This window comes from Actinomadura physcomitrii (assembly GCF_008923205.2).
Lineage (GTDB): Bacteria > Actinomycetota > Actinomycetes > Streptosporangiales > Streptosporangiaceae > Spirillospora > Spirillospora physcomitrii.
Window position 1 is genome coordinate 1 of sequence record NZ_WBMS02000020.1, and the last position, 56770, is coordinate 56770.

General features: G+C 72.8%; 51 protein-coding genes (1 of these 51 cut by a window edge). 21 read left to right on the forward strand and 30 right to left on the reverse strand.

Annotated elements, in window-relative coordinates; all coding sequences use genetic code 11:
- The 4 genes from F8568_RS24515 to F8568_RS24530 form a co-directional block, all read left to right on the forward strand.
- Nucleotides 1-467 (forward strand): ABC transporter ATP-binding protein C-terminal domain-containing protein (locus tag F8568_RS24515; RefSeq protein WP_151596037.1); only part of this gene is annotated, 467 nt, incomplete at its 5' end.
- A 16-nt stretch (nt 468-483) separates the two neighbouring features.
- Nucleotides 484-1371 carry a branched-chain amino acid ABC transporter permease gene (locus tag F8568_RS24520; protein WP_151596038.1) on the forward strand — a complete coding sequence of 296 codons (888 nt, stop codon included), beginning with the start codon at nt 484-486 and terminating at the stop codon, nt 1369-1371.
- A gap of 47 nt (nt 1372-1418) precedes the next feature.
- Entirely contained in the window at nt 1419-2558 is a 1140-nt protein-coding gene (locus F8568_RS24525) for a branched-chain amino acid ABC transporter permease (RefSeq protein ID WP_202125295.1), read from the forward strand.
- Entirely contained in the window at nt 2555-3829 is a 1275-nt protein-coding gene (locus F8568_RS24530; protein ID WP_151596040.1) for an ABC transporter substrate-binding protein, read from the forward strand. The genes F8568_RS24525 and F8568_RS24530 overlap by 4 nt, the downstream gene beginning before the upstream one ends.
- Before the next feature lie 46 nt (nt 3830-3875).
- On the opposite strand, the gene F8568_RS24535 is transcribed toward F8568_RS24530, so the two are convergent.
- Nucleotides 3876-4646 (reverse strand): enoyl-CoA hydratase, encoded by a 771-nt coding sequence (locus F8568_RS24535; protein WP_151596041.1) that lies wholly within the window; start codon nt 4644-4646, stop codon nt 3876-3878.
- 50 nt (nt 4647-4696) lie between these two features.
- On the opposite strand from F8568_RS24535, the gene F8568_RS48525 reads away from it, so the two are divergent.
- Entirely contained in the window at nt 4697-4918 is a 222-nt protein-coding gene (locus F8568_RS48525) for a hypothetical protein (RefSeq protein WP_151596042.1), read from the forward strand.
- Between the two features lie 4 nt (nt 4919-4922).
- The gene (locus tag F8568_RS24545) at nt 4923-6365 is read left to right on the forward strand and encodes an amidase (protein WP_151596043.1); all 1443 of its coding nucleotides are present in this window, start codon (nt 4923-4925) and stop codon (nt 6363-6365) included.
- Here the strand turns inward: F8568_RS24545 and F8568_RS24550 are convergent.
- The 9 genes from F8568_RS24550 to F8568_RS24590 form a co-directional block, all read right to left on the reverse strand.
- Nucleotides 6320-7072, reverse strand: coding sequence for a FadR/GntR family transcriptional regulator (locus F8568_RS24550; protein ID WP_151596044.1), 753 nt, complete (start codon nt 7070-7072; stop codon nt 6320-6322). The two genes, F8568_RS24545 and F8568_RS24550, sit on opposite strands and share 46 nt — an antisense overlap.
- 44 nt (nt 7073-7116) lie before the next feature.
- The gene (locus tag F8568_RS24555; protein WP_151596045.1) at nt 7117-7890 is read right to left on the reverse strand and encodes a FadR/GntR family transcriptional regulator; all 774 of its coding nucleotides are present in this window, start codon (nt 7888-7890) and stop codon (nt 7117-7119) included.
- Between the two features lie 76 nt (nt 7891-7966).
- Nucleotides 7967-9175 (reverse strand): CaiB/BaiF CoA transferase family protein, encoded by a 1209-nt coding sequence (locus F8568_RS24560; RefSeq protein WP_151596046.1) that lies wholly within the window; start codon nt 9173-9175, stop codon nt 7967-7969.
- Between the two features lie 49 nt (nt 9176-9224).
- Nucleotides 9225-10367: an acyl-CoA dehydrogenase family protein gene (locus F8568_RS24565; protein ID WP_151596047.1), complete on the reverse strand. Its 1143-nt coding sequence runs from the start codon at nt 10365-10367 to the stop codon at nt 9225-9227.
- A complete protein-coding gene (locus tag F8568_RS24570) occupies nt 10354-11421 on the reverse strand; it encodes an amidohydrolase family protein (protein ID WP_151596048.1) in 1068 nt (355 codons plus the stop codon). Before F8568_RS24570 ends, F8568_RS24565 begins: the two co-directional genes overlap by 14 nt.
- Nucleotides 11400-12236 carry a VOC family protein gene (locus F8568_RS24575; RefSeq protein WP_151596049.1) on the reverse strand — a complete coding sequence of 279 codons (837 nt, stop codon included), beginning with the start codon at nt 12234-12236 and terminating at the stop codon, nt 11400-11402. Before F8568_RS24575 ends, F8568_RS24570 begins: the two co-directional genes overlap by 22 nt.
- 28 nt (nt 12237-12264) lie before the next feature.
- Nucleotides 12265-13038, reverse strand: a complete 774-nt coding sequence (locus tag F8568_RS24580; RefSeq protein WP_151596050.1) for an SDR family oxidoreductase — start codon at nt 13036-13038, stop codon at nt 12265-12267.
- A gap of 1 nt (nt 13039) precedes the next feature.
- Nucleotides 13040-13903, reverse strand: coding sequence for an alpha/beta fold hydrolase (locus F8568_RS24585; protein ID WP_151596051.1), 864 nt, complete (start codon nt 13901-13903; stop codon nt 13040-13042).
- Nucleotides 13904-13972: 69 nt separating this feature from the next.
- On the reverse strand, nt 13973-15181 hold the full coding sequence (locus tag F8568_RS24590; protein WP_151596052.1) for a CaiB/BaiF CoA transferase family protein: 1209 nt from the start codon (nt 15179-15181) through the stop codon (nt 13973-13975).
- Nucleotides 15182-15274: 93 nt separating this feature from the next.
- Here F8568_RS24590 and F8568_RS24595 point away from each other — a divergent pair, with 93 nt between their 5' ends.
- Complete coding sequence (locus tag F8568_RS24595; protein WP_160573741.1) at nt 15275-16228, forward strand: zinc-binding dehydrogenase; 954 nt, start codon at nt 15275-15277, stop codon at nt 16226-16228.
- Between the two features lie 31 nt (nt 16229-16259).
- On the opposite strand, the gene F8568_RS24600 is transcribed toward F8568_RS24595, so the two are convergent.
- On the reverse strand, nt 16260-17489 hold the full coding sequence (locus F8568_RS24600) for a CaiB/BaiF CoA transferase family protein (RefSeq protein WP_160573742.1): 1230 nt from the start codon (nt 17487-17489) through the stop codon (nt 16260-16262).
- Between the two features lie 150 nt (nt 17490-17639).
- Here F8568_RS24600 and F8568_RS24605 point away from each other — a divergent pair, with 150 nt between their 5' ends.
- The 5 genes from F8568_RS24605 to F8568_RS24625 all read left to right on the forward strand — a co-directional run bounded on the left by F8568_RS24605 (nt 17640) and on the right by F8568_RS24625 (nt 23423).
- Nucleotides 17640-18983 carry an aromatic ring-hydroxylating oxygenase subunit alpha gene (locus tag F8568_RS24605; protein WP_151596055.1) on the forward strand — a complete coding sequence of 448 codons (1344 nt, stop codon included), beginning with the start codon at nt 17640-17642 and terminating at the stop codon, nt 18981-18983.
- 14 nt (nt 18984-18997) lie between these two features.
- The gene (locus tag F8568_RS24610; RefSeq protein WP_202125297.1) at nt 18998-19486 is read left to right on the forward strand and encodes an aromatic-ring-hydroxylating dioxygenase subunit beta; all 489 of its coding nucleotides are present in this window, start codon (nt 18998-19000) and stop codon (nt 19484-19486) included.
- Nucleotides 19487-19508: 22 nt separating this feature from the next.
- Nucleotides 19509-19727 (forward strand): ferredoxin, encoded by a 219-nt coding sequence (locus F8568_RS24615; RefSeq protein ID WP_151596057.1) that lies wholly within the window; start codon nt 19509-19511, stop codon nt 19725-19727.
- Nucleotides 19724-20914, forward strand: a complete 1191-nt coding sequence (locus F8568_RS24620; RefSeq protein ID WP_151596058.1) for an NAD(P)/FAD-dependent oxidoreductase — start codon at nt 19724-19726, stop codon at nt 20912-20914. The genes F8568_RS24615 and F8568_RS24620 overlap by 4 nt, the downstream gene beginning before the upstream one ends.
- A gap of 361 nt (nt 20915-21275) precedes the next feature.
- A complete protein-coding gene (locus tag F8568_RS24625) occupies nt 21276-23423 on the forward strand; it encodes a WD40 repeat domain-containing serine/threonine protein kinase (RefSeq protein WP_151596059.1) in 2148 nt (715 codons plus the stop codon).
- Between the two features lie 33 nt (nt 23424-23456).
- On the opposite strand, the gene F8568_RS24630 is transcribed toward F8568_RS24625, so the two are convergent.
- From F8568_RS24630 to F8568_RS24645, 4 genes are all read right to left on the reverse strand, one after another.
- Nucleotides 23457-24632, reverse strand: a complete 1176-nt coding sequence (locus F8568_RS24630) for an ABC transporter substrate-binding protein (protein WP_151596060.1) — start codon at nt 24630-24632, stop codon at nt 23457-23459.
- A gap of 391 nt (nt 24633-25023) precedes the next feature.
- Nucleotides 25024-25536 (reverse strand): DoxX family protein, encoded by a 513-nt coding sequence (locus tag F8568_RS24635; RefSeq protein WP_151596061.1) that lies wholly within the window; start codon nt 25534-25536, stop codon nt 25024-25026.
- Between the two features lie 189 nt (nt 25537-25725).
- Nucleotides 25726-26460 carry a TetR/AcrR family transcriptional regulator gene (locus F8568_RS24640; protein ID WP_151596062.1) on the reverse strand — a complete coding sequence of 245 codons (735 nt, stop codon included), beginning with the start codon at nt 26458-26460 and terminating at the stop codon, nt 25726-25728.
- Between the two features lie 238 nt (nt 26461-26698).
- Nucleotides 26699-27880: a thiolase family protein gene (locus tag F8568_RS24645; RefSeq protein WP_151596063.1), complete on the reverse strand. Its 1182-nt coding sequence runs from the start codon at nt 27878-27880 to the stop codon at nt 26699-26701.
- Nucleotides 27881-27964: 84 nt separating this feature from the next.
- Here F8568_RS24645 and F8568_RS24650 point away from each other — a divergent pair, with 84 nt between their 5' ends.
- Complete coding sequence (locus F8568_RS24650; RefSeq protein ID WP_151596064.1) at nt 27965-28828, forward strand: alpha/beta fold hydrolase; 864 nt, start codon at nt 27965-27967, stop codon at nt 28826-28828.
- A 53-nt stretch (nt 28829-28881) separates the two neighbouring features.
- On the opposite strand, the gene F8568_RS24655 is transcribed toward F8568_RS24650, so the two are convergent.
- A complete protein-coding gene (locus F8568_RS24655) occupies nt 28882-30588 on the reverse strand; it encodes an N-acyl-D-amino-acid deacylase family protein (protein ID WP_151596065.1) in 1707 nt (568 codons plus the stop codon).
- Nucleotides 30589-30802: 214 nt separating this feature from the next.
- Here F8568_RS24655 and F8568_RS24660 point away from each other — a divergent pair, with 214 nt between their 5' ends.
- Nucleotides 30803-31609: an SDR family NAD(P)-dependent oxidoreductase gene (locus tag F8568_RS24660; RefSeq protein ID WP_202125299.1), complete on the forward strand. Its 807-nt coding sequence runs from the start codon at nt 30803-30805 to the stop codon at nt 31607-31609.
- Between the two features lie 28 nt (nt 31610-31637).
- The gene (locus F8568_RS24665) at nt 31638-31826 is read left to right on the forward strand and encodes a ferredoxin (RefSeq protein WP_151596067.1); all 189 of its coding nucleotides are present in this window, start codon (nt 31638-31640) and stop codon (nt 31824-31826) included.
- A gap of 76 nt (nt 31827-31902) precedes the next feature.
- On the opposite strand, the gene F8568_RS24670 is transcribed toward F8568_RS24665, so the two are convergent.
- The 11 genes from F8568_RS24670 to F8568_RS24720 form a co-directional block, all read right to left on the reverse strand.
- Nucleotides 31903-33111 (reverse strand): amidohydrolase family protein, encoded by a 1209-nt coding sequence (locus F8568_RS24670; protein ID WP_151596068.1) that lies wholly within the window; start codon nt 33109-33111, stop codon nt 31903-31905.
- 105 nt (nt 33112-33216) lie between these two features.
- On the reverse strand, nt 33217-34359 hold the full coding sequence (locus F8568_RS24675) for an acyl-CoA dehydrogenase family protein (RefSeq protein ID WP_151596069.1): 1143 nt from the start codon (nt 34357-34359) through the stop codon (nt 33217-33219).
- Between the two features lie 4 nt (nt 34360-34363).
- Nucleotides 34364-35566 (reverse strand): acyl-CoA dehydrogenase family protein, encoded by a 1203-nt coding sequence (locus tag F8568_RS49775; protein WP_151596070.1) that lies wholly within the window; start codon nt 35564-35566, stop codon nt 34364-34366.
- Nucleotides 35563-36345 (reverse strand): enoyl-CoA hydratase/isomerase family protein, encoded by a 783-nt coding sequence (locus tag F8568_RS24685; protein ID WP_151596071.1) that lies wholly within the window; start codon nt 36343-36345, stop codon nt 35563-35565. The genes F8568_RS49775 and F8568_RS24685 overlap by 4 nt, the downstream gene beginning before the upstream one ends.
- Nucleotides 36342-37295, reverse strand: a complete 954-nt coding sequence (locus F8568_RS50575; RefSeq protein WP_151596072.1) for an acyl-CoA dehydrogenase family protein — start codon at nt 37293-37295, stop codon at nt 36342-36344. Before F8568_RS50575 ends, F8568_RS24685 begins: the two co-directional genes overlap by 4 nt.
- A complete protein-coding gene (locus F8568_RS24695) occupies nt 37292-38440 on the reverse strand; it encodes an acyl-CoA dehydrogenase family protein (RefSeq protein ID WP_151596073.1) in 1149 nt (382 codons plus the stop codon). The genes F8568_RS50575 and F8568_RS24695 overlap by 4 nt, the downstream gene beginning before the upstream one ends.
- A 113-nt stretch (nt 38441-38553) precedes the next feature.
- Nucleotides 38554-39630 (reverse strand): Zn-dependent alcohol dehydrogenase, encoded by a 1077-nt coding sequence (locus F8568_RS24700; RefSeq protein WP_151596074.1) that lies wholly within the window; start codon nt 39628-39630, stop codon nt 38554-38556.
- Between the two features lie 208 nt (nt 39631-39838).
- Nucleotides 39839-41017 carry an amidohydrolase family protein gene (locus tag F8568_RS24705; protein ID WP_151596075.1) on the reverse strand — a complete coding sequence of 393 codons (1179 nt, stop codon included), beginning with the start codon at nt 41015-41017 and terminating at the stop codon, nt 39839-39841.
- Between the two features lie 90 nt (nt 41018-41107).
- Nucleotides 41108-41524 (reverse strand): nuclear transport factor 2 family protein, encoded by a 417-nt coding sequence (locus F8568_RS24710; RefSeq protein WP_151596076.1) that lies wholly within the window; start codon nt 41522-41524, stop codon nt 41108-41110.
- A 78-nt stretch (nt 41525-41602) separates the two neighbouring features.
- Nucleotides 41603-43942, reverse strand: a complete 2340-nt coding sequence (locus F8568_RS24715) for a CoA transferase (RefSeq protein ID WP_151596077.1) — start codon at nt 43940-43942, stop codon at nt 41603-41605.
- Nucleotides 43939-44904, reverse strand: a complete 966-nt coding sequence (locus F8568_RS24720; protein ID WP_151596078.1) for an LLM class flavin-dependent oxidoreductase — start codon at nt 44902-44904, stop codon at nt 43939-43941. Before F8568_RS24720 ends, F8568_RS24715 begins: the two co-directional genes overlap by 4 nt.
- 118 nt (nt 44905-45022) lie before the next feature.
- Here F8568_RS24720 and F8568_RS24725 point away from each other — a divergent pair, with 118 nt between their 5' ends.
- The 5 genes from F8568_RS24725 to F8568_RS24745 all read left to right on the forward strand — a co-directional run bounded on the left by F8568_RS24725 (nt 45023) and on the right by F8568_RS24745 (nt 50092).
- Complete coding sequence (locus F8568_RS24725) at nt 45023-46249, forward strand: CaiB/BaiF CoA transferase family protein (protein WP_151596079.1); 1227 nt, start codon at nt 45023-45025, stop codon at nt 46247-46249.
- Between the two features lie 25 nt (nt 46250-46274).
- On the forward strand, nt 46275-46700 hold the full coding sequence (locus tag F8568_RS24730) for a Zn-ribbon domain-containing OB-fold protein (protein WP_151596080.1): 426 nt from the start codon (nt 46275-46277) through the stop codon (nt 46698-46700).
- Nucleotides 46700-47884, forward strand: a complete 1185-nt coding sequence (locus F8568_RS24735) for a thiolase family protein (RefSeq protein ID WP_151596081.1) — start codon at nt 46700-46702, stop codon at nt 47882-47884. The genes F8568_RS24730 and F8568_RS24735 overlap by 1 nt, the downstream gene beginning before the upstream one ends.
- Before the next feature lie 44 nt (nt 47885-47928).
- Nucleotides 47929-48771 carry an SDR family NAD(P)-dependent oxidoreductase gene (locus tag F8568_RS24740; protein WP_151596082.1) on the forward strand — a complete coding sequence of 281 codons (843 nt, stop codon included), beginning with the start codon at nt 47929-47931 and terminating at the stop codon, nt 48769-48771.
- Nucleotides 48772-48889: 118 nt separating this feature from the next.
- Nucleotides 48890-50092: an amidohydrolase family protein gene (locus F8568_RS24745; protein ID WP_151596083.1), complete on the forward strand. Its 1203-nt coding sequence runs from the start codon at nt 48890-48892 to the stop codon at nt 50090-50092.
- A gap of 83 nt (nt 50093-50175) precedes the next feature.
- On the opposite strand, the gene F8568_RS24750 is transcribed toward F8568_RS24745, so the two are convergent.
- Genes F8568_RS24750 through F8568_RS24760 form a run of 3 tightly spaced genes read right to left on the reverse strand, consistent with a single transcriptional unit; the run spans nt 50176 to nt 55372 of the window.
- Nucleotides 50176-51405 carry a cytochrome P450 gene (locus tag F8568_RS24750; RefSeq protein ID WP_151596084.1) on the reverse strand — a complete coding sequence of 410 codons (1230 nt, stop codon included), beginning with the start codon at nt 51403-51405 and terminating at the stop codon, nt 50176-50178.
- A gap of 9 nt (nt 51406-51414) precedes the next feature.
- On the reverse strand, nt 51415-53709 hold the full coding sequence (locus tag F8568_RS24755) for a CoA transferase (protein WP_151596085.1): 2295 nt from the start codon (nt 53707-53709) through the stop codon (nt 51415-51417).
- A gap of 22 nt (nt 53710-53731) precedes the next feature.
- The gene (locus F8568_RS24760) at nt 53732-55372 is read right to left on the reverse strand and encodes an N-acyl-D-amino-acid deacylase family protein (RefSeq protein WP_151596086.1); all 1641 of its coding nucleotides are present in this window, start codon (nt 55370-55372) and stop codon (nt 53732-53734) included.
- A gap of 161 nt (nt 55373-55533) precedes the next feature.
- On the opposite strand from F8568_RS24760, the gene F8568_RS24765 reads away from it, so the two are divergent.
- Nucleotides 55534-56770 carry the 5' portion of an aldehyde dehydrogenase gene (locus tag F8568_RS24765; protein ID WP_151596087.1) on the forward strand. Its footprint extends 242 nt past the window's final position, so 1237 of the gene's 1479 nt are visible here — the first part of the coding sequence; its start codon is at nt 55534-55536; its stop codon lies beyond the right edge, outside the window.

The window sequence follows — 56770 nt, forward strand, 5'->3', positions numbered from 1 at the left end:
GGGGGGGGCGCCCGGCCCCCCGGGCCGAGGAGCGCGCGGCGCGCGAGCGCTGCGCGGAGATGGCCGAGCTGGTCGGGCTCGGGCCGCTGCTGCACCGGCCGTGCGGGCCGCTGCCGTACGGCACCCGCAAGCGCGTCGAGATCGCGCGTGCGCTCGCGGGCGACGTCCGGCTGCTGCTCCTGGACGAGCCGGTGGCGGGCATGACGGCCGGTGAGATCGACGCCATGGCGGAGCTGATCCGGACCGTGCACGCGTCGCTGGGCCTGACGGTCCTGCTGATCGAGCACGACGTGCGCTTCGTGCTGGGCCTCGCCGACGCGGTCACCGTCCTGGACTTCGGCGAGGTGATCGCGCGGGGCGCCCCGGACGAGATCCGCGCGGATCCCGCGGTCATCGCCGCCTACCTCGGCGAGGACGACCCGTCCGGCGCCGCGGCCCCGAACGTCCCGAGCACCGAGACCGCCTGAGGCGGAAGGGCATCCCATGCATCTTGTGAACCTCCTGGTCGACGGGTTGTCGCTGGGACTCGTCTACGCGCTGATCTCGATCGGCTTCGTCGTCATCTTCCGGGGCACGAAGACCGCGAACTTCGCGCACGGATCGATGCTCGTGCTCGGCACGTTCGTCATCGCGAGCCTGCACTCCAAGCTCGGCTTCGGCGGCGCCGTGGCCGCCGGAATCCTGGTGTCGGCGGTGTTCGGCCTGCTGGTCAACCGGATCACGATGGTGCCGACGCGGGACGCCGGCACCGACGTGCGCGGCATCATCACGATCGGGCTCAACGTGATCCTCACCGCCGAGCTGACCCGCCGGCTCGGCGCCAACATCATGTCGTCCGGCGCCCCGTGGGGAGACGCGACGCTCAGCGCGGGCGGGCTGCGGCTGCCGGTGTCGCGGCTGTGCGCGCTGCTCGTCTCGGTGCTGATCATCGGCGGGTTCATGCTGGTCAACCGCTACACGATGATGGGCCTGTCGGCGCGGGCGACCGCCGAGGACCCGGAGATCGCGAGCATGGTCGGGGCCCGGCTGCGCCGGGTGTCGGACTCGGCGTGGATCCTCGGCGGCGTGTTCGCGGCGGTCGCCGGGCTGTTCCTCACCACCTACCCGAGCGCGGGCCTGGTCGTCGGGACGAGCGAGATCGCGATCCTGGCGTTCCCCGCCGCGGTGATCGGCGGCCTGGACTCGGTCGGCGGCGCCGTGGCGGGCGGCCTGCTCGTCGGGCTGTCGCAGTCCCTGGTGTCGGGGTACCACGACCGGCTCGGCTTTCTCGGGAACGGCTTCGACACCGTGGCGCCCTGGGTCCTGATGGTCGTGATCCTGCTGTGGCGGCCGCACGGGCTGTTCGGCAAACGCCCGCTCTACCGCATATGAGCCCGGACGCCGCTTCCCCCCTGCCCCATCCAACGGAGGAGGACTCCGTGCACACCACCCCGTGGGCCCGGCTCTCCGGTCATCGCGCCACCGGTGCCGCGGCCCTGACCGTCCTGGCCGTCGTCCTGCTCGCCGCGCCGCTCGTCCTCCCGGACTTCTGGCAGCAGCTCATCCTGTTCTCCGGTGCCGCCGCGGTGGGCGCCATCGGGCTGAACCTGCTGGTGGGCGTCAACGGCCAGCTGTCGCTGGCGCACGGCTTCTTCCTGGCCGTCGGCGCCTACGGGTACGCCTACCTCGGGCCCGGCACCGGTGACGCCGGAACGGGCAGCGTCGGGCTGCCGACTCCGGTCGCCGCGCTGCTCGCGGTGGCCGCGGCGGGCGTCGCGGGCCTGCTGTTCAGCCCGGTCGCCGCGCGGGTGCGCGGCATCTACCTGGGCCTGGCGTCGCTGGCGCTGATCATCGTCTGCAAGCAGGTGCTCGCCGGCGCGCGAACGCTCACCGGCGGGGCCTACGGGCGGGACATCCCCGAGTTCGACCTCCTCGGCTTCCACTTCGGCGACCAGAGCCCCTACCTGTACGTCCTGGGCAAGCCGTTCGGCGCGTTCGACCGGCTCTGGTACCTCGTCATGGTCGTCCTGGTGCTGGCGTACGTCTTCATGCGCAACGTGCTGCGCAGCCGGGTGGGCCGCGGGCTGCGGACGATCCGCGACAGCGAGGCGGCGGCCGCCGCGGCGGGCGTCCACGTCCAGCGGTACAAGTCGCTGGCGTTCACCCTGTCCTCGGTCTACGCCGGCATCGCGGGCGTCCTGCTCGGGCTGCTCTTCCAGCACGTCGTGCCCGAGTACTTCAGCCTGACGCTGTCCGTCCAGTACCTCGCGATGATCGTCATCGGCGGGATGGGCTCCGCCCGGGGCGCGGTGGCGGGCGCGTTCGTCGTCACCGGGATCCCGCTGCTGCTCGCCGAGTACTCCGAGCACATCCCGTTCACCTCCACGGCGGGCGACGGCGGGCTCGACACCGGCGTGCTGTCGCAGTTCGTGTTCGGCGCCCTGATCATCGTCATCCTCATCGCCGGGGCGCGCCGCCCCGGCCCGCTCCTGCGTTCGCGCCGCGCGAAGAGCGGCGACCCGGCCGCCTCCGCGGTCCCCACCCCGGCCTCCGGGCCCACCGAAAGGATCCGAGCATGAGACACCTGCGCGCGGGCGGACCGGCGAAAGCCGCCGTCCTGACCGCTCTCGCCGTGGCCGCGGCGGCGGCTTGCAGCACCAGCCCGCCGGGAGGAGACCAGGGCGGGACCGGACCGGGCGTCACCGCGAAGACGATCAAGCTTGGGTATCTGACCGACCTGTCGGGGGCGATCTCCGGCCAGGGCCGGGTCGACCTGGCCGGCAGCCGGATGTACCTGGACCGGCTGAACTCCTCCGGCGGCGTCTGCGGGCGCAAGATCGAGCTGACCGTCGAGGATCACGGCTACGACGTCCAGAAGGCCATCAGCCTGTACCGCAAGACCACCCCGAACGTGCTGGGCTACCTGTCGCTGCTGGGCTCGCCGCAGTTCGAGGCGCTGAAGAGCAAGATCCAGAGCGATCACGCGGTGACGGGTGTGCTGGGCTGGGACTCCAACTCGCTGACCTCGCCCGACGTGCTCGTCTACGGGACGCCCTACGATCTCGAGACGATCAGCGGGATCGGCTACCTGGTGGACCAGAAGATCCTGCGCAAGGGCGACACCCTCGGCCACATCTACTGGCAGGGCAGCTACGGGGAGAACGCGCTGCGCGGAGCGAAATTCGCGGCGTCGAAGTTCGGGCTGAAGCTGGTGCCGGTACAGGTCGACCCGGCGGAGTCGGACCTGACCCGCCAGGTCCGCGGCCTGCAGTCGCAGAAGGTGAAGGCCATCATGCTGAGCACGCTGCCGACGCAGGCGGCCTCGGTGGCCTCGGTGACGTCGTCGAGCGGCTGGCGGGTGCCGATCCTCGGCAACAGCGCGGCCTTCCTGCCCCAGCTGCTGAAGACACCGGCGGCCGATGCCCTGCAGAAGCAGTTCTACCTGGCCAGCTCCCGCCTGCCGTTCGGGGCGGACAACCCGGTCGCCAAGGACATCCAGCAGCAGTTCGACAAGGCCAGGCCGCAGGGGATCAAGTCCGGCGAGGACGGCATCAACGTCGGCTGGGCGGCCGCGCAGGTCTACACCGAGGTCCTCAAGAAGGCGTGCGCGTCGGGCGACCTGACGCGGGCGAACGTGGAGAAGGCGCTGCGGGCCTCCTCGGCGGTCGACACCGGCGGGCTCCTGCCGACCCTCGACTACAGCCAGGTCGGCGCCCCGCCGTCCCGGTCGGTGTACATCTCACGGCCGGACGCGAAGCAGCCCGGCGGGCTGAGGCTGCTCACCAAGGACCTGTACACCGCGAAGGCGGCCGCCGAGTACCGCACGCCCGGCCAGGCCGACGGCGGCTGACCGCGCCCGGCGCCTGTACCCTGGTCCGCCGCGGCGCGGACCGGGGTCAGGCGCCGGTCCAGCGGGGCTTCTCCTTGCGGACGAACGCCTCGGCGCCGGCGCGGAAGTCGGCGCTGCCGTAGACGCGGGCGATGATGTCGGTGCCGTCCGGCACGTTCTGCCGGAGCAGCCTCCGCTGCGTCGTCTTGGCGGCCCACATCGTCAGCGGGGCATGCGAGCGGAGCCCGTCGACGAGCCGGTCCACCTCCGCCTCCAGCTCGCCGTCGCCGGCGAGGCGCTGCACGAACCCGATGGCCTCGGCCTCGCGCCCGGTGAACAGGCGCGCGTTCAACAGCATGTCCGAGCAGCGGCCGGGACCGAAGTGGTGCAGGAGCAGCGTATGCGTGTCAGGCGAGAGGCAGTTGCCGAGCGTGCGGGCGATCGGTGCCCCGAAGCGCGCCGACGGGGTGGCCGCCCGCAGGTCGCAGGCGGCGGCGAGGGCCAGCCCGCCGCCCAGGCAGTAGCCGCGGACGACGGCGAGCGTCGGCACCCGGACGTCCTGCAGCCGGTGCAGGACGCGGGTCACGGCGGCCTCGTAGGCGACGCCGTCGTCCGCGCCGGTGAAGCCGGTGAACCAGGTGATGTCGGTTCCGCTGACGAACGCGTCCGTCCCGGCGCCGCGCAGCACCAGGACGCGGACCGCCTCGTCGCCGTCGGCGCGCTCGCACGCCTCGTGGACGGCCTCGTACATGGCCGGCGTCATCGCGTTGCGGCTGGACGGGCGGTCGAAGGTCAGCGTCAGCACACCGGCTTCCAGCCGGGTCAGCGTGTCGGACATCGGAGCCTCTCTCGCTGGATATCAAAGGATCAACCAATAACAGGAGTATCATGACCGACTCGCACATCGCAGGCGGACGTGCCAGGGCGGCCGCATCCGCCGATGAGGACCTCGCGGCCCTGCTGCGCGCCGCGGGGATCGACCACCCTCCCGGCGATCCGAAGCCGGCGGCCGAGGCGCGCGCCATGTTCCGTCGCTGCGCCGAGCGGCTGGCACGGCTCGATCTCGGCGACACCCCGCCCGCCACGGTCTTCGCCCCCTGGCAGCGGTGACGGGGTGGAGCCGTTCGAGCTGGCATTGGCCGAGGCCGCGGCCTCCATCGCCGCCCGGGAACTGTCACCGGTGGAGCTGCTCGAGTCCGTCCTCGCCCGCGTCGCGGCGGTCGACGGATCAGTCGGCGCCTTCGTCGAGCTGATGGAGGACCGGGCCCGCGCCGCGGCACGGCAGGCGCAGGAGGAGATCGTCCGGGCGGGACCCCGCGGGCCTCTCCACGGCGTTCCGGTCACCCTGAAGGACCTCTACGACATCGCTGGGCTGCGCACGGGCGCCGGATCCCGGGCCCGGGACGGGCATGTCGCCACCGCCGATGCCGCCGTGACCGAGCGGCTCACCCGCGCGGGAGCCGTCCTCTTCGGCAGGGTGCGCACGCACGAGTTCGCGCTCGGCTCGACCACTCCGGGCACCCGCAACCCCTGGACGCTGCGGCATGTTCCGGGCGGCTCCAGCGGCGGTTCCGCCGCGGCCGTCGCGGCCCGCATGGGCCCGGTGAGCATGGGGACCGACACCGGCGGCTCGATCCGCGGACCCGCCGCGCACTGCGGGGTCAGCGGCCTGAAGCCGACCTACGGGCGGGTCTCCACGCGCGGCGTCGTCCCGCTCGCCTGGTCGCAGGACCACGCGGGGCCGATCGCACGGACCGCCGAGGACGTCGCCCTGGTGATGAACGCCGTGGCCGGGCCCGACCCGCACGACCCGGCCTGCGCGGACGCGGCGGCGCCCGACTTCACCGCGCGGCTGCACCGCGGGGCCGCCGGGCTCACGCTGGGCGTACCGTCCGCGTTCTTCTTCGACGACTGCCACCCCGACGTGGAGGCGCGCGTCCGCGAGGCGATCGCGGCGCTGCGGGACGCCGGCGCACGCGTCCGCGAGGTCGTCCCGCCGATGGCCGAGGCCATCTTCGCCGCGCACATGACGATCCTGGCGGCCGAGGCGGCCGCCTTCCACGGAGACCGCCCGCACCGGCCCGGCAGCGGCTACGGCGAGGGCCTGACGGCGACGCTCGCGGCGGCGCGGCTCATCCCGGCCACCGACTACGTCACGGCGCAGCGGCTGCGCACCGAGGTCGTCCGGCGGTGGCGCGGCTTGTTCGGCCAGGTGGACCTCCTGGTCGCGCCGGCGGTGGCCGCACCGGCGGCCCGATACGGGGAGAACACCGTGCGCTTTCCGGACGGCCGCACCGAGCCCGTGCTGACGGCGAACGCCCGGCTGAACTTCCCGGCCGACTTCACCGGGTTCCCTTCGCTGTCGGTCCCGTGCGGGTTCACCCGGGAACGGCTGCCGGTCGGCCTGCAGATCATCGGCCCTCCGTTCAGCGAGCCGGAGGTGCTGCGGCTCGGGCACGCCTACCAGCAGGTCACCGACTGGGCCCGGCGTGCGCCGGACCTCACGGCGGCCTACAACGCGGAGGGGGCCGCGCCCGCCGTCCGCGAGCCGGGGTAGGACCCGCTGAGCCACAGCTTGTGGAGCCGCTTGAGGTAGCGCTCCATCTCCAGGACGGCGCCGTCGGCGTCGCGCTGCCGGAACCTGGCCAGCAGCCTGCGGCGCGACCGCAGCATGAAGTCGCCCTGCGTCGGGCCGACGCTGAGGACGATCTCGCGCATCATCTCCATCAGCGACCGCATCATGATGGCGATCAGCGGGTTCCCGGTGGCGTCGGCGAGCAGGTTGTGGAACTCCAGATGGACGAGCGCCTTGCGCTCCCAGTCCTGCTCGTCGGTGAGCTTGGCCGCCACCTTGACGTTGTCCTCCAGGGCGGCGAGCTGCTCCTCGGTCATCCGCTCGCAGGCGACCCGCACGACGATCGACTCGACCCACAGGCGGGCCTCGGTGGCGTCGGCCAGCGAGAAGTCGGTCAGCGAGAGCGTGTCGGACAGGCTGCGCGCCACCACGGAGAAGTCGGCGCGGGAGATGAAGGCGCCGCCGGTCGCGCCCTTCTTCAGGGTGATGAGCCCGGAGATCTCCAGCATGCGCAGCGCCTCGCGGACGGTGTTGCGGCTCACCGCGAACTGCTCGGCGAGCACCCGCTCGGACGGCAGCCGGTCACCGGGCTTCAGCTCACCGCGCTGCAGCAGGTCGCGGATCTGCGCGATGATCTCGTCGAAGGCGCGGCGCGGCTTGGCCGGCCGGAAGATCGGCTCTGCGGGCACGTCGGTGGCTCCCTCACTGGTGGGCGGGCTCAGCGGCGGGCGGCTCAGTCCGCCGCACCGTCCCGCTCGCCGGACGGCTCCGGCTCGGCCGGCGAGCCGTCGAGCCAGAGCGCGTGCAGGCGGTCGAGGTAGTGCTCGATCTCGGCGGCGGCGCCGTCGGCGTCGCGGGCGGCCAGGTGCTTGAGCAGCCGGCGCCGCGAGCGCAGCGTGAAGTCGTCCTGCCGCGGTCCGACGTTCCGGATGACCTCGCGCAGCACGCCCAGCAGCGAGTCCATGATGATGACGAGGACGGGGTTGCCGGTGGCCCGGGCGAGCAGCCGCTGGAACTCCAGGTTGACCTCGGCCTTGCGCTCCCATTCGCCGGCCTCGACGAGCTTGGCGGCCTCCGCGACGTTGGCCTCCAGCTCCGCCAGGTTCTCGTCGGTGATCGTCTCGCAGGCGGCGACGGCCACCACGGTCGAGATGCGGCGGGTCGCGTCGGTGACGTCGGCGAGCGAGAAGTCGGTGAGCCGCAGCGCGTCGGTGAGGCTGCTGGTCACCACCGAGCTGTCGGCGCGGGAGATGAACGCCCCGCCGGTGGCGCCGCGCTTGAGCAGCACCAGGCCCGAGATCTCCAGCATGCGCAGCGCCTCGCGGACGGTGTTGCGGCTCACCGCGAACTGCTCGGCGAGCACCCGCTCCGACGGCAGCCGGTCACCGGGCTTGAGCTCGCCGTTCTCGATCAGTGCGCGGATCTGGCCGATGATCTCGTCGAAGGCCCGGCGCGGGCGCGCGGGGCGGAACAGCGACGTGGCGGGGGGCGTGTCGCCCTGGGGCATGGTCGGCTCCTGAGGGCCGCCGGCCGGCGGCGCGAGGTTCAATGGTCGTTCCAATGCTACTGCCGGCGCACGGCGCTCAGGAGCCGATCGCGGGTTCCACCGCGGCGCCGTCCGCGACCAGCTCGTCGATCCGGGAGCCGGAGTAGCCGGCGACCCGGGCGAGCAGGTCGCGGGTGTCGGCGCCGAGCCCGGGGACGGCCAGCGGCGGCGTCTTCCGGCCGGATCCGGACGCCGGCCCGGCGGCGCGGAAGGGCGCCGCCGTGACCAGGTACTCCCCCGCCGCGTCGACGGCGGCGCGGAACGTCCCCCGCTCGCGCAGGCCGGGGTCGGCGAGGTTGTCGGCGACGGTCCGGTAGCGGGCGCAGGGCACCCCGGCGGCCGCCATCTCGCGCTCGGCCTCCTCGCAGGTGCGGGACGCCGCCCAGGCGTCGATCACCTCGCTGAGCGGGCCCCAGTTCCGTTCGCGCTCGCCGACCTCGGCGAACCGCGGGTCGGTGAGCAGGTCGGAGCGGCCGATCGCCGCGGCGAACGCCGCGAAGATCTTCTCCGAGATGGGCGCGACGACGACGTGCCCGTCCAGCGTCGCCGACGGCCGGTACAGCGGGCGCGGCGAGACCAGCTCCGGCCACTGCGCCGCCTGGGTCTCGTAGACGAGCAGGGAGAGCATCCCGTCCAGCAGCGGCACGTCGACGTGCGAACCGCGGCCGGTCGTGTCGCGTCCGCGCAGCGCCGCGAGCAGCGCGCCGAAGGCGAGGGCCCCGCCGAGCACGTCCGCGACGAACAGGCCGGTGGTGAGCGGTCCGTCCAGGCCGCGCTGGTGGCTCAGCATCGCGAGGTCGTAGCCGGAGTCCGCGCCGATGATCGGGGCGTACGCCGGCCGTGCGCTGCGCGGCCCGGTCTGGCCGTATCCGGAGATCGAGACGTACACCAGCCGCGGGTTCAGCCGCGCGCACTCCCGGTACCCGAGCCCGAGCCGGTCCATCACGCCCGGGCGCCCGCTCTCCACCAGCGCGTCGGCCCGGGCGACCAGGTCCCGCGCGGCCGCCGCTCCCCCGGCGGTGCGCAGGTCGAGCGCGATGCTGCGCTTGCCGGCGTTGAGGTGGCCGAAGTAGGCGCTGTGCCCGTCCCGCAGCGGTCGGCGGCGGCGGATGTGGTCGCCGCCCGGGGGCTCGATCTTCCACACCTCGGCGCCGCAGTCGGCCAGCAGCCGGGTGCAGTAGGGCCCGGCCATCATGCCGGTGAAGTCGGCGACCTTGAGCCCGGTCAGGCTCTGCTCCGGTGTCATGTGGGCTCCTCCGTGATGTGGCCGTGCCGCCCGCCGCGGGACGGGGGGATCAGCGCAGTACCTCGCGGGCGACGACGTTGCGCTGGATCTCGCTGGTGCCCTCGTAGATGGAGACGAGCCTGGCGTCGCGCACGTAGCGCTCGACGGGGTGGTCCTTCATGTAGCCGTGGCCGCCGAGGACCTGGAGCGCGGTGTTGGTGACCGTGAGCGCCGTCTCGCCCGCGAACAGCTTGGCCATCGAGGACAGCCGGGCGCGGTCGGACGCGGACGCGCCGGTGTCGTAGGCGGTGGCGCAGTCCCACACCAGCGCGCGGGCCGCCTGGATCTGCGTCGCCATCTCGGCGAACTTCCAGCGCATGCCCTGGTAGTCGAGGATGGGCCGGCCCCCTTGCTGGCGCTGCTTGGCGTAGCCGAGGGCGTACTCGTAGGCGGCGCGGGCGCCGCCTACGCCGAGGCCGGCGACGGTCGGGCGGTTCTGGTGCAGCGCCTCCATGGCGGCCCGGAACCCCCGGCCCTCCTCGCCGATCATGTTCTCGGCGGGCACCCGCAGGTCCTCGAGGAGGATCTCGTTGTTGGGGACGCCGTGCTGGCCCATCTTGTCGTTGTGCCGGTCCACGATCCAGCCCGGCGACCCGGTCTCGACGAGGAACGCGCTGATGCCCCGGGAGCGGGGCTCGTCGTTGGTGCGGGCGAACACGACGGCCAGGTCGGCGACGCTGCCCCAGGTGATGAACGACTTGCGGCCGTTGAGCACCCAGGACGAGCCGTCCTTGCGCGCCCTCGTCTGCATCAGCGCGGGATCGGATCCGGCCTCCGGCTCGGTGATGGCGATGCAGGTGAGCTTCGTCCCCTCGGCGAGCTGCGGCAGGATCCGCCGCTTCAGCTCCGCGGTGCCGGAGTCCATCAGGGCGCGCACGACGATGCTGTTCTGCCCGGCGAGCTGCGCGAGCGCCATGGAGCCGGCCGCCGCGACCTCCTCCCGCGCGATGCAGTGCGACAGCAGGTCGGCGCCCGGCCCGCCGTACTCCTCCGGGACGGCCAGCTGGACAAGCCCCATCTCGGCGAAGACCTCGACGAGGTGCTTGGGGAACTCGTCGGTGCGGTCGAGCTCGTCGGCGATCGGCGCGACGTGGTCGGCGGCCATCCGGGCGACGGCGTCGCGGAACGCCTTGTGGTCGTCATCGAGGAACATCGGTCAGTCCTTCTCTCTCCAGGGGCGGTTCGCCGGTCAGGAAGCACCGGGCGTTGCGGGCGAGCGCCGCCGGCCAGCCGGCGTCGTGGCCGGGCAGCGCGCCGTCGCGCACCGCCCGTCCCACGGCCGCGCCGGGCGGGCGCTCGGCGGAGGCGAACGGGTAGTCGGTGCCGAGCACCAGCCGCCCGGGGCCGAAGACGCGGGCGGCCAGGCCGAGCGCGTCCGGGTCGTAGGTGAGGGTGTCGGCCCACATCCGGCCGAGCAGTTCGCGCGGGGACGCCGCGGCCAGGGCGTCCGGGCGGGGAAGCCGCTCCCAGCCCTGCTGCCAGCGCCCCGCGAGCATGGCGGTGCAACCGCCGCCGTGCGCGAGGCAGACGCGCAGCCGCGGATGCCGGACGAGCACTCCGCCGTGCACGAGGGACCCGGCGGCGAGCGTCGTCTCGACGGGCCGCGCCAACCCGAAGGCCAGGCCGTTGTGGGCGGTGCGGTCGGGGGCCAGCGGGCTCGCGGGATGGACGAAGACCGCCGCGCCGAGTTCCTCGGCGGCGGCGAAGAACGGTGCGAGCCGCGGATCGTGCAGCGGTGTCCCCGCCGCGTGCGTGCCGATCTCCACCCCGGCCAGCCCGAGCGGCCCCATGACCCGCCTCAGTTCGGCGACGGCCCGGTCGGTGTCCTGCAGGGCGACCGTCCCCAGCCCGGTGAAGCGGTCCGGGTGGGCCGCGCAGAGGGCCGCGATCGCCTCGTTCTGTTCGCGCGCGAGCCGGTCGGTGACCGCCGGATCCGCCTCGTACAGGAAGGTGAACGGGACGGGCATCAGCACCTGCCCGCCGACGCCCGCCGCGTCCATCTCGGCCAGCCTGGCGCCGGCGTCCCAGCCGGGCGGGGTCAGGGTCCGCACCAGGGCCCCGTCCTGCAGGACGCGGCGCCGGTCCCCGTCCCGCTCGACGACCGGCCACCCGGCGCGCCGGGCGGCCTCCGACGGAGGGCCCGGGACGGCCTCGGGCAGGATGTGGGTGTGGACGTCGAGCATGCTCACCGCTTCGGGGGAAGCCACACGTTGGACGTCCACCGGCCGGCGGTCAGGGCGCGCGGGCGGTAGTCCGGGTCGGTGATGCGGGCGTGGTCGACGCAGCACTCCAGGGTGGTCGGCGCGGGCACCGCCTTGGCGTAGAACCCCATCGAGCCGGACGTGGGGTGCCGCAGCAGGTCCCGGTCCAGCTCCCCGCCGTTCTCCAGCAGGGACGCGCGGGCCCGCATCAGGTCGTCCAGGTCCGGCATCAGGAAGCAGACGTGGTCCAGGTGCGGTTCGCCGCGGCCGCCGCCGAGCACCAGGGCGTGGTGGTAGCCGATCCCGCCGCGCAGGAAGATCGTCCGGCCGATCACCCGGTCGGACTCGCGGAAGCCGAGGATCCGGGTGTAGAAGTCGAAGGACTCCTCCAGGTCGGTGACGGCGACGACCGCGTGCAGCAGCTCCTGCGGGCTGAACCAGCCGGCGGGCCTGTTCGGGACGTGGCCGAGCCCGGTGACGAGTTCGACCTCGTAGCCGGACGGGTCCCGGAAGCGGATCGCGGGACCGCTCCAGGCGCCCTCGTGCCGGGTGAAGGGGATCTTCTCGTCCTCGAGCCGCGCGGCGTAGCGCTGCAGGTCCCCGTACTCGCGCAGCTCGAACGCCATCCGGCGCAGTCCGGGGCGCTCCGCGCGGTGCAGCACGATCCAGTGGTGGTCCGTACCGCCGCGCAGGTGCACGGCGTCATCGGAGCGCTCGCTGACGGCGAGGCCGGCGATCCGCGTCCAGAAGTCCTCCGCCTCGCCGAGGTCGGTGACCTCCAGGGCGACGTAGCCGAGGCGCCAGGGGATGAGGTGGGTCATGGGTGTTCTCCTGATCTCGGTCGGGCGGTCAGAGCATCGCCGTGCCGCCGTTGACGCTGACGACCTGGCCGGTGACGAACCCGGCCTCCTCGGCGGCGAGGTAGGCGACGGCGGAGGCGACCTCCTCGACGGTCGCGAACCGGCCGATCGGGATGAGCGCGGCGGTCTTGCGGTAGCGCTCCACCGCGTCCGGCGGCCGCGACAGCACGGTCGGGGTGTCGGTGCCGGTGGGCGCGACGGTGTTGACCGTGATCCCGGCCTGCGCGAACTCCCGGGCGAGCCCGGTGGTCAGGCCGTGCACGCCGCCCTTGGCCGCGTTGTACATCGCGTGCTCGTACAGCCCGTTGCGGACGGAGTCGGCGCCGACGTTGACGATCCGCCCGTAGCCCGCCGCGACCATGTGGGGCAGCGCCGCGCGGCAGCAGTGCACGGTCGTCCACAGATTGCGGTCGACGGTCTCGCGCATCGTCTCGGGCGTGTGGTCCAGGAACGGCTTGATGATGCCGCCGCCCGCGTTGTTGACCAGGACGTCAAGGCGTCCGAACCGGTCGATCGCGGTCGCGACGACCTGTTCGGCGCCCTCGCTCGACGACAGGTCCGCCGCCACAGTGACCCAGTCCCCGGCGCCGTCGCCGACTTCCTTGGCGACGGTCTCGTCGAGCCCGTCCGCGCGGTCGGTCGCGACGATCCGCGCGCCCTCGGCGGCGAGCCGGCGGACGATGCCGGAGCCGATTCCGCCCGCCGCACCGGTCACGACCGCGACCCGGCCCTCGAAGCGGCGGTCGGGCACTCGTGCCGGCATGTCAGCGGCCGAGCATGAAGTCGAGGTGGACGCGGTTGAAGGTCGCGGCGTCCTCGAACTGGGGCCAGTGCCCGCAGTCCTCCATGACCACGAACCTGGAGTCGGGCAGCCAGCCGGCCACCTGCTCGCCGGCCTCGACCGGCGCCGTCGGGTCGTGGGTCGTCCAGAGCACGAGGGTGGGGTGCGGCAGCGACCGCCACTGCTCCTCGCTGATCACGTTCGTGCGCTGCGTCTCGGGATCGGTGTGCCGGGCGAGGATCGCGGGCATCGCCTTGGCGAACTCCGGCTGCCGGTAGATGGCGAGCCGCGTCTCCACGAGATCGTCGGTCACCTGGGACGGGTCGTGGACGAGGAACTCCAGCCGCTTGCGGACGCTCTCGCGGGTGGGATTCTCGACGGCGGCCATGGACAGCCGCGTCAGCCGCTGGACGACCTCCGGCGCCAGGTACAGCGCGGCGCCGGTGTTGAGGCAGAGCCGGTCGACCCGGTCGGGGTGGGTCAGCGCGAACCATGCGGCGATGCCCGCGCCCATGGACTCGCCGCTGAAGGACGCCTTCTCGATCCCCTCGGCGTCCAGGAACGCGCGCAGGTGCTCGACGTAGTCGAGGAACCCGTACGTCTGCTCGGGCTTGTCGCTGAACCCGTGGCCGACCATGTCGATCGAGTACGTGTGGAAGTGCTCCGCATGCGGTCCGATGTTGCGGGTGTACGCCTCGGCGTGCCCGCCCGTGCCGTGGATGAAGACGAGGGCGGGGGACGCGGGGTCGCCGGCCTCCAGCACCCGGGTGGCGACGCCGCCGGCGTTCACCCAGCGCTGGGCGAAGGCGACGCCGCGCAGATCCTGCCAGGGGCTCTCGTACCTCATGAAACCTCCTTTGGTTGGACCATTGTTATGTCCGAGCTTTTATGGTGTCAATGACGGGCGCCGCCGTTCTCACCCCGCGGCGCCCTCCGCCGCCCGATCGGCCTGCCGGACGATCCCCTCCGCGATGAGCGCGTCGATCTCGGCCTCGGTCAGCCCGGCCTCGCCGAGCACCTCGCAGGTGTGCTCGCCCAGCGCCGGCGGCGTGCGGCGGATGGGCGCGGGCGACCCGTCCAGCCAGAGCGGCCCGCGCATGAGCGGGCCCGAGCCGGTGTCGCGGACCATGCCGATCGCCTCGACCTGCGGATCGGCGAAGACGCCGTCCATCGCGTGGATCGGGCCGCACGGGATGCCGGCGGCGCGCAGGTCGGCGATCCACTCGTCCGCCCGCCGGGTCCCGAGCCGGCGTTCGAGCTCGCCGGTGAGCGCGTCGCGCGCCTCGACCCGGGCGGGCACGTCGGCGAACCGCGGGTCGTCCGCCAGCTCGGGCGCGCCGATCAGCTCGCACACCACGCGCCACTGCCGCTGCGAACCGACCGCGATGTTGACGGGGCGATCGGCCGTGCGGAACACCCCGTACGGGCTGATCACCGGATGGTGGTTGCCCTGCGGGCCGGGCACCTCGCCGAGCGTCAGGTAGCGCTGCGCCTGGAAGGTCATCACCGCGAGGGCGTTCTCCAGCAGCGAGGTCTGCACGTGCGCGCCGCCGCCCCGGGCCCGGCCCGCCACCGCGGCGGCGACGCCGAGCGCGCAGGCCATCCCGGACACGATGTCGATGATCGGGATGCCGACCCGCAGCGGACCGCCGCCGCCGGCGTCGCCGGTGACCGACATCAGCCCGGACATGCCCTGCGCGATCTGGTCCAGGCCGCCCGCGTCGCGGTCGGGCCCGACCGGGCCGTAGCCCGTCACCCCGGCGATCACCAGCTCGGGCCTGCGTGCGCGCAGCTCGTCCGGGTCCAGGCCGATCGCGGACAGCACCCCGGGCCGGAAGTTCTCCACGATCACGTCCGCGCGCTCGGCGAGCCGGGCCAGCAGCCGGCGCCCCTGCTCGGACCGGAAGGTCAGCGCGACGGACCGCTTGTTGCGGTTGGCGCTGTCGAAGTAGACGCTGCGGGGACCGTCGAAGGGACCCCACAGGCGGGAGGCGTCGCCGGCGGGCAGCGCCTCCACCTTGACCACGTCCGCGCCCAGGTCGCCGAGCAGGCTCGTGCAGTACGGCCCGGCCATCGCCCGCGTGAGATCCAGCACGCGCAGCCCGTCCAGGGGAAGCGGGGCCATCTCGACCTCCTTGGTCCTACCATTGAGATTTTCAATTCATACACCTAACCTGTGACCCACTTCAACGGCAGGAGGCGAACCGACATGCGGGCGATGGTGATCCGACCCCAGGACGACGCGCTGGAACTGCGCGACGTCCCGTCCCCCGTCCCGGACCGGGGCGAGCTGCTGGTCGCGGTGGCGGCGAGCGGCGTCAACCGCGCCGATCTGCTGCAGCGCCGCGGCGCCTACACCCAGATCGCGTTCCCCCAGCGCGAACCCCGCATCGCGGGCATGGAGGCGGCCGGCACCGTCATCGCGACGGGACCGGACGTCACCCGCTTCTCCCCCGGCGACCGCGTGATGGGGCTGTGCGCGGGCGGGTTCGCCGAACGGGTGGTCCTCGACGCGCGGCTCGCCCTGCCCGTCCCGGCCGAGCTGGACATGGTCGCGGCGGGCGCGCTGCCCCTCGGGCTGATGACCGAGTACGACGCGATGGCGGGCGCCGGGCGGCTCCGCCCCGGCGAGCGCGTCCTGATCACCGCGGGGTCGTCCGGTGTCGGGCTGATCGGCGTCCAGGTCGCGCGAGCGCTCGGCGCCGGACGGGTCATCGCGACCGTCCGGTCCGACGCCGGGCGGGAGGCGGTTCTGCGGCAGGGCGCGGACGAGGCCGTCGTGACCGGCGAGCGGTGGCCCGACACGCTTCCCGAGGCGGACCTGGTGATCGACCATGTCGGGGCGCCCGCGCTGGCCGGCGCGCTGGCCGCGCTCCCCCTGGGCGGGCGCCTCGTCAGCGTCGGCCGGCTCGGCGGGCGCACCGCCCAACTGGACATGAACGAGCTCGCCAGGAAGCGCCTCCTGCTCGCCGGTGTCACGTTCCGGACCCGGACCCGCGAGGAATGCGCCGCGATCGCCGCCGGTGCCGTCCGGGACCTGGGCGAGGCGGTGCGCGCGGGGACGGTCCGACCGGCCGTCGCCCGCACGTTCCCGCTGGCCGCGGCCCAGGAAGCGCAGGACCTGCCCCGCGACGCGCGGGGCCCCGGCAAGGTCGTCGTGATTCCCGGGTGAAAGCCGTGGCCCGATCACCGGAACCGAGGCGTCAGCCCGCCAGCACCGCCTCGATCCGTTGATCGTCGTATCGGGCGACGGCGCGCAGGACGCCGGCGGTGTCCGCCCCGAGCCCCGGGACGGCGGAGGGCATCGCCGTGCGGGGACGCGAGGCCGCGTCGAACGGGGGCGCGGTCACCTTGAACTCGCCCGCCGCGTCGGCGGCGGTGCGCATCGTGCCCCGGCTCACCGTCTGCGGATCGTCCAGGACCTCGGCGATCTCCCGGTAGCGGCCGGACGGCACGCCGGCGGCGAGCAGCCGCTCCTCGGCCTCGGCGGCGGTGTACCGGGCGGCCCACTCCTCGATCTCGTCGTAGAGCTCGTCCCAGTGCCGCTCGCGGTCGGCGATGGCCGCGAACCGGGGATCGGTGAGCAGGTCCGGACGGCGCATGGCGTCGGCCAGCGCCCGGAAGTTCCGCTCGGTGACCGGAGAGATCATCAGGAACGCGTCCTTGGCGCGGACCGGGCGGTACACGGTCTTCTTCCACGTGCCGGGTGCCTGCGCGGCCTGCGTCTCGAAGATGAGCATCGACATCATCGACTCCTGCAGCGAGACGTCGAGCGCGTCCCCGAGCCCTGTCCGCCCGCGGCCCGCGAGGCCGGTCAGGACCGCGGCGTAGGCGACCGTTCCGCCGAGGACGTCGGCGACGAAGATGCCGCAGCTCGCCGGGCGGACGGCGTCCTTCTGGTACTGGAACGCGGCCATGTCGTACCCGGACATCGCATGGACGATCTGCGCGAAGGCCGGCAGGTGCGCGCTCGGTCCGCGCGTGCCGTACCCGGAGACCGAGCAGTACACCAGCCGCTCGTCGCGCGCGCGGCAGGACTCCTCGTCCAGCCCGTACTTGGCCATCACGCCGGGCCGGAAGCTCTGCACGAGGACGTCGCATCCGGTGACGATGTCGTGCGCGGCGCGCAGCCCGGCCTCGGTCCGCAGGTCGAGCCGGACGCTGCGCTTGCCGACGTTGAGGTGGCCGAAGTAGGCGCTGTGCCCGTCGCGGAGCGGGGCCCGGGTCCGCATCGGGTCGCCCTCCGGGGGCTCGATCTTGATCACCTCGGCCCCCATGTCGGCGAGCATCCGGGTGCAGAGCGGGCCCGCCATCATGATCGAGAAGTCGGCCACCCGGATCCCGGCGAGGGGGCCGCCGCCGGCCCGCACGGCCGTCCCGCGCTCCGCGGGAACCGCCCCGCCCTCGTGCTTCGCCGCGTTCTCAGCACCCATCGAGCCTCCTCGTGTCATTTGTCGGACCATTGAGACATGCCCGTTTCGACCACGTCAAGGGCGCCCGGACGGCCCCGGCCGCCTTGACAAGGCAGTGGTCGTTCCTAAGAATGGTCCAACCAATGAGATTTCGTCAGAGGGAGCGGCACCATGACCACGACCGCCGGCGCGGCCGGGACCGGCCTTCCAGAAGTCGAACGCATCCCGCCGCGCAGCACCCGGTACGTGCGCGACGAGCGGGACCCGAACGCGTTCCTCGTGCAGCGGTCGGTCTTCGTCGACGAGGACGTCCTCGCCCGCGAGCGCGAGGCGATCTTCAACCGGTGCTGGGTCTACGTCGGGCACGGCTCCGAGATCCCCGAGCCCAACGACTTCGTCTCCCGGACCGTCGTCGGCCGGCCCGTGCTGTTCACCCGGGACAAGGACGGCGAGGTGCGCGTCTGGTACAACGCCTGCACCCACCGCGGCGCCGAAGTCTGCCGGGAGCGGCGCGGCAACGCCCGCAGGTTCCGCTGCTTCTACCACTCCTGGTCGTTCTCGACCGACGGGCGCCTGGTCGCCATGCCCGACGAGGACGCCTACCCGGAGGGATTCAGCAAGGAGGCGCACCGGCTGCGCGGCCCGGCGCGCGTCGAGTCCTACCGCGGGTTCTACTTCATGAACGTCCGCGCGGACGCCGAGCCGCTGGAGGACTACCTCGCCGGAACCAAGTACTACCTCGACCTCACCGCCGACCAGTCCGCCGCCGGGATGGTCGTGACGCCCGGCAGCCACGAGTACTCCATCAAGGCGAACTGGAAGCTGCTGGTGGAGAACAGCTTCGACGGCTACCACGCCATCCCCGTCCACAAGACCTACCTCGACGTCCAGCGCAGCAGGGGCGACCAGATCGCCGGCAGCACCGACAGCGACTGGAAGCGGTCCTACGCCTACGACCTCGGCAACGGGCACGCGGTGACGGTCAAGGAGGCGCCCTGGGGGCGCCCGATCGCCCGCTGGAAGCCGTCCATGGGCGAGGACACGCGGGAGATCGTCGAGGACTCCTACCGGCGGCTGGTCGCCGCGCACGGCACCCGGCGGGCCGACGAGATCGCGGGCCTGGACTTCAACATGCACGTGTTCCCGAACCTGTCGATCAACAACATCATGGCCGTGATCATCCGCACCTACCATCCGGTGACCCCCGGCCTGATGCACGTCAACGCCTGGTCGCTGGCCCCGGCCGAGGAGAGCCCGGCGGCCCGCCGGGTGCGCAACGAGTCGTTCCTGTCCTTCCTCGGGCCCGCCGGCCTGGCGACGCCGGACGACAACGAGGCACTGGAGTCGTGCCACCGGGGCTACGCCTCCGACCCCGGCGGCGGCTGGTCGGACGTCTCCCGCGGGATGGACCTCGACGAACCGCGCAACTGGGACGAGCTGCAGATGCGCACGTTCTGGCGCCGCTGGAGCGACCTCGTCGAGGGGCCGGGCGGCGGGAACGGCGGCGAGCACTGATGGAGGGCACGCGCATGGCCGCGACCAGGGCCGAGATCGAGGACTTCCTGTACCACGAGGCCGACCTGCTGGACGAGTGGCGGCTCGAGGAATGGCGGGACCTGTTCACCGACGACGGGCGCTATTACGTGCCCGCCACCGACAACCCCGAGGGCGACCCCGACCTCGACCTCGCCCTCATCAGCGACACCAAGGAGGGCGTCCGCGGCCGGGTGCAGCGGCTGCTCAGCACCTGGGCGCACATCGAGAACCCCCGCTCGCTGACCCGCCGCGTCATCGGCAACGTCCGCGTGGAGCCCGGACCCGGCGAGAACGAGGTCGTCGCGCGCTGCAACGCGATCGTCTACCGCTCGCGGGTCGCCGGGACCACCACGTACGCGGCGAGGCTCACCTACCGGCTGCGCCCCGGCGAGGACGGCGCGCTCCGGATCGTCCTGAAGCAGACCGTGCTCGACCACGCGACGCTGCGCGACAGCGGCGGCGTGCTATCGATCATCATCTGACCAGCGCGAAGGACTCCCATACATGCGCGTCACCATCGACGAAGACAAATGCTGCGGCTACGCCGCCTGCCTCAGCGTGGCCGGAAAGGTCTTCGACCTGGCCGCCGACAACATCGCGACCGTCCTGGTCGAGCACCCGGAGGGCGAGCTCGCCGACCTGGCCCGCGAGGCCGCCGCCGCCTGCCCGACCGCGGCGATCGTCCTGCTGGACGACCGGGACCGTCCGGACGGCGGCGCATGACCCCCCGGGAGATCGTGATCGTCGGGGCGTCGGTCGCCGGGGTCGCGGTGGCCGACGAGCTGCGCCGGCTCGGCTACGAGGGCGCCGTCACCCTCGTCGGCGACGAACCGCACCTGCCCTACGACCGGCCGCCGCTGTCCAAGGACCTGCTGACCGGCCGCACCGGCCCCGACCGCATCCTCCTGCGCGAGCCGGGGCACTACGCCGACCGCGGCATCGACCTCGTCCTGGGCGTTCCGGCCGTCGGGCTGCGCGGCACGCACGTCGCGCTGTCGGACGGACGGGTCCTCGCACCCGGCGCCGTCGTGATCGCCACCGGCGCCCGCGCGCGGCCCCTCGGCGAACCGCGGCCCACGCTCGTCACGCTCCGCGGCCTGGACGACGGGCTCCACCTGCGCCGGCGGCTCGCGGACGCCCCGCGGCTCGTGATCGCCGGAGGCGGCTTCATCGGCGCGGAGGTCGCCGCGTCCGCCCGCGCGCTCGGCGTGGACGTCACCCTGATCGAGGCCGCGCCGCTCCCCTTCGCCCACCTTCTGGGAGGCCAGGTGGCCGCCGCGCTCCTGCGCCCCCACCGCGACGCGGGCGTCCGCGTCCTCACGGGCGCCCCGGTCCAGCGCGTCGACCACGTGGACGGATCCGAGCGCGTCCACCTGCCCGACGGCCGGGTGGTCCACGGAGATCTCGTCCTCGCGGGAATCGGCTCGCTGCCCAACACCGGCTGGCTCGACGGGTCCGGGCTCAGCATCGGGGACGGCGTCCTCTGCGACGCCACCGGCGCCACCGGCGTACCGGGCGTGTACGCCGTCGGCGACGTGGCCGCCTGGTACGAGCCTGAAGCCGGGCGGCACGTCCGCCACGAGCACTGGACCGGAGCGACCGAGCAGGCCCGGAGCGTCGCCGCGCGGATCCTCGGCCGCGAGCCGAAGGCCGCCCCGGGCGCGGGCGTCCCCTATCTCTGGTCCGACCAGTACGGGTCGCGCATCCAGGCCCTGGGCCGTCCCGAGGTCGCGGACGAGATCCAGGTCGTCCGCGGCTCCCTCGAAGCGGACTCCTTCGCCGTCCTGTACGGCAGGGAAGGACGTCTGGTCGGAGCGGCCGGACGTGACGCCGCCGCGCACGTCATGCGGCACCGGCAGGCCATCGCCACGGCCGAACCCATGCCTCTCCAGCCGGCGGCAGGAGCCTGACGGTGTATGCAAATGGAGGTGCAGGTAGCGCGCCCTCGCGGGTACCGGTGGCGCGTTCCTCAGCGCTTCCTCTCCAGCACCATGACGGTATCTGCACTGGAAGCGGCCAAGAGGGAACCGTCCCGGCTGAATGTCAGCTTGCGGACACGCCGGGCGGGCCGGATGCTGCCGGTGTGCCTGCCCCGGAGGGCGTTCGACGACCGATTGCGGTCGCCGTAGCGGAACATCGGGACGAAACCCTGCCCAGATCGGTCTGTTTCCTGAACAATCTGGTCGCGACGGTTGTGGCTCGCGAACGGTTGTATCACTCGCCTGATGGTGAACTGTCGCGGATGGGCGAGGGCGCGAAGGGGACGGTGGCGTGGAGCCTGGCGAGGTGCTGGGGGGCCGGTACCGATTGGTGAACCGGCTCGGCCGCGGCGGTATGGGGGAAGTGTGGTCGGCGGCCGACCAGGATCTGGACCGCACGGTCGCCATCAAGATCGTGTTGGCGGAGCTGGACGGCGCCCCAGGGTTGATCGCCCGGCTGCGGCAGGAGGCCCGGGTGGCGGCCGGTCTGCAACATCCCGGCATCACCGTGGTGCATGACATCGGCGAGCACAGGGCCGGTCAGCATGGCTACCCGTTCTTCGTGATGGAGCTGCTGGACGGCACCGACTTTCGGACGTTGCTCGCCGACCGCCCGAATGGGCTTCCGGTGGAGCGGGCGACCGGGCTGGTGGCGCAAGTGGCGGACGCGCTGGACTACGCGCACCGCAAGGGGGTGGTGCATCGTGACGTCAAACCGGCCAACCTGATGGAGTTGGCCGAGGGCGGGGTGAAGATCTGCGATTTCGGGATCTGCCGTTACGCCGACGCCACCACTCAGCTGACCGCCACCGGCGGAACGCTGGGCACCCCCGCATACATGGCCCCCGAACAGTACGAGGGCAAACAGGTCGACGCCCGCGCCGACCTGTACTCGCTGGGCTGCACACTGCACGCGCTGCTCACCGGCCAGCCGCCCTTCACCGGCTCCCCGGCCACCCTGATGCACCAGCACCTCACCGCCGCCCCTCCCCGCCTCTCGGCGCTGCGCCCGGACGCCCCGCCCGAACTCGAGCGGGTGTTGACGCAACTCCTCGCCAAAGACCCCCGCGACCGGCCCGCTACCGCATCCGACGTCGCCGCTGCCCTGCGCGGCCTTGCTCCAGTCCCGCACCGACCCGTGGATCCGGCGCCCGGCAGCCCCCTGATCAGCGACAGCCTCACTCCCGCCGCGGGGAAACCCGATCAGCGTCCACCCGCCACCCTCACCCAGGAGAGGCCGCAAACCGAGCCCACGGTGGTGCCCACCATGGGCGGCGGTACACCTCCAACGACTCAACCCCCGAGGCCACCGCACCCGATAACCCGCCGCCGTGTGCTGATCGGCACCGCCGCCACAGCCGTAGCCGCAGTCGGCGGCGGCGGCCTGGTCCTGGCCTCGCTACTGAGAGATCAAGGCCAACCGCACAAACCGAAGAACTCAGAAGAAGCAACCGGGCCGAGCGGACCAATCGTTCTCACCGGCCACACCGGCTTGGTCTTTGCGGTGGCGGCAGGTCAGCTGAACGGTAGGACCATCGCCGTCTCCGGAGGCGAGGACCACACGGTGCGAGTGTGGGACCTAGCCGCCGGAAAACCGGTCGGCGCACCCCTCACCGGCCACACCCGCGCCGTCAGAGCGGTGGCGATCGGCCAGCTGAACGGTAGGACCATCGCCGTCTCCGGAGGCGAGGACCACACGGTGCGAGTGTGGGACCTAGCCGCCGGAAAACCGGTCGGCGCACCCCTCACCGGCCACACCGACTTCGTCAGAGGGGTGGCGATCGGCCAGCTGGACGATAGGACCATCGCCGTCTCCGGAAGCGACGACCACACGGTGCGGATATGGGACCTAGCCGCAGGGAAACAGATCAAGTCCCTCACCGGCCACACCGGCGCCGTCAGTGGGGTGGCGATCGGCCGGCTGGACGATAGGACCATCGCCGTCTCCGGAAGCAATGACAACACGGTGCGGATATGGGACCTAGCCGCCGGGAGACAGCTCAAGTCCCTCACCGGCCACACTTACGCCGTCAGTGCGGTGGCGATCGGCCAGCTGAGCAATAGGACCGTCGCCGTCTCCGGAGGCTATGACGACACGCTGCGGGTATGGGACTTGGCAGCCGGGCGGCAAATCGGCGTATCCCTTACCGCCCTCAACCACACCATTGATGCGGTGGCGATCGGTCAGGTGGATGGTAAGACCGTCGCCGTCTCTAACGGCGATGATCACACGGTGCGGGTGTGGGACCTGGTCGCCTGGGACCAGCTCAAGGCGCCTATCACCACCGAGCCGACCTACGCCGATCCGGTGGCGTACCCCGATCCGGTGGCGATCGGTCAGCTGAACGGCGCGACCATCGCCGTGTCCGCCGACAACGAAGGGGCGGTGCAGGTGTGGGATCTGGCCACTGGCGAGCCGGCCACCTTTGCTCCGAGGTAAGAATCTGGCCGGCGATGGTGAACACTCGGCCTGTCACGATCCGTTGGGGCGGAACGTGTAGGGCCGCGGGTCGGTGACCACGAGCTTGCCGCCGGAGATCTCGCCCTTGGACGCCGATGTGTTCTTGACCCGCGGCGTGCCGGGCACCGGCGAGGCCGTGAAGTCGATGGGGGCGGTGGCCCCCGCGGTGTCGAAGGACCGCTGCTTGTCCAGCCAGGCCTTGATCTTGCCCGCGTCCGGGCCGCCGGCCGCCGGAATGATCTTCGCCGCCAGCTTGACCGCGAGCCAGGCGTTGAGCGCGTCGTCGGCGACCGTGTTGGTGATGCCGCCGACCTTCGGCCCGTACTTGGCCACGTCGGCGGCGAACCCGTCCACGGCGGCCTTGCCGAAGGCCATGACGACGGTGTTCTTCTGCTTGAGGTCCGACACCGTCTTGACCAGCTGCGGTGTCAGCTCGATGCTCGGGATGGCCCACTGCAGGTCGGTCAGCCCGATCTGGTGGCACGTCTGGATCAGGGACGGGATCTGCGCGGGAGCCGTCGCGACGACCGCGGTGTCCGCACCGATCTGCTTGATCTTCAAGCAGATCGGCTGGAAGTCGGTGGCGGTCAGCGCCACCGTCAGCGGCGTCACGCCGACCGACTTGGGAAAGTAGGTCGCGGAGATCTTCCCGCTCTCCCGGGCGACCGCGCTGTCCGCCGAGATGTAGGCGACCCGCCTGGTCGTGGACGGGAGCATCTGAGGCAGGATCCGGTACTGCACGAGCACGGGCTGGAGCACGTAGACGCGGTCGCTCTTGAGCGCGTCCAGGCTCGCCCCCTGGCTGGCCCACGAGATGGTCTTGGCCGCCTTGAGCGTCGGGATCAGCGCCGCCTCCATCGTGCCCTGGTTGCCGGCCATCATGAGGACCTTGTCCTGCATCAGCAGCTTCTGGGCGCACAGGGACGCGCCCTGCGGGGTGCCCTTGTCGTCGCAGAAGTCGATCTGCACCTTGTGCCCGGAGATCCCGCCCGCGTCGTTCACCGCGGCCGCCGCGATCTTGGCGGCCTGCGGAACCCAGGGGTCGGAGATCGAGTTCGACTGCACGCTCGCCATGATGCCCAGCTTGATCGGGCCGTCGCCGGAGACGCCCGCGGCCGATCCACCGCACCCGGCCGCCGCGAGCGAGACGCCGGCCAGTGCGGCCGTGAACCGATGACGCATGTGCATGCCATCTCCCAGGGGACGGTGACCGAGGTCACGTTGAGCAGTGACTGGGAGCTTAGACAGTAAATGCTCACTCTGCAATGGTGTGACCGGCGCCGATGCACCGATGAGAGGCCGTCGGTCCGGGTGACAGGGCCTGCCCGGGGCGCGCCCCACATGCCGCGAGCCCCGACATCCATGGCGCGACGCAGGGCGCGCCACTGCGGCATGCCGTCGCCCGCAGGGCCGTCTCTCAGGCCGCGTTCCGGGCGCCCCGGCATTAGAAAGAAGTATCCCGCGTTAAAAGCCTCTGCGGCGGGCGGGCATTTCACGACGGAATGAACGTCGACTTTCCCGCGAGAATCATCGGATCGCCCATCGATTTGTCCGAGGCGGAGCGACGGTGGGCTCCGGTTCAGGCGCGGGATTCGGCTTTCGCCGGGGCCGGCCGCCAGAACGAAGCGAGCAACCCGCCGGTTCCGACCACGGCCACGCCGAGGGCGATACCGCCTCCGGCCCAGGCGGTCATCTCGACTCCGGCCGCGGCGTCCACCGAGATGCGTCCAGGCCCGGCGATCGCGAGCGCGAGCGCGGTCACCGCCAGGACGAGGACGTACTCGTAACCCTCTTTGAAGACGAAGAATCCATTCGGCCGGTGGGCGAGAATGCCCGCGACCATCATCACGGAGATGACCGCCGCGCACGCCAGTGGTGTCAGAAGACCGATCACCAGCAGCAATCCCGCGCCGATCTCGGTGACCACGCTCGTCCAGGCCTGCAACTTCCCCTGCCGAAGGCCGAGCCCGGCGAACCAGCGGGCCGTTCCCTCAATTCCTCCGGGGCCCTTCCAGTGATTCCATCCGTGCGCGATCATGACTACGCCCACGACCAGCCGCACCAGCAAAGCCGCAGTGTCGGTGTCCGACATCTCGTCCCCTCGTCGGGCATGCGATCGATCGGTCACCGGACGTGGACGCGAGGCCGTCGTCCGGGAGGCGACCGACTTAGAAAGCGAACGCTCACCTACATATTAGGACGACGGGCCGTCATCGCACCAGAGGGCAGCGGGCCGACCGGCTCCGGCCGGGCCCGGGGATCCGCGGTGCCCGTGGCCGGCTCAGTTGCGCTTCCGCGCCGGCTCGATGGCCGGGAAGAACCCCCGGACGGTGCCTTCGCTGATCAGGGACACCGCGCGATGGCGGTCGAAACCCCTGTTGTGGTGGCTTTCGAGCGCCAGGACGAACGCTATGCCGAACACCGCACGGGCGGAGATGTCCGGCGACTCGAACGGGAAACCGTACCGGTCCTCGACCTCGCGCCAGGCCTCGGCCAACCGGTCCATCGCGACCACGAAGTTCTCCTGGTAGAACCGGCGGGCCACCTGGGGGTCACCGAAGAGCACCAAGCCGAGCAGCGGAAGTATCTCCTCCAGCGTCGAGATGAGCTGCCGGTAGAGACCCGTCATCGTCTTGAGCTGCAGCTCGGGCGTGAGCGGCCGCTCCCGGTCGATCGCCGCGGTCGCGGCGACCAGGTCGTCCACCGCCTCCTTGAGCGGTTCGACCACGGCCTCGTAGAAGAGCTGGTCCTTGCTCTCGAAGTGGCGGTAGATCACGCCCTCGCTGATCCCGCTGTGCTCGGCGATCACCTTGATCGTGGTACCGCTCATGTCACCGGACTCGGTGAACGCGCGCCTCGCGGCGGCCAGGATCGAGCTTCTGCGCGCCGCCGCGGTGAGCCGTCGGCGAGGGCGCGGCGGGTTCTCCGCCGGCTGGGATGCCTGGGGGGCGGAGCTAGTCACGGTGTTCCCCCACTTCGTGGATTCCGCATTTGCTGAGTGTGCACATACTTTCATGTTAGTTGGTTCGGGGTACCGAACCGGTCAACCTGGCAGCGACGGTCGCGCCGCGTGTCCACCCGGCGCCCGGCTCGCCCTCCATGATGCTCGGCCGAGTCCGGCGATGCGAAGCGGCGCCCTTCCGGTCAGAGCCTTGACCGGAAGGGCGCCACTCCAGGGCACCGAGCTCTGTTCGCGGCGCCGGCCGTCTAGGAGGCGCCGGGGCGACCGCGACGACGCCGCGGAGGCGTGCGGCCTAAGCCGGCACGTCGAGCACGACGGCGCTGCCCATCCCGCCGCCCGCGCACATCGCGGCGACGCCGATGCCGCCGCCGCGGCGCCGCAGTTCGTGGATCAGCGTGAGCACCATCCGGGCGCCGGTCATCGCGATGGGATGCCCGAGGCTGCAGCCGCTGCCCAGGACGTTCACGATCCCCTCGTCGAGGCCGAGCGTCCGGCAGGCGGCGATGGGCACGGAGGCGAAGGCCTCGTTGATCTCCCAGAGCGCGACGTCGCCGGTCGTCAGCCCGGCGCGGTCCAGCGCCTTGGTGATGGCGCCCGACGGCGCGAGGCCGGTCTCGGCGGGCGGCACGCCGACCGAGCCCCACGCCCGCACGGTCGCCAGCGGCTCGAGCCCGTGCTCCTCGGCGAACGGGCGACCGGTGAGGACGAGCGCGGCCGCCGCGTCGTTCACGCCCGCCGAGTTGCCGGCGGTGATGCTGAACCCCGGGATCTCGGGGTGCAGCGGCTTCAGCGACGCGAGCTTCTCCAGGCTGGTGCTGCGCCGCGGGTGCTCGTCGACGTCGAAGGTGAAGCTCGTCCCGTCCCGGCGGGTGACCTCCAGCGGGAAGATCTCCTCCTTGAAGGCTCCGGAGTCGATCCCGGCGAAGGCCCGCTGGTGCGAGCGCAGCGCCCAGGCGTCCATCTCCTCGCGGGTGATGCCGGCCTTCACCGCGGCGTTCCAGCCGACCGTGATCGTCATGTCCCGGATCGGGGCGTCGGGCGTCTCGCGGTGGCTGGGCGCGAGCCAGTCCTCTTCCCACTCGTCGGTGCCGGGGACGCGGCGGTTGGTCTTCGGCGCGGTCGAGCTCGACTGGGCGCCGCCCGCGACCACGACCCGGTCCATCCCGGCGATGATCGAGGACGCGGCGGTCTGCACCGCCGCCAGCCCGGAGGCGCAGTGCCGGTTGTGGGCGATGCCCGGCGCGTTGACCAGCCCGGCCTCGATCGCGGCGTACCGGCCGATGGCTCCGCCGCCGTAGAGGGACTCGCCCATCACGACGTCGTCGAAGAGCTCGGGGGCGATCCCCGAGCGCCGCACCGCCTCGGCGACCGCCTTGGTGCCGAGTTCGAGCGCGTCGACATCGACCAGCGATCCCTTGAAGGCGGTTCCGATCGCGGTACGGGCACCCGAGACGATCAGCGCCTCATGGCTCATCCTGCGTCACTTCCCCTCGCCCGTGAAGGCGCCGTAGATGAGTGAGCATTTCCTAACATCGATTTTTATAGTAACGTCCGCCGCATGGCTGCGGCAAGCGTGAACGGCCTCACGGTGGGCTACGAAGTGATCGGGCACGGACGGCCCTGGGCGATCACGCCCGGAGGGCGGTTCAGCAAGGAGTCGCCGGGCGTCCGCGAGCTGGCCGAGGCGCTGGCCGAGCAGGGCAACCGGGTGCTGATCTGGGATCGCCCGAACACCGGAGAGTCGGACGTGTGCTTGACCGGCACGTCGGAGTCGGCCATGCAGGCCGACACCCTGGCCGCGTTGCTGCGGCACCTCGACATGGCGCCCGCCGTGATCATCGGCGGCTCGGGCGGTTCCCGGGTGTCGATGCTGACCGCCGCCCGGCACCCCGACGTCGCGGCGGGGCTCGCGCTGTGGTGGATCAGCGGCGGCGTCTACGGCCTGCTGTCCATCGGCTCCCACTACTGCAACGGGTCGATCGCGGCCGCCTGGAGCGGCGGCATGGAGGCCGTCGCGGCGCTGCCGGAATGGGCCGAGTCCATCGAGCGCAACCCGGGCAACCGGCAGCGCATCCTCGACCAGGATCCCGCGGAGTTCATCGCGACGTTCGAACGCTGGCTGGCCGCCTACTGCCCCGACGACGCGCAGCTCGTCCCCGGTCTGAGCGACGACCAGGCACGGGCCCTCGACGTCCCGACGCTGGTCTTCCGCAACGGCGCGAGCGACCTGCACCACCGGCGGGAGACCTCGGAGCAGATCGCGGAGCGGCTTCCGAACGCCCGCCTCGTCGAGCCCCCGTGGGGCGACGCCGAGTGGAGCGAGCGCCAGGCGGCGCGCAACTCCGGCGAGGCCGCGGGCCTCTTCGTGCGCTGGCCCCTGCTCGCCCCGGCGCTGCTGGAGTGGGCGAAAGAGCTCCCCTGACGGGTGGCGTGCCGGGGTCGTGGGATCGGCCGCCGGCACGCCGCGGCCCGGCATCAGGCGTGCGTGACCAGGCGGCCGGGCTTCTCACCCGTCACCTCGTCGTGGTCGACCAGGACCGTGCCGTTGACGAGCGTGTAGTCGTAGCCTCGGGCCCGCTGGACGAACCGGTCGGCGCCGAGCGGCAGGTCGGCCACCATCTCCGGGGTGTCCAGGTGGAGGCGCTCCATGTCGATGACGTTCACGTCGGCGAACGCGCCCGGCCGCAGCACGCCGCGGTCGGCGAGCCCGAACAGGTCGGCGCCGTCCAGGGTCAGCTTCCTGATCGCGGGGCCGAGGCCGAGCAGGTTCTCCCCGCGCACCCAGTGCTTGAGGAAGTAGGTGGTGTTGCCCGCGTCCATCGTCAGGGCCACGTGCGCGCCGGCGTCGGCCACGCCGAGCACCACGTCCGGGTTGAGGATCATCTCGGCGACGGCGTCGAGGTCCTGGTTGAGCACCGGGTAGTACAGCAGGCCGCGCCCGCCGGTCTCGGCCGCGAAGTCCAGGAAGGCGGCGGCGGCGCTCACGCCGCGGCGGGCGGCCTCGGCGGCCAGGCTGTTGTCCGCCGAGACGTCGTAGTCGGCCGAGCCCGGCGGCATCAGGTAGAGCTTGGCCGGGTCCTTCGGCGCCAGCGGTCCCGACATCTCGGCGGGCCGCTCGGCCTCCTCCAGCAGGCGGCGCCGCTCCGTCTCGTCGGCCAGCGCCTTCAGGCGGGCCTCGAACGGCCGGGACATGAGCTCGGCCCACGCCGGCAGGGTGTCGTAGGGGGTGCGGCCGACCAGGCCGTAGAGAATCGCGCTGCCGCGCACGGCCGTCATCGGCCGCAGGTCGGCGCCGCGGCCGCGCGCCGCGGCCACCTCGTCCATCACCCATGACCAGAGGCCGGGCCGCCGGTCGCTCTGCATGATGGAGAACGCCAGGGGGCGGCCCGAGGCGCGGCTCACCTCCTCCATCCACGCCATCTCGGCGGTGGAGTTCTTCCGCTCGGCGCCGTCGCGCTCGCCGATGCGCGGGACGACCTGGAAGGTGCCGCGGCCGCGCTCGGCCAGCACGCCGGCGATGGCGGCGAGTTCGGCGGGCAGTGCGAAGGTGCCCGGTACCTGGCGTCCGTCCGGGACGGTGTGCAGGTAGGTGCGCGACGTGGAGAAGCCCAGGGCGCCGCCGTCGATGGCCTCGCCCACGACGGCGGCCATCGCGGCGATGTCGTCGTCGGTCGCGGGCGACTCGTCCAGGCTCCGCTCCCCCATCACGTAGTGCCGCAGCGCGCAGTGGCCGACGAGACCGCCCGCGTTCGGGCCGAACTCGCGGCGGCCCAGCGCCTTCAGGTAGTCGCCATAGGTCTCCCAGCCCCAGTCGAGCCCGGCCATGATCGTGTCGGCCGGGATGTCCTCGACCGACTCCATCATCGTGGCGAGGTAGCCTTCCTGGCCGGGGCGGACGGGCGCGAAGGTGACGCCGCAGTTGCCCATCACGACGGTGGTGACGCCGTGGTAGCAGGACGGGGTGGCCAGCGGGTCCCAGAAGAGCTGGGCGTCGAGATGGGTGTGCACGTCGATGAAACCGGGGGTGACGAGCCGGTCGGAGGCGTCGATCTCCCGCCGGCCGCGTCCCTCGACCGCGCCCACCTCGGTGACGCGGTCGCCGTCGACGGCGACGTCGGCTCGCCGGGGGGCGGCGCCGGTGCCGTCGGCCACGTCGCCGTTGCGGATCACGATGTCGTGCATGGGTCACGTCCTTCCGGCCGGTGCACCGCGGTGCCGGCTCGCGGGTCGCGCCGCGGGCGCGAGAGTAAGAGAGCGTGTACTCACTAACCATAACGCCCACCTGAGCTTTACGTCACCCGGCGAGGACTAGAGAGAGTATGTGCTCACTTTGCTAGAGTGCAGTGCGAGGAGCGTCCTGCTCCGGAACTCACCCTCGGGAGTGCTCTTGGGATCGATGGACGGCCGCGTGGCGCTCGTCACCGGCGCAAGCCGCGGCATCGGGCAGTACATCGCCGAACGATTCGCGGCCGAGGGAGCGGCGCTGGCGCTGGTGGCGCGCACGGTCACCCCCGGCGCGTCGGCCCTCCCCGGGTCGCTCGAAGAGGTCGTGGAACGGATCCGGGCCAAAGGCGGCCGGGCGGAGGCGGTCCCCGCCGACCTCACCGACCCGGCCGACGTGGAGACGATCGTGGAGCGGGCGGAGGCGACGCTCGGCCCGGTGGACACCCTCGTGAACAACGCGGGGGTGAACTTCTACGGACCGGCTCTGGAGATCCCGCCGCGGCGCTACGCGCTGATGTTCCAGATGATGGTGCACACTCCGTTCCGCCTCTGCCAGCTCGCGGTTCCCGGCATGGTCGAGCGCGGCCGGGGCTGGGTGCTGAACATCACCTCCAAGCAGGCCCGCCACCCGCTCGGCCCGCCGTACCCGGACTGGGCCAGCGACGGGTGCACGCCCTACGGGATGTGCAAGGCCGCGCTGGACCGGCTCACGACCGGCCTGGCGGCGGAGGTGCACGGCTCCGGCGTGAACGTCAACGCACTGGGGACGTCGGGCCTGGTGATGACCCCGGGCGTGGCCGTGGTGTCCCCGCACACGCCCGATACCGCCCCCGTCGAGGACGACGACGCCATGGCGACCGCCGCCCTGGAACTGTGCGGGGCGCCTCCCGGCACCGGGACCGGCCGCATCGGCTACAGCATGGAACTGCTCGGCCGGCCCTTTCCGGAGGGGCCGTGGTCCCTGGCCGCCACGTTCTGACCGTTTCGAAGACGAAGGAGTACGGCTGATGAAGGTCTCTGTGGATCCGGACCGGTGCCAGGGGCACGCGCGCTGCTGGGACATCTGCCCGGAGGTGTTCGACCTCGACGAGCAGGGGCACGGGACGGTGACGCTTCCCGAAGTCCCGGCCAGGCTGGAGGCCAAGGTCTCCGACGCGGTGGCCAACTGCCCCGAACGCGCCATCGTCATCGGCTGACACCGGCCGCTCGAAGCGCGCCGTCGCCGCCGCCCCGGAGGCTGGGGCGGCGGCGACGGCGCGTGCGGGGGGGCGGTCAGGAGAGGTCGATCGAGGCGGGGTCGGCCGGCGTGAAGTCGTAGACCCGGGACGCGTTGCCGATGGTGATCTTGTGCTGGGTCTCCTCGGGCAGGTGGCCGAGCCACTTGTTGGCCATCTCGACGGTGTCGGGCCAGGTGGAGTCCGAGTGCGGGTAGTCGGCCTCCAGCATCACGTTGTCCTCGCCGATGATGTCGAGCAGCCGGACGCCCGCCTGGTCCTCGATGAACGTCCCGAAGACGTGGTCCTTGAAGAGCCGGCGGATGTCGGTGTCCAGGTCGAACGACGCCTCGCCCTTCGCCTCGCCCCGGTCGTGGGCGGCGTTCATGTCGATGTCGAAGCGGGACGCCCAGAACCGCTGCTTGTCGATGACCTGCTCGGCCCGCTCCAGGAAGTAGGGGATCCAGCCGATCGAGCCCTCCGACAGCGCGATGCGCAGGTTGTCGAACTGCTGGAACTTGCCGCTGAACAGCCAGTCCAGCATGGTGCCCGCCTGGTTGGCGGCGGCCGAGTACGCCATGAACGCGAGCGTCGGCATGTCCGGCGAGGTCCGGATCAGGTTGGACGACGATCCGACGTGCATCGACACGACCAGGCCGGTCTCGTCGCAGGCCCGCAGGACGGGGTCCCAGTGGCCGGTGTGGATGGACGGCAGCCCCAGCTTGGTGGGGTTCTCGGAGAACGCGATGGACTTGGCGCCGCGGGCGGCCGTCCGCTCGATCTCGGCGGCGGCGAGGGCCGGGTCCCACAGCGGGATGATCATCATCGGGATGAACCGGCCCGGGTAGGCGTCCGCGAACTCCTCCAGGATGAAGTCGTTCCACGCCCGGACGCACAGCAGCGCCAGGTCCTTGTCCGCGGCCTCGTGGAAGACCTGCCCGCAGTAGCGGGGGAAGGACGGGAAGAGCATGGACGACAGCACGAAGCCCTGGTTCATGTCGGCCACGCGCGCCGCCGGGTCGTAGCAGCCCGGCCGCATCTCGTCGTAGGTGATCGGCTCGGGCGAGAACTCCTCGCGCTTCTTGCCGGCCACCGCGTTCAGTCCGGTGGTGACGATCTGGCGGTCCTCGTAGACCCAGAACTCCGAGTCCCCGTCCCGCACGATCCGCGGGCCTTCGTCCCGCCGGCTCGCCGGCAGGCGTTCCTGCCACAGCCGGGCGGGTTCGATGAGATGGTCATCGACCGAGATGAACCAGGTGAACGACATGCGGGTCTCCCAACCACTCCGTGGATCGAATGGAGATATGAAAGCGAACGCTCACATACCATGGTAGGTGCGCGGTGCCGCCTGCGCCAGAGGACCGGTGCGAGGTCAGCGGTACCTTTCGGCCAGCCGCGCGCGGTGCGCGGCCGGCGAGCCGAACAGCGAACGGTTGAGCATGGCGCGCTTCAGATGCACATGCACGCCGCTCTCCCACGTGTAGCCCATGCCCCCGTGCAACTGCATCGCCTTGCCCACGACGTCGACGGCCGCGGCGCACGTGTACGACTTGGCCATGGCGGCCGCCACGCCCGTCGCGGAGTCGTCTCCGCCGGGAGGGCCGGAGAGGCACCGCACGGCGCCCTCGACGAGCCGCCGGGCCACCGAGATCCGCACCCGCATGTCGGCGCACGCGTGCTGGACCGCCTGGAAGGAGCCGATCGGCCGTCCGAACTGCTCGCGGACCTTGGCGTGCGCCACCGTCGCGTCCAGCATCGCCTCGCTCACGCCGAGGCTGTCGCAGGCGACGGCGACGGCGGCCCGGTCGCGGACCCGGCCGAGCGCGAGCGCCGGGTCGCCCGCGAACCGCCAGACCGCCTCCTCGCCGACCGCCACGCCGTCCGCCGTGACCAGGCCGAAGCCGCGGGTCGCGTCGAGCACCGGCTGAGCGGTGCGGCCGAGGCCGGCCACGTCGGGCGCGACGTCGACGATCACCGGCACGCCGCCCGGGTCGAGGGCGGGCAGCAGCAGCCTGCCGGCCTCGGCGGCGCCGGGCACGAAGGCGGCCCGGCCGTGGAGCCGCGGGCCGCCGGGCCCCGCTTCCACGCGGAACGGCACCTCGCCCGCGGCACCGCCGGCCGCGCCGGCCGCGCCGTCGCCCGGCAGCGCGACGGCCGGGACGACCTCGCCGGACGCGGTCGCGGCGAGCAGCCGGTCCCGGCCGGGGCCCGGCTCCAGCAGGCCGAGCACGCCGGCGCCGAGGACGATCGCGCCGAGGTACGGGCCCCGCGCCGCCGCACGGCCCATCTCCTCCAGGACGACGGCGACCTCGGCGAAGGTGGCGTCCGCGCCGTTCAGCGCCTCGGGCGCCTCCAGGCCGAGCCACCCCGCCTCGGCGACCGACCGCCAGTCGAGCGCGGCCTCGGGCCCCTTCTCGGTCAGCAGGTCGCGCGCCACGGCGCGCAGCTCGTCCCGAAGCTCTGCCTCCAGGCCGCCGGCCAGGTCGCCGCCTCCAGGGGAGCGTTCCGCAGACATCGGATCAGGCTCCCTTCGGCTCGCGGGGCAGGCCGAGGCCGCGCTCGGCGATGATGGTGCGCTGGATCTCGCTGGTGCCGCCCGGGATCGTCCACTCCCACGAGCCGATGAAGTCCAGCGCCCAGGCGCCCGACTCCCAGCTGCTCGACAGCGGCTTGCGCAATTCGGTGTGCGCGGCGAGCCCCGCCACCTCCGTGCCGAAGTCGGTCATCCGCTGCAGCAGCTCGCTGTAGTAGAGCTTCACGATCGAGGCGTCCGCGCGGCCGACGGTGCCCGCCTCGTGCCGCTCCACCAGGTCGCGGCAGAGCGCGCGCAGGCCGGTCACCTCGGTCTCCAGCGCCGCCAGCCGGTCGGCCACCGGCGAGTCGCCGATCGGACGGGCCCCGCCGGGACCAGGGCGGGAGCACAGCTCCACCAGCCGGCGGAAGCCCGCGTTGCCGAGCCGCTCGGCCAGCTCCAGCATCGTCATGCCGCGCTCGGCCCCGAGCGTCTCCTGCGCCACCCGCCAGCCCTCGTTCGCGGGCCCGACGAGGTTCGCGGCGGGCACCTCCACGTCGTTGAGGAAGACCTCGCAGAAGTGGGACTCGCCGGTCGCCTGCCGGATCGGCCGGACGTCGATGCCGGGCGTGCGCATGTCCAGCAGGAAGTAGGAGATCCCGCGCCGTTTGGGAGCCTTCGGGTCGGTGCGGGCCAGGAGCAGGCACCAGTCGGCGTGCGCGGCCCCGCTCGCCCACAGCTTCTGCCCGTTGACCACGTAGGCGCCGCGTTCGCGGCGGGCGGTCGTCCTGAGGGCGGCCAGGTCGGACCCGGCGCCCGGCTCGGAGAAGCCCTGGACCCAGATCTCGCCGTCCAGGATCGCCGGGAGGTGCCGCCGCCGCTGCTCGTCCGTCCCGGCGGCGAGCAGCGTCGCGGCGGCGTGGTGGATCGCGACGAACGCCAGCACCAGCCGCGGCGCGTCGTGCGCGGCGAGCTCCTGGTAGAGCACGATCTGCTCGGCGACCGGCATCCCGCCGCCCCACTCGGCCGGCCAGTGCGGGACGGCGAACCCGGCGCGGCGCAGCTCCTGGAACCACGCCTTCTGGAAGGCGACGAACTCCTCCTCCCCCACGCCCGTCTGCGCCTCCCGCCAGCCGACGGGGATGTGCGTCCTGCACCAGTCGCGCACGTGGGCGCGGAACGCCGTGAGGCCGGTGGCCGTGGCCGTCACTCCCCGCCCGCCTTCCGCCGCAGCGCCAGCAGCCGTTCCCGGTGCTCGGCGGATCGCATGGTGACGGCCTCGGCGGCGAACCCGGCCTGCATCGCGCCGCGCAGGGCCTCCGACAGGTGCATGTTGACCACCCGTTTGGTGCCGCGCAACGCCTCGGCGGGCTGCGCGGCCAGCCGCTCGGCGAGGCGCCGGGCCTCGGGGAGCAGGCCGTCCGGCACGGTGGTGCGCGTGGCGAGCCCCAGCTCGACGGCGGTGGCGGCGGGGATGCGCGCGCCGGTGTACAGGTACTCGCGGGACCGCAGGATCGGGGTGAGCAGCGGCCAGAACGCGGCGCCGCCGTCGCCCGCGACCAGGCCGACGCTGACGTGCGGGTCGGCCAGGTGGGCGGTCTCGGCCATCAGCACGATGTCCGACAGCACCGCGACGCTGCACCCGAGGCCGACCGCCGGGCCGTTGACGGCGGCGATCACCGGCAGCGGGAAGCGCAGGATCTCCTCGATGATCTGCGCGCCCTCGCGCAGGCTCTCGTCGCGGGCGACCGGGTCGTCCAGGAACGAGGTGATCCAGTCGAGGTCCCCGCCGGCGGAGAACGCGCGCCCCGCGCCGGTGAGGATCACCACCTTGGCCTCCAGATCGGCGGCGAGCTGCCGCCAGACGTTGGCCAGCGCCCAGTGCAGCGGCTGGTTGACGGCGTTCAGCTCGTCCGGCCGGTTGAGGACGACGGTGCGGACCGGGCCGTCGGCCTCGACGGCCAACTCGCCGGGCAGGTCGTACTTCACGACGTCACCCGCTCGGCCACGTCGCCGTAGCGCCCGGTCAGGGCGTGCCGCCCGAGCCTGCGCGCCAGCAGATCGCGGGTCGCCGACAGCCCCAGCGGCAGCCGCCGCACGGGCTGGCTGTACCGCGAGATCCACGAGAGGGGCGACTCGTCGCAGAAACCGATGGCGCCGTGCAGCTGGTGCGCGACCCGGAAGACGGTCTCGGCCGCCTCCAGCGCGGCCAACCGCAGCGCGAGCGCGTCGTCGAGGGCCTCGGGCAAGTTCGCCTGGCCGCTCCACAGCGCGTAGCGGGCCATCATCTCCAGCCCGCTGCGCTCGACCTCGGCGTCGGTGAGCTGGAACTGGACGCCCTGGAACTGGGCGAGCGGCCGACCGAACTGCTCGCGGACCAGCACGTGCTCGCGGGCGAGGTCGATCGCCCGGTCGAGCATGCCGAGGAGCGTCCAGCACGGCAGGACCAGGCCCAGGGCCGCGTCGGCGGCACCGGCCTCGTCGAGCGGCGTCAGTGCGAGCCCGGTGACGAACGCCGACTCGCGCGGCGGCGCGGCCGGCGGCAGCGCGGCGGCGGTGGCCCGGCGGCCGTCCGGCGTCACCGCCGTCCAGCGCAGGTCGAGCCCCGCCACGGCGCCGGCGGGAGCGGTGCCGGCGACGACCACGAGCCCGTCGGTGCCGAGGTCCGCGGGCCGGGCGAGGCGTTCGGCCACCGGGTAGGGGACGGCCCAGTAGCCGGCGCTGCGGCACAGCGCGGCCGCCGCCTCCAGTTCGTCGGCATCGCCGCGCGCGTCGAGGTCCCAGGCGCCGAGCTCGGCGAGGACCGGCGCCACCTGCTCCGCCCGGTGCCCGGGCTCGGCCTCGGCCTGCTGGACGAGCCCGTCCCCGCCGGCCGCCTTGAACGCCTCGAGCGCCTGCCGCCCGTACTCGGCCGCCTCCTCGCTCAGCTCGATGTTCACGACGCCGCCAGCATGGCGCGCGCCAGCAGGATCCGCTGGACCTCGATACTCCCGGACGCCACCGTGGACGCCTGCGCGTAGCGCCAGTGGTCCTCCACCTCCCGGCGGAAGATCCGGCCTTGCTCGCCGTCCGGCGGCGCCGATCCGACGATCTCCATGAGCACCTCCGCACTCTCCTGGTCGAGCTTGGTCACCGCGATCCGGTAGGCCGCCGCATCGCCCGGCCGTACCGCGCCCCGATCCTGCGCGGCCACCACCTGGTAGGCCAGCAGCCGGGCGCGCCGGCAGCGGGTGAGCGCGCCCGCCCACCGTCCGCGCAGCTCGTCCGGCAGGTCGTCCCAGCGGTCGCCGAGCACCTCCGGCGCGAGCCGGAGCAGGCGCTCGCAGCGCGCGTAGCGGGCGATGCCGACGCGCTCGAACGACAGCACCTCCTGCACCACCTTCCAGCCCCCGTCGACGTCGCCGAGGACGTCGGCCTCGGTCACCTTCAGGTCGTCGAAGAAGACCTCGTTGAGGTGGTGGGGGCCCATCATGCAGTCGATGGGCCGGACCTCGATCGCCGGATCCGACATCGGCACGAGAAAGATCGTCAAACCCTGCTGCTTCTTCTCCTGCTTGGAGGTCCGGGCGAGCAGGAAGCACCACTGCGCCATGGTGGCGTAGGACGTCCAGATCTTCTGACCCGAGATCCGCCAGCCATCGCCGTCCCGCCGCGCGGCCGTGCGCAGCGACGCCAGATCCGAACCGGCGTCCGGCTCGCTGAACCCCTGGCACCAGATCACCTCACCGCGCGCGATCGGCGGCAGATGCCTGCTGCGCTGCTCCGCCGTGCCATGCCGCATGATCGTCGGCCCCACCCAGTTCACGCCCATGTACTGCGCACCGCGCGGCTCATGATGCGCCCACATCTCCTCGCGCACCACCGTCTGCTCCCACACCGAAGCACCCGCCCCGCCGTACTCCTCCGGCCAGGCCAGACACAGCAACCCGCGCTCGGCGAGCACCCGGCAGAAACCCTGCGCCGTCTCCAGATCGGCCGGATCGTCGGTGAACGCGCCCAGGAAGTCCGCGGGGACGTTCTCGGCCACCAGCTCGCGAAGCTCACCGCGCAGCCCGGCGGCGGCCTTCCCCATCGTGAAGTCCAAGATCATCCTTCCTGACCGGCGGTCCAGCCCGCCGTCGATCACGATCGTCTGGCCGGGCGCCCGCCCTCGCGAGCGCTCGTTCGGGAACGGCTCGTGTGCTCTCGCGCCGGTCGTCAGACGATGACGGTCCGCACTCCTTCGCCCCTGGTCACCATGGCGATGCCGGCGTTGACGTCGGCCAGGCCGATCCGCTGGGACACCATCGCGCCGAGGTCCAGGCGGCCCGTCTCGGCGAGGCGGATGAAGCGGGGGAAGTCGCGCAGGATCTGGGCGCCGCCGACGACCGATCCGGCGAGGCGCTTGCCCGAGAAGACCGCCTGGATGGCGGGCAGCGTCAGCTGGGCGTCCACGGCGGGCATGCCGACGAGCGTCACCGTGCCCTGGACCCGTGCCATGTCGAACGCCTGCACCATGAGCTCGGGGCGTCCGACCACCTCGAAGCTGTAGTCGGCGCCCTCTCCCGCCGTCAGCGCCCGCACCTGCTCGACCGGGTCGCCCTCCCCCGGGTCGACGGCGTGGGTGGCCCCCACGGCGACGGCGGCCTCGCGCCTGCCCGGGACGGGGTCGATCGCGATGATCATCGCGGCGCCGGCGATGCGGGCGCCCTGGATCACCGACTGGCCGACGCCGCCGCAGCCGATCACCGCGACGCTGGACCCCGGCGTGACGGCGGCGGTGTTGAGCGCGGCGCCGAGACCGGTGGTGACACCGCAGCCGAGCAGGGCGAGCTCCTCGTCGGCAAGGTCGGTCTCCACCCGGACGACCGACGCCTCGTCCACGACCATGGCCTCGGCGAACGTCCCGCACCCGCACACCGCGGCCGCCCACCGGCCGTCGGCGAGCTCGAACCGGTGCGCCGCCTTCACGCCCGGGTTGAGCTCGCAGTGGTTGGACATCCCGTTGAGGCACCGCCGGCAGGACCCGCACGCGGGCGAGACCGACGCGAGGACGCGGTCCCCAGGCGCGACCCGGCGCACCTCGGCGCCGACCTCCTCGACGACCCCGCAGCCCTCGTGGCCGAGCGCGATCGGCAGCGGCAGCGCCGACAGCCCGTTGATCACGTTGAGGTCGGTATGGCAGATGCCGCTGGCCGAGACCTTGACCAGGACGTCCCGCGGCCCGATCTTCGGGACGGGGAGGTCCTCGATCACGGCCGGCCCGCCGACCTCGTACGCGATGGCGACTTTCATTGCCGCTCCTTTCGGGACCGGGGAGACCGGCCCGGAGTCCGTGGCCGGATGCCTCGGACCACCGTGCGGGCGCGCGGGCCGCCCGGTGGTCCGGCCGCCCGGTGCGGCGGCGTCGCGGGCGGACCGCACCGGGAGGATCGTGCAGAGACGCCGCGCTCGGCGGAGCGCGGTCGGACGCGGACCGCCCCGCGGGCGTCCGGGCGGGACCTCAGCCGGCGAGGCCGAGCAGCGCGGCGGTGTTGCCGCGGAGCACCTTGCGCGCGACCTCGGCGTCGCAGCCGTCGAGCCGGGAGATGAAGTCGCGCGGCTCGCGGAGGCCTTCCGGATGCGGGTAGTCCGAGCCGAACAGGACGTGGTCGGCGCCGATGGCGTCGATGAGGTCCTCGACGTCGTCCTCCGGGAACGGGCACACCCACAGGTGCTCGGCCAGCGCCTCGCTGGGCCGGGGCGGGAGCCGGCCGCCGATCATCGGCCCGCGGCGGCCGAGCGCCGCCGCCTTGTCGACGGTCTTGAACAGCGGCCGCAGCCAGCTCGAGCCGTTCTCGATCGACAGGATCTTCACCTTGGGGTGGCGGCCGAACAGGTTGTGCAGCGTCAGCGCGATGAGCGTGTCGACGACCGGCCGCTCGGTGTTGCACAGCGCCCACTGCAGCGGGGACTGCAGGTGCGACGGGTTGTTCGGGTCCTCGGACCAGTGCGTGCCGTAGAAGTGCTGGTACCCGCTGTTGGAGGTGTGGAAGACGACCGGGATCCCGGCCTCGGCCACGGTCCCCCAGAACGGGTCGAACACCGGATCGCCCGGCGAGCGGCCGCCGGTCGGCCCGGGGCACAGGTGCACCAGGCGGGCGCCGGCGTCGATGACCCGGTGCAGCTCGACCATGGCCCTGTCGATGTCGAGCAGCGACAGCATGGGCACCGAGAAGATGCGGCCGTCGTCCCCGTAGCCCCAGTCCTCCTCCAGCCAGCGGTTGAACGCCCGCAGGCTGGCGTAGCTCAGCTCGACGTCGTCGCGCAGCTCGTACTCGACCGCGACGCCCAGGGTGGGGAGCATGAGCGTCGCTTCCAGGCCCTGTCGGTCCAGCAGCGCCACCCGCGCCTTCTTCTCGATGAACTCGGGGTGGTCCTTGGCGTTGATCACCTCGCGGTGGGTGAAGCCGTCGGCGACCCCGCCGGCGAACAGGCCCTCCAGCGCGCCGGGCGCGGAGGCGAAGTCGCCGGGCATCACGCTCATGAACGTGCGCCGGCCGCGCAGGAAGATCCGGCCGAGCCCGTCCTCGCCGCGCCGGACGAGGATCGTCCGGTCCTTGAAACGGGATTCGATGTGCCGGGTGAAGCAATCGTCGGGCTCGTAGTAATGCCCGTCTGCGTCGATCAACCGGTACGTCATCCCTGCACCTCCGACACCCTGCGGATCAGGGTTCTCAGCATAAGAAAGCGAACGCTCAGTTATTAGAGTCCCATCGGCCGCGCGGGCCTGTCAAGGCGAGTCCAGAGTGGCCAGGAGCACGTGGGTGTCCTGCTGGAAGACCCTGATCTCCGCGATCAGCCCGTCGGCGACCGTGAACAGCTCGACGACGTCGACCGTCGCCGACCGACCGGTGCTCCGGGCCGTCCAGGTCTGCGTGGTGATCTGCACCGCCGAGCCGTCGTCACAGCCCAGCACCCGCGCCGCGCCGATCGAGCGTTCCCAGTGCCGCGCGAACTCCGTGCTCGCCGCGACCATGCCGTCGCGGCCGTCGTGCCGGCCGCCGTGCGGCAGCGACTCCGGCTGCTGGATGCTGAAGTCCGGATGCAGCAGGTCGAACGCGCCCGCGTGGTCGCCCTCCCGGAACCGGCGCCCCATCTCGTTCACCAGTCTCACCGCGCCGTGCTCGGTTGTCCCGATCGTGCTCATCGCTGCCGCAACTCCTCGTCGTCGTCGTAGTAGTCGTGGGATCGGCCGGTCGGGTGCCGGTCGCGCCGCCGGCCCGGGTCACTCGGTCGACAGCGGCGCTCCGTCCAGCTGCCGGGCGACCTTCGCCGCCAGGAGCGCGTCGATCTCGTCCCGCGGCACGCCGACCTCGGTGAGGATCTCGACGGTGTGCTCGCCGATGCCCGGCAGCATCAGCCGCGGGCCGCCGCCCGCCGCCGGCCCGTACCGCACCAGCGGGCCGAGCTGCTCGAAGCGCCCCCAGTCGGCGGTCTCGTACGCCACCACCCGGCCGAGCCGCCGGTTCACCGGATCGTCGAGGACGGCGCGCCGGAAGCCGTCCCGGTCGAGCGGCTCGATGACCTCGGCCGGGAGCCCCAGGCCGCGCAGCCGGTCGGCCCACCCGGCGGCGGGCGCCGTCGCGAACGCCGCCTCCAGCACGGCCTCGGCCGCGCGGGCGTCGGCGTCGTGGGCGCCGCCGCGCAGCGGGGCGTAGACCGCCGGAAGGGACGCCGTCTCCGGAAGGGACGCCAGCCGCCGCCACGCCTCCTCGTCGGGCACGACGAGCGCGAACCACTCGCCGTCGCCGCCTTCGTAGATGCGGTAGCCGGGGCCGTACCCCGTCTGCCGCCCGTCCAGCTCGGGACCGCGCACGATCGCGCCGTCCCTCTCGAACACGCCGCTCTGCATCAGCATCCCGGCGCCGAGCAGGCTCGTCGCGACGCGCCGTCCCTGGCCGGCCGCCGCCCGCGCGTACAGGCCGGCGAGCAGCCCGGCCGCCGCGATCCAGCCACCGGCCATGTCGATGGGGATCCAGGTCGCCGCCAGCGGTTCGTTGCCCTCCCCGCCGACGGCCCGCTCGTACCCCGTCACCGCCTGCATGAGCGCGTCGTTGGCCGGCGACTTCGCCCGCCTGCCGCCGGTGCCGAAGGCGCTGGCATGGCAGTACACGGCGTTCGGGTTCAGCCGGGCGACCGTCTCCTCGTCGATGCCGAGGCGCTCCGACACGCCGACCCGGAAGTTGTGCAGGACGACGTCGGCCGAGGCGAGCAGCCGGTCGACGACGGGCCTGGCCTCCGGCGCGCCGATGTCGAGCGCCAGGCTGCGCTTGCCCCGCTGGCACGCGGCGACGGCGTAGGCGGCGGCGCGCATGGCCTCGCCGCCGGGCGGCTCGACCTTGATGACGTCCGCGCCGAGGTCGGCGAGGATCTCCGCGGCCAGCGGGCCGGCCACGAACGCCGAGAAGTCCACCACGCGCAGACCGGCCAGCAGGTCGCCGGTCCGCTCGGCGGCCGGGGCCGGCGCCCGGTCCCCGGTCCGCGGCACCGCGCTGAGGGGGAGCACGGAGATCGGCGTGCCGACGACGACGTCGCGGTGCCCCTCCTCCGACCGGGGGACGGCCAGCCCGGTCTCGGCCAGATGCGGGTCGGCGAGCGCCTCGCCCGGCCCGAACACGGGCTCGCACGCGACGCGCGCCTCGCGCAGGAGCCGGATCCACTCGTCGCGGGGCCGGGTCCTGAAGAACGACGCCCAGCGGGCGGCGCGCTCGCCGAGCTTCCCGGTCATCTGGTCGGTGTAGTAGCCGTCCTCGCTCGGCTCGTCGCCGAGGACCTCGATGAGCGAGGCGTACATGCCCTTGCCGCCGAACCAGACCTGGATCAGCTCGTCGTCGGCGCAGCGGTACATGAAGTTCGGGAAGGTCGAGCCCTTCTCCCAGTAGGCCTCGATCTCGGGCGCGGCCCGCTCCGACCGGCCGATCATGCAGCCGAGCGTGCCGAGCATCCCGTCGTGGAGCGAGGTCTCGGCCCATCCCCCGGCCCAGGTCAGCTCGCGGCGGCGCAGCAGCGCGAACACCGACACGGTGAGCAGCGACGCGGTGCCCATGCCGGACGCCCGGACGTCGGGGAAGATCGGGCCGGGCCGGTGCCCCTGGAGCTGCGTGCAGAACCCGGCGTTCGCCTCCACCAGCAGGCCGTAGTCCTCCACGGTCCCCTTGGCCGTGCGGCTGGGACGGCAACGGGCGTAGACGAGCGACGGGTTGGAGTCACTCAAGTCGCGGTAGCCGAGGCCGCGCGCCTCGACGAGGTTCTCCGGCCCGTACACCAGCGCGACGTCCGCGTCGGCGAGCAGCGCCCGGATCCGGTCGCGGTCGTCGGTCGCGATGACGCGCTTGTCGCGGTGCCAGGCCCGGCCCCACGGCACGTCCCGGTCGAGGGGCGGCGGCCTCGTGCCCACCACCCGGACGACGTCGGCGCCGAGGTCGGCGAGGATCATGCCGGGCACTCCCCCGGCGAGTCCGAGGCCGAGGTCGCTGACACCGACGGCGAGTTCGACGACCGACAGGCCCGCGCACGGGGCGGCGGGGTCGTTCTGGACGGAGCCGTTGACGGTCGAGAGGGTCATGGCGCCACGCGCACCGGGTCCGGAACGGACAGCCGCGGCAGCACTTCCTCCGCCGCCAGCCTGACCACGTCGAGCGTGCCGGTGTGCGCGGCCGGGGCGATGACGAAGTGGCGGACGCCGGCGTCGACGTAGCGCTGGAGCCTCCCGGCGACCTCCTCCGGCGTGCCGGACGGGGCGATCCGGTCGAGCATCTCCCGCGGCTTGTCGCCGTAGGCGCCGCCCAGGAACCGGGCGACGTCGTCGCGGGCCTGCTCGCCGTCGCGGCGGACGGAGCAGTAGAGGTACATCATCCACTGGAAGCCGGCCAGGTCGCGTCCGGCGGCCTCGGCCTCTTCCTCTATGGTCCGCACGGTGCGGGCGTAGGCGTCCGGGGACATCAGGTAGGGCAGCCAGCCGTCGCCGAGGCGGGCGGCCCGGCGCATCGCCGGGGCCTTGCGGCCCGAGACCAGCAGCGGCGGCCCGCCGGGCTGCATGCCGTGCGCCTCGGCGCCCGGCGGCCGGACCGGGCGCAGCTCCACGTCGTCGAAGCCGAAGAACTCGCCGTGGTGGGAGACCGGTCCGCCCTTCCAGAGCGCCCGCAGGACCCGCATGGCCTCGTCGGTCCGGCGGCCGCGGTCGCGCAGGCCGACGCCGACGGACTCGTACTCCTTGGGGAACTCGCCGCCGACGCCGACGCCGACCGAGAGCCGGCCGCCGGAACGGGAGTCGAGGTCGGCGAGCTGCTTGGCCACGAGCACCGGCTGGTAGAGCGGCAGCATGAGGATCGAGGTGCCGACCCGGACCCGCTCGGTCCAGGCCGTCATCAGCGCGAGGCGGGTGATCACCTCACCGGTCGGGCTCGGCGGCAGCACGTGCCCGCCCTGCCAGACCGAGTCGATGGGGAGGCGCTCGACCGCCGCCAGCCAGTCCCGGTCCGGCTCCGGGATCGCCGCCGCCCCGAAAGTGATGCGCTCGCCTGACACTCGCTCTCCTTCGCCCGTGGCGCCGACGCCGGACGGAGCCGACAGGCAAAAGATAGCAAATGCTCACTTTCCCTGATAGTAGGTATAGTGAGCGAACACTTTCTTGGCTGGGGGGCGGATGTCAGGGCCGCTGGCACGACTCAGGGTCGTCGAACTCGCAGGCCGCGGACCAGGCCCGTTCGGCGCCATGGTACTCGCCGACCTCGGCGCCGACGTGGTGCGCGTCGCCCGGTTGACCGACATCGCGGCGCCGCCCCCTCCGGACGCCGCCGGCGCGGGCTCCCCCGCCGCGGACGCCGAGAGCGGCACGGAACGGATGATCCACGGCCGCCGCAGGATCGACCTGGTGACCCGCGGCCGGCGCTCGATCGCGGCCGACCTCAAGCACCCGGACGGCCTGGAGACCGTGCTCCGCCTCGTCGACGAGGCCGACGTGCTCCTCGAAGGCTTCCGGCCCGGCGTCGCCGAACGGCTCGGAGTCGGGCCCGACACCTGCCTGGAGCGCAACCCGCGGCTGGTGTACGCCCGCATCACCGGATGGGGGCAGGACGGCCCGTACGCGACGACGCCCGGGCACGACATCAACTACGTCGCCCTGGCCGGCGCGCTCGATCCCCTGCGCCGCGGGGACGGGCCGCCCGCGCCGCCGCTCAACCTGCTCGGCGACTACGGCGGCGGGGGCATGCTCCTGGTCACCGGCATCCTGAGCGCCCTGTTCGAGCGTTCGTCCTCGGGCCGGGGCCAGGTCGTCGACACCGCGATGGTCGACGGCGTGGCCCTGCTGACCACCCTCTTCCACGGCATGCGAGCCGAGGGGCTCTGGTCGGACGCGCCCGGTACCAACGTGCTCGATCTCGGCGCCCCCTTCTACAACGTCTACGAGACCTCCGACGGCCGCTACGTGACGGTGGGCGCGGGCGAGCCGCAGTTCTACGGCGAGCTGCTCCGGTACCTCGGTCTCGACGAGCTGCTGGCCCGGCAGGCCGACCCCTCGTCCTGGCCGCGGGACAAGGCCCGGATCGCGGAGGTCTTCAAGACCAGGACTCTCGACGAGTGGTGTGAACTGCTGGAGGGCACGAACACCTGCTTCGCGCCCGTCCTGACGCTCGCCGAGGCCCCGTCCCACCCGCACAACGCCGAGCGCGGGACGTTCACGGAGGTCGGCGGCGTGGTGCAGCCCTCGGCCGCGCCCCGCTTCAGCCGCACGCCCCCGGCGGCCACGACACCGCCGGCCCAGGCCGGGGAGCACACGGCCGAGGTCCTGCTCGACTGGGGCTTTGGCCGCGCCGAGGTGGACGCGCTGCTCGACGCCGGCGCCGTCGGCCAGGCACCCGTGGCGAAGTGACGGAAAAAAGAACGACAGGGAGAAGATGGACGCGACGATAGGGATACCGCCCGCCGTCAACGAGGAGACCGAGCCCTTCTGGACGGCCGCCCAGCAGGGCCGCCTGGTCGTCGAGGGCTGTACCGCGTGCGGCGCCGAGTCGTTCCCGCCGCGCGGGATCTGCCGGTCCTGCCGCAGCCGCGAGACGGCCCCCACCGAGATCACGGACCGGGGCGTGGTCTACAGCCTCACCGTCAACCACCAGCGCTGGCTGCCGGACCTCGAGGTGCCGTACGCGATGGTCCTCGTCGAGTTCCCCGGGCATCCGGGTGTCCGGGTGGCGGGCCGGCTGCGCGGCTGCGACCCGGAGGAGGCGTCCATCGGCATGGCGGTCGACATCGGCTTCGAGCCGGGGCCGGGCGGCTGCGCCATCCCGAGCTTCGTCGCGGTCCCGGCGGGAGGCGGCTCCTGATGGGGGCGACCGACGTGTTCGAGCGGCGCGCGGTCATCTCCGGGGTCGGCCAGTCCGAGATCGGCCGGCAGGTCGACCGGTCGGGCTTCCAGCTCACCCTCGACGCGGTGCTGGCCGCCGTCGAGGATGCCGGGCTGGAGATCGACGACATCGACGGGCTGGCCATGTTCCCGGGCGGCGGCACGGCGAACCTGCCCGGCTACTCCAACGGGAACCTGTACGAGGTCCAGGACGCGCTGCGCATCACCACCACGTGGAAGCAGGGCCTGGTCGAGGGCATGTCGCTGCCGTTCTACGGCCCGGCCCAGGCGGTGGCCACCGGGCAGGCGCGGCACGTCGTCATCTGGCGGACGGTGAAGGAGGGCAGCGCCGCCCGCAAGGCCGGGGGCCGCCCGGCCTACGGCTCGACCAAGCCGGTCGCCGAAGGGCCGCTGGCCTGGCTGCTGCCCATCGGGATGCTGTCGCCGGTGTGCCAGGTGGCCCCGTACGCGGCCCGCTACATGCACGAGTACGGCGTCACCCGCGAGCAGCTGGCGTGGATCCCGGTGACGCAGCGGGCGCACGCGGCCCGCAACCCGCGCGCGGTGTACCGGTCGCCGCTGACCGTCGAGGACTATCTCGGCGCGCGGATGATCTCGACGCCGATCTGCCTGTACGACTGCGACGTGCCCGCCGACGGCGCCACCGCAATCGTCGTGTCCGCCGCCGACACCGCGCCCGACCTGCGGGCGCCGGTCCGCATCGAGGCGATGGCCGGGGTCGTCGAGGGACGGCCGTCGTGGGAGCAGTGGGAGGACATGGGACGCGTCGGCCACGGCGCCGCACAGGCCATGTGGGCGCGGACCGACCTGCGGCCCGGCGACGTGGACGTCGCCGAGCTCTACGACGGCTTCACCATCGAGTGCGTCTGGTGGCTGGAGGCCATGGGCTTCTGCGGAACCGGCGAGGCGGGCGCCTTCGTCGAGGGCGGCAAGAGGATCGGGCTGGACGGCGAGCTGCCGCTCAACACCTGGGGCGGCCAGCTGTCCGGCGGCCGCCTGCACGCGTCCTTCGGGCACACCGCCGAGGCGGTGCGCCAGCTGCGCGGCGAGGCGGGTGAGACGCAGGTCGCGGACGCCGAGGTCGCGGCGGTGACCAACGTCGGCGGCTTCGAGGCGGGCGCGGCGCTGCTCACCCGCTGGTGACATCGGACTCCGGATCGACAGGACGAGGGAAAGGGGAACGCCCCATGGTGGAGCGCGCCGGGCGGGTCGAGGGTAAAACGGCGATCGTGACGGGGGCGGGCTCGACGCCCGGTCCCGGCATAGGGACGGGGAAGGCGACCGCGGTCGCGCTCGCGCAGGAGGGCGCCAGCGTGCTGCTCGTCGACCTGTTCCCCGAACGCGCCGAGGAGACCCGGCGGATGATCGAGGACGAGGGCGGCAAGGCCGAGGTGTTCGCCGCCGACGTCACCCGGGCCGCCGACTGCGAGGCGATGGTCCGCGCGGCCGTCGACGCCTTCGGCACGGTCGACATCCTGGTGAACAACATCGGGCGGGCCTCGCTCGGAACGGTCGTCGACCTCTCCGAGGAGGAGTGGGACAAGGCCCTCGACATCAACCTGCGGACCGCCTTCCTCGCGTCGAAGTACGCGGTTCCCGTGATGGAGGAGAAGGGCGCCGGGTCGATCGTCAACATCTCCTCGATCTCGGCCCTGCGCGGCGACGGGACGATCGCCTACTCGGCGGCCAAGGGCGGACTGATCGCGATGACGGTCGACATGGCCTACTCGCACGGCCGCCGGGGCATCCGGGTCAACGCCGTCGCGCCCGGCCACATCACCACGCCGATGGTGAAGTCGGTCTCCCAGCCGGGGCCGCAGGAGGAGTTCATGGACACGATGCGGTCCGAGGCCGGCCTCCTCGGCACCCCCGGTGACGGCTGGGACGTGGCCTGGGCGGCGACGTTCCTGGCGAGCGACCAGGCGCGCTGGATCACCGGCGTCACGCTGCCCGTCGAGTCGGGCGTGCTGAGCGTGACGCCGCTGATGATGGCCGAGCACCTGCGCGGCGTCCCCGCGCCCGGGGCCTGACCGCGCCCGGGGCCTGACCGCCCGGAACGGGAGGACACCGCTGTTGCGCGGCGGTACGGCCCTCTCTAGACTGCTAAGTAAGTGAACACTCTCTATCTACGGAGAAGGGGTCACCCGGATGGCTGACCAGGACGCGGCCGGGGGCGCTCTCTGCGAGCGATACGCGGTCGCCGACGTCGATTCGCACATCATCGAGCCCGCCGACCTCTGGACGTCGCGGATCTCGTCCAAGTGGGGCGATCTCGTGCCGCACGTGAAGTTCCATGAGCGGCGGCAGGAGGACTACTGGTACATCGGCGGCAAGAAGCTGTACGGCGTCGGCGCCTTCGCCCAGGCCGGATGGCCGGAATGGCCGCCCTCGCACCCCAAGCGGCTCGCGGACGCCCTCCCGGCGGCGGTCGACCCCAAGGAGCGCCTCGCCTACATGGACAAGGTGGGCGTCTATTACCAGGTCATGTATCCGAACATCCTCGGATTCCACAGCCACCGGTTCCTCAACCAGATGCCGCGCGAGCTGGCCACCGAGTGCGTCCGGGCCTACAACGACTGGATCACCGAGTTCTGCTCGGCCGACTCCCGCCGCCTCATCCCGATGACGATGCTCCCGTTCTGGGACATCGACGAGTCGGTGGCCGAAATGAAGCGGGCCTACGAGATGGGCCACAAAGGCGTCCTGTTCGCCGCCCGCTACGACAAGGCCGGATTCCCCCGCCTGATCGACGACTACTGGGAGCCGCTGCTGGGCCAGGCCCAGGAGATGGGCCTCAGCATGAACTTCCACGTCGGGTTCCTGGCCACCGACGACGAGCTGAAGGGCGCCGTCGACCAGTCCCAGAAGCTCGACTTCACCAAGGAGAGCGCGCTGGTCCTGCTCGGCAACGCGCAGAACATCGCCGAGGTCGTGGTGAGCGGCGTCTGCCACCGCTACCCCGACCTGAAGTTCGTGTCCGTCGAGAACGGCGCCGGCTGGCTGCCGTTCCTCGGCGAGAGCATGGACTGGCAGTGGCTGAACGTCGGCGCCCACAAGGAGTACCCCGACCGCCTGCTCCCCAGCGAGTACATGAAGCGGCAGATCTACGGCATGTACTGGTTCGAGCAGGACTCGGTGCGCGCGGTGATCGACAAGCTCGAGGACAACCTCATGTTCGAGACCGACTTCCCGCACGCCACGAGCCTGTCCCCGGGCCCCGCGTCGGAGTCGCCGAGCCCCCGCGACATCATGGAGCGCTCGCTCGCCGGCATCCCCGAGGAGACCGTCGGCAAGGTCCTCCAGCACACCGCCACCAAGCTCTACAACCTGGAACCCCCGGTCCGGAACTGACTCCGTCGGTCTGGAACCGGCTCCGGTTGCGAGACGCCGATGCCCCCCGTGAGGTAGGACGGGGGGCATCGGCGTTCCTGCGCCTACGAACGCTCGCCCGGGGCGAAGGTGATCGGGACGCTGAGCGGGGCGCGGTTGAAGGTGGAGTGGAAGTCGATCTCCGCCTCCGGCGCGAGGCGGACGTCGTCGAGCCGCCGGACGATCTCCTCCAGCGCGATGCGCAGGTTCATGCGGGCGAGATTGGAGCCGACGCAACGGTGCGGGCCGGCGCCGAAGGCGACGTGCCGGTTCCGGGCGCGGTCCAGGTCGAAGGTGTCGGCGTCGGGGAACTCGGCCTCGTCCCGGTTGGCGGACGCCCAGTACATGAGGACCGACTCGCCCTTCTTCACGCTGTGGCCGTCGATCTCGGCGTCGTGCCGCGCCGTCCGCGCGATGCAGATGAACGAGCCGTCCATGCGCAGGAACTCCTCGACGGCGTTCGGGATCAGCTCCGGCTTCGCCTTGAGCCGCGCGAACAGCTCCGGGTCCGCGCAGAAGCGCAGCATCGCCGCGCCCAGCACCCCCGCGGTGGTCTCGAGGCCGCCCAGCACGAGCAGCTGGAGGGTGCCGACGGCCTCCTCGAAGGTGATGGGCCGGCCCTCGATCTCCGCGGCCAGCACCGCGTCGACCACGTCGCCCTTGGGCCCGTCCTTGCGCCTCCCCTCGATCAGCCCGGCGATCCACCCGGCGAGCTTCATCAGGCACTCGCGGGCCTTCTCGGCGTCCGGCAGCGAGGCCGCCGTCGCCCAGCCGTTGACCTCCTCCAGGTCGCCGGCGGGCGCGTGCAGGGTCAGGTCGAAGAACGCCAGGCCGGGCAGCGGCCGGGCGAACTCGGCCATGAAGTCGCACTCGCCCCGCTCGATGAAGTCGTCGATGAGGCGCGTCACCAGCGCGCGGGTGGGCTGCTCCCACGGGGCGATCTTCGCGGGGGTGAAGTGCGCGTTGATCAGCCGCTTGAACGTCCGCTGCAGCGGCGGGTCGATGCCGACCGGCAGGATCTTCATCTGGCCGCCGGAACCGGACCCCGCGGCGTTCGGCACCGTGATGCCCAGCTCGGAGCTGAAGATCTGCCAGTCCTGCGCGATGCGCAGCACATCCTCGTACCGGGTGACGACCCAGAAACCGCCATGCTGGTCGCTGCGCGCGACGGGGCAGCGCGATCGGGCTCGGGCCAGCGTGGGGTGGAAGTCCCGCGCCAGCTCCGGCGAGAGATGGTCGAAGTGCTTCTCGACCCACTCGTCGGTGATCGGTCCGGCCGAACTGCTCGGCTCCATCGTGTCTCCTTATGTAGGCGGCTCGCCCCGGACGGCTCCGGACTCCGCGAGGGCCGCGCGTTCGCCGTCGTCGAAGCCCAGCTCCTGGAGCGCGCTCATCGTGTGCTCGCCCAGTCGCGGAATCGTCGCGGGGACGGGAGGTCTCGGCGCGGGGCCGAGATGGGGCGGGAAGCAGGGCTGTTCGACCCGGCCCCGGTCTCCCCACTCGTGCACGGCCACGCGGCCCAGGACCCGGTTGACCGGGTCGTCGACGAACCCGGCGGCGAACTCGGTGCGGTCGGCCTCGACGACGGGTTCGACGGGAACGCCGGCATGCCGCAGCTCGGTCACCCAGGCGGCGGCGTCTTTGGTGCGGAAGGCCTCTTCGAGCAGCGCCTCCGCCGGCTGCCGGCGACCGTCCCGGTCGGTGCGCAGCGGCGGCGGCGCGGCGGGCAGGCCGTCGATCCGCACGACGTCGCGCAGCCGGTCCCATGCCGTCGTGTCGGGGACGGCGAGGGCGAACCACTTCTGGTCGCGGCCCTGGTAGATGCGGTAGGCGGCGCCGTATCCGGTCTGGTCGGCGTCCAGGACCGGCCCTTCGACGACCTCCTCGCCCGCGAGGAACGCGCCCGACTTCAGCGTCAGCGCGGCGCCGAGCAGGCTGCTGGACACCGCCTGGCCGCCGCCGTGGCGGCGCCGGGCGTAGAGGCCGGCGAGCACGCCGCACGCCGCGATCCAGCCGCCGGTGACGTCGACCGCGCCCCACACCAGGTAGGTCGGGGGCCGCCCGGCTCCGCCCTGGCCCGCCTCGATGCCGGCGAGCGCCTGCATCAGCTGGTCGTTGGCGGGGAGAAGGGCGCGAGGCCCGCGGTCGCCGAAGCCGCTGGCGAAGCTGTAGACCGCCTCGGGGTTGGCCGCCCGCACCGCCGCCTCGTCGTACCCGAGCCGCTCGGCCAGCCCGACCCGCGAGTTGTGGTGCACCACATCGGCCCACCGGAAGAGCCGTTCGAGCACCGCCGGCGCCTCGGGGGACTTCAGGTCGAGCGCCATGGCGCGCTTGCCCCGCTGCCCGGCCGCGAACATCGGCTCCATGGCGCGGTGCGCGTCGCCGCCGGTCGGCTCGACCTTGAGGACGTCGGCGCCCAGTTCGGCGAGGACGAGCGGGGTGACCGGCCCGGCGAGGTAGGCCGACAGGTCCAGGACGCGGACGTCCGACAGCAGGCTCGCGGCAGAGGCCGCCCTCCGGGGCCCGCCGCCACCGGCGGGGGTGACCCGGACGGCCGGCCCGAGCACGGTCATGGCCCCGCGCTCGGGGTCCTGGTGGTCCTCGCTCAGCCCGACCTCGCGGAGGTGCGGGTCGCGCAGGGCCTCGCCCGGTCGCCACACCGGCTCGCAGCGGAACTTGTGGCCGCTCAGGTCCTTGACCCACCAGTCGCGGTCCCGGGTCGCGAACCGCTTCGCCCACCGCTCGCCGCGCTCGACGAGGGCGCCGCTCATCATGTCGGCGTTGTAGCCCCGCTCGCTCGGCGGGTCGCCCATGTGCTCGAGGAACGCCTCGTAGGCGCCCTTGGCACCGAACCACAACTGCACGTACCCGCCGTCGGCGCAGCGGTAGGCGAGCGCCTCGGCGGGCCCCTGGTTCTTCCAGAGCAGGGTCGTGGTCGCCGAGTGGTGCTCGACCTTCCCGATGATCATCGGAAGAACGGCCTGGAGGCCCTCGTACAGCGAGGTCTCCGCCCAGCCGCCGCGCCCCGTCGCCTCGCGCTCGTAGAGCCGCGCCAGCGCGCCGACGGCCGCCGACAGGCCGGCGCCCGCGGCGGCGACCGCGAGATCGCCGAACACCGGGCCGGGCCGGTGGCCGCGGATCTGGGTGAGCAGGCCCGACCGGGCGTGCACCAGCAGTTCCAGGTCGGGGATCGCGCCGAGCGCGTTGCGGCTCGGCCGGACGCGCACGACGACCAGCCGCGGGTTCGCCCGGGCCAGCTCCTGGTAGCGCAGCCCGCGCCGCTCGATCTCCTCTTCCGGCCCGGCGAGGAACAGCACGTCCGCGTCCCGCGCGAGCGCGCCGATCGTCTCGGCGCCGCGGGCGGGATCGGTCCCGGAATCGGCCCCGCCGATCTCAACGATCTCCTTGCCGCGGTCCCAGACCCGCGCGAACTCCACCCCGGCGTCGAGCGCCGGCCGGTGCGCGGACCGCACGCGGGTCACGTCCGCGCCCAGATCCCGCAGCAGCGATCCCGGGAGGCTGCCGGCCAGGCCGGCGCCCACGGCGCTGAGCCCGATCGAGACCTCCACGACGCGCAGGCCCTCCAGCGGCGCCATCATCCTCCCCGGGCTCCCCGCCGGCTCAGCCACGGACGAACCGGCCGGGGGCCACCCCGTCGACGTCCTCGCCGCCGGTCCGGGTGGCCACGCCGTTGACCCACATGTGCTCGACGCCGGTGCTGCGCACGATGAGGCGGTCGGCGCCGCCGGGCTGGTCGCCGACGCGCTCGATCGGCGTGGTCCCGATGGCGGCGGGGTCGAAGGCCACCAGGTCGGCGAAGAAGCCCTCCTTGACCAGGCCCCGCTCGGGGATGCGGAACGCCTTGTGCGGATGGCCGGTCAGCCGCCAGACCGCGTCCTCCAGGCTGATCGCCCCGCGCTCGCGCACCCAGTGCCCCAGCAGGTGGGTGGAGTAGCAGGCGTCGCACAGCTGGGTCGCGTGCGCCCCGGCGTCCGACAGCCCCAGCAGGGTGCGCTTGTCGGCCAGCAGCTCACCGATCTCCTCGTCGCCGTCGTTGTCCAGGACGATCCGGAAGCGGGTCGCCATGCCGTCGCTCAGCGCCAGGTCGAGCAGCAGGTCGAAGGGCGTCGTGCCGCGGTCGGCGGCCAGCCGGTCGAGCGGGATCCCGACGGCGTCGGCGTGGGCGCCGGTCTCCTCGACGCTGGTCTTCGGCCAGCGGTGGCTCCAGGCCTCGAGCGTGGCCGGACGGGCCCGCTCGCGCCACGTCCCGTCGCGGTAGAGGTCCGCCCGCTCCTCGCGGGGACGGGCCAGGACCTCCTTCCACTCGTCGATCTCGCCGAGCGGGGTCGGGTCCTCCATGGTGACCTGCATGACGATCGGACGGCACGCGATCTGCGGGTACACCTCGCCCGGCAGGCCGCCGCCGCGCTGCACCGTCCGCATCGCCGCGCCCGGCTTGTCGGCCCGCGCCACCAGCGCGGTCCAGGTGACGGGGACGCCGTAGCGCACGGCGAGCTCGGAGAACTGGTCGACGAACATCCCGGGGCCGATGGAGATCTGCATGACGCCCTTGCCGAGCTCGCCCAGCACCGCGGCGATGGCGTAGACCTCGTCGTTGTCGGCGAACCGGCTGGGCACCGGGCGGCCGTAGGCGCCCTGGTGCGCGGGCTGGCGCGACGTCGAGAACCCGATCGCGCCGGCGCCGACGGCCTCGCGCACGATGCGGCACATGGTCTCGACCTCGTCCGGCGTGGCCGGCCGCTCCTCGCCGCCGGTCACGTAGAGGCGCAGCGGCGAGTGCCCGATGAAGGCGCCGACGTTGAGGCGCTTGGGGCGCTTCTCGATGGCCTCCACGTACTCGGGGAACGACTCGAAGCACCAGTCGATCCCGGCGTTGAGCGCGTCCAGCGACATGCCCTCGACGTTCTCCAGCGTCCGGACGATGATGTCGCGGTGCTCCGGCTTGGTCGGCGCCACCCCGAACCCGCAGTTGCCCATCACCACGCTCGTCACGCCGTGCCAGCTCGACGGCGTCAGGTCGGGGTCCCAGAGGATCTGCGCGTCGTAGTGGGTGTGGACGTCGATGAAGCCGGGCGCCAGCGTCAGGCCGTCCAGGTCCACCACCCGGGTGGCGGGTCCGGGCGTGAGCTCGCCGGCCGCGCCGACCGCCGCGATCCGGTCGCCGTCGACGGCGACGTCCGCGGGCCGCGCGGGGGCACCGGTCCCGTCGATCAGCGAGGCTCGGCGCAGCAGTAGATCCATGGATCCTCCGATCGGTCGGTGCACGTCAGCCGTGGTGGCCGGCGTGGTGGCGCGCCCGGCGGCACTAGTGAAGTGAGCCCTCACCTACTTACGGGCAAAGCATAGCGGGCACTTACTCATCATGCTACGGTCGGGCCATCCGAGCCGAGCGGGGAGGCAGCGTGGAAGACCGGCTGATGTACCGGCGGGAGTTCTTCGTCGGCGGCGCCTGGACGGCCCCCGCGGAAGGCGAGCGCCTCGACGTCGTCTCCCCCTCGACGGAGGAGGTCGTCGGGTGCGTGCCGGCCGCCGTCCCGGCCGACATCGACCGCGCCGTCGCCGCCGCGCGCACCGCGTTCGACGAGGGCCCCTGGCCCCGGATGACGCCGGACGAGCGGGCCGACGTCCTCGCCCGCGCCGCGACCGCCCTGCGCAAGCGCGAGAGCGACATCGCCGGCGTCACCGTCGACGAGATGGGCTGCGCGGTCAGCCAGGCGCCGCGCGGCCAGACCGGGCTGGTCGCGCCCCTGTTCGACTACTACGCCGACCTCGCCCGGACCTTCGAGTTCGAGCGCGAGGTGGTCAGCGGCGACCGCGTGGCGCTGGTGACCAACGAGCCGGCCGGGGTCGTGGCGGCGATCACTCCTTGGAACGCCCCGGTCACCCTGGCCTCCTGGAAGGCCGCGCCCGCGCTGGCGGCCGGCTGCACCGTGGTGCTCAAGCCGCCGCCCGAGGCGCCGCTCAGCACGTTCGTCCTGGCCGAGGCGCTGGCCGAGGCGGGGCTGCCGGAGGGCGTGCTCAGCGTGGTACCGGGCGGCCGCGAGGTGGGAGAGCACCTGGTGACCCATCCGGGCACCGACAAGGTCGCCTTCACCGGGTCCACCGCGGCCGGCAAGCGGATCATGAGCCTGTGCGGCGACCAGGTGAAGCGGGTCTCCCTCGAGCTCGGCGGCAAGTCCGCCGCCATCGTGCTGCCCGACGCCGACCTCGCCGCCGTCATCCCGACGCTGGTCGGCGGGGCGATGCACATGTCCGGGCAGGTCTGCGGCGCGCACACGCGGGTGCTGGTGCCGCGCTCGCTGTACGCGGGCGCGGTCGAGGCGGCCGCGGCGGCGGCCAAAGCCGTGCCGGTCGGCGACCCGCACGACCCGTCGGTCCTGGTCGGCCCGCTCGTCGCCGAACGCCAGCGGGACCGGGTCGAGGGCTACATCAAGCTGGCCGTGGAGGCCGGCGCCAAGGTCGCGGCCGGCGGCGGCCGTCCCGCCGGCCTGCCGAAGGGCTGGTACGTCGAGCCGACGATCCTGGCCGAGGTGGACAACTCGATGCGGGTGGCCCGCGAGGAGATCTTCGGACCGGTGCTGTGCCTCATCCCCTACGAGGACGAGGACGACGCCGTCCGGATCGCGAACGACTCCCCCT

Excerpts from the sequence above, each read along its gene's own strand:
- F8568_RS24745 (WP_151596083.1), top strand. The coding sequence starts at position 48,890 with ATGGCTGACCAGGACGCGGCCGGGGGCGCTCTCTGCGAGCGATACGCG.
- F8568_RS24725 (WP_151596079.1), top strand. The coding sequence starts at position 45,023 with ATGTCAGGGCCGCTGGCACGACTCAGGGTCGTCGAACTCGCAGGCCGC.
- F8568_RS24620 (WP_151596058.1), top strand. The coding sequence starts at position 19,724 with ATGACCCCCCGGGAGATCGTGATCGTCGGGGCGTCGGTCGCCGGGGTC.
- F8568_RS24615 (WP_151596057.1), top strand. The coding sequence starts at position 19,509 with ATGCGCGTCACCATCGACGAAGACAAATGCTGCGGCTACGCCGCCTGC.
- F8568_RS24635 (WP_151596061.1), bottom strand. The coding sequence starts at position 25,536 with ATGTCGGACACCGACACTGCGGCTTTGCTGGTGCGGCTGGTCGTGGGC.
- F8568_RS24670 (WP_151596068.1), bottom strand. The coding sequence starts at position 33,111 with ATGTCGTTCACCTGGTTCATCTCGGTCGATGACCATCTCATCGAACCC.
- F8568_RS24665 (WP_151596067.1), top strand. The coding sequence starts at position 31,638 with ATGAAGGTCTCTGTGGATCCGGACCGGTGCCAGGGGCACGCGCGCTGC.
- F8568_RS24660 (WP_202125299.1), top strand. The coding sequence starts at position 30,803 with ATGGACGGCCGCGTGGCGCTCGTCACCGGCGCAAGCCGCGGCATCGGG.
- F8568_RS24520 (WP_151596038.1), top strand. The coding sequence starts at position 484 with ATGCATCTTGTGAACCTCCTGGTCGACGGGTTGTCGCTGGGACTCGTC.
- F8568_RS24535 (WP_151596041.1), bottom strand. The coding sequence starts at position 4,646 with ATGTCCGACACGCTGACCCGGCTGGAAGCCGGTGTGCTGACGCTGACC.
- F8568_RS24700 (WP_151596074.1), bottom strand. The coding sequence starts at position 39,630 with ATGAAAGTCGCCATCGCGTACGAGGTCGGCGGGCCGGCCGTGATCGAG.
- F8568_RS24675 (WP_151596069.1), bottom strand. The coding sequence starts at position 34,359 with ATGTCTGCGGAACGCTCCCCTGGAGGCGGCGACCTGGCCGGCGGCCTG.
- F8568_RS24530 (WP_151596040.1), top strand. The coding sequence starts at position 2,555 with ATGAGACACCTGCGCGCGGGCGGACCGGCGAAAGCCGCCGTCCTGACC.
- F8568_RS24595 (WP_160573741.1), top strand. The coding sequence starts at position 15,275 with ATGGTGATCCGACCCCAGGACGACGCGCTGGAACTGCGCGACGTCCCG.
- F8568_RS24730 (WP_151596080.1), top strand. The coding sequence starts at position 46,275 with ATGGACGCGACGATAGGGATACCGCCCGCCGTCAACGAGGAGACCGAG.
- F8568_RS24580 (WP_151596050.1), bottom strand. The coding sequence starts at position 13,038 with ATGCCGGCACGAGTGCCCGACCGCCGCTTCGAGGGCCGGGTCGCGGTC.
- F8568_RS24750 (WP_151596084.1), bottom strand. The coding sequence starts at position 51,405 with ATGGAGCCGAGCAGTTCGGCCGGACCGATCACCGACGAGTGGGTCGAG.
- F8568_RS24645 (WP_151596063.1), bottom strand. The coding sequence starts at position 27,880 with ATGAGCCATGAGGCGCTGATCGTCTCGGGTGCCCGTACCGCGATCGGA.
- F8568_RS24640 (WP_151596062.1), bottom strand. The coding sequence starts at position 26,460 with ATGAAAGTATGTGCACACTCAGCAAATGCGGAATCCACGAAGTGGGGG.
- F8568_RS24555 (WP_151596045.1), bottom strand. The coding sequence starts at position 7,890 with ATGCCCCAGGGCGACACGCCCCCCGCCACGTCGCTGTTCCGCCCCGCG.
- F8568_RS24610 (WP_202125297.1), top strand. The coding sequence starts at position 18,998 with ATGGCCGCGACCAGGGCCGAGATCGAGGACTTCCTGTACCACGAGGCC.
- F8568_RS24760 (WP_151596086.1), bottom strand. The coding sequence starts at position 55,372 with ATGGATCTACTGCTGCGCCGAGCCTCGCTGATCGACGGGACCGGTGCC.
- F8568_RS24560 (WP_151596046.1), bottom strand. The coding sequence starts at position 9,175 with ATGACACCGGAGCAGAGCCTGACCGGGCTCAAGGTCGCCGACTTCACC.
- F8568_RS24565 (WP_151596047.1), bottom strand. The coding sequence starts at position 10,367 with ATGTTCCTCGATGACGACCACAAGGCGTTCCGCGACGCCGTCGCCCGG.
- F8568_RS24600 (WP_160573742.1), bottom strand. The coding sequence starts at position 17,489 with ATGGGTGCTGAGAACGCGGCGAAGCACGAGGGCGGGGCGGTTCCCGCG.
- F8568_RS24590 (WP_151596052.1), bottom strand. The coding sequence starts at position 15,181 with ATGGCCCCGCTTCCCCTGGACGGGCTGCGCGTGCTGGATCTCACGCGG.
- F8568_RS24735 (WP_151596081.1), top strand. The coding sequence starts at position 46,700 with ATGGGGGCGACCGACGTGTTCGAGCGGCGCGCGGTCATCTCCGGGGTC.
- F8568_RS24705 (WP_151596075.1), bottom strand. The coding sequence starts at position 41,017 with ATGACGTACCGGTTGATCGACGCAGACGGGCATTACTACGAGCCCGAC.
- F8568_RS24585 (WP_151596051.1), bottom strand. The coding sequence starts at position 13,903 with ATGAGGTACGAGAGCCCCTGGCAGGATCTGCGCGGCGTCGCCTTCGCC.
- F8568_RS24755 (WP_151596085.1), bottom strand. The coding sequence starts at position 53,709 with ATGATGGCGCCGCTGGAGGGCCTGCGCGTCGTGGAGGTCTCGATCGGG.
- F8568_RS24715 (WP_151596077.1), bottom strand. The coding sequence starts at position 43,942 with ATGACCCTCTCGACCGTCAACGGCTCCGTCCAGAACGACCCCGCCGCC.
- F8568_RS24710 (WP_151596076.1), bottom strand. The coding sequence starts at position 41,524 with ATGAGCACGATCGGGACAACCGAGCACGGCGCGGTGAGACTGGTGAAC.
- F8568_RS24575 (WP_151596049.1), bottom strand. The coding sequence starts at position 12,236 with ATGACCCACCTCATCCCCTGGCGCCTCGGCTACGTCGCCCTGGAGGTC.
- F8568_RS24655 (WP_151596065.1), bottom strand. The coding sequence starts at position 30,588 with ATGCACGACATCGTGATCCGCAACGGCGACGTGGCCGACGGCACCGGC.
- F8568_RS24630 (WP_151596060.1), bottom strand. The coding sequence starts at position 24,632 with ATGCACATGCGTCATCGGTTCACGGCCGCACTGGCCGGCGTCTCGCTC.
- F8568_RS24740 (WP_151596082.1), top strand. The coding sequence starts at position 47,929 with ATGGTGGAGCGCGCCGGGCGGGTCGAGGGTAAAACGGCGATCGTGACG.
- F8568_RS24605 (WP_151596055.1), top strand. The coding sequence starts at position 17,640 with ATGACCACGACCGCCGGCGCGGCCGGGACCGGCCTTCCAGAAGTCGAA.
- F8568_RS24650 (WP_151596064.1), top strand. The coding sequence starts at position 27,965 with ATGGCTGCGGCAAGCGTGAACGGCCTCACGGTGGGCTACGAAGTGATC.
- F8568_RS48525 (WP_151596042.1), top strand. The coding sequence starts at position 4,697 with ATGACCGACTCGCACATCGCAGGCGGACGTGCCAGGGCGGCCGCATCC.